The organism is Methylohalobius crimeensis 10Ki, assembly GCF_000421465.1.
GTDB lineage: Bacteria > Pseudomonadota > Gammaproteobacteria > Methylococcales > Methylothermaceae > Methylohalobius > Methylohalobius crimeensis.
The window spans coordinates 1596309-1653979 of record NZ_ATXB01000001.1 but is presented as its reverse complement, the minus strand read 5'-3'; the positions used below and the strand labels follow the sequence as shown (position 1 = coordinate 1653979).

The following is a 57671-nucleotide window of genomic DNA, read 5'->3' as shown; positions in this document are numbered from 1 at the left end:
TTGATTATTACCGCCAACATCATCTAGATATTAAGGTGGCTCGAATATTTAATACTTATGGACCGAACATGGCCATGAATGATGGAAGAGTGATATCCAATTTCATCATTCAAGCTTTAACAAACAGCCCCATAACTTTGTATGGTGAAGGGTCGCAAACAAGGTCATTTTGCTACGTTGACGACATGATTCAGGCCTTCATTAAATTCATGCAAGTCGATTCCGGTCCCGGTCCCATCAATCTCGGAAACCCGCAAGAAATTACCATCAAGGAACTTTCCGATCTAATCATCGACATTACCGGGTCAAAATCAAAAATAACCAATAAACCCTTGCCCCAAGACGACCCAATCCAACGTCAGCCTAATATCGACCTGGCTAAAAATATTTTAGAATGGTCGCCCATCACTTCACTCGAAGTCGGTCTTGAAAAAACAATTCACTACTTTGATGCATTGCTTAAAAGCGAAAAAACCGGCTTATGAAACTGCCCGACTGGATACTGAACCGATTGGTAAGAGGAGATTATTTGGAGCATCAAAACAATATAAAGCACGAAAAATTCATTCGAACCCGAAAAATCCCTTGTCCGGAATTCACTTTCATGCCTTTCAGGGAAGAGGCAAAACACCTTCAGGTGGAACACTATGATCCACCGGATCTTTTCTCGGTCACTCTTCAGGGTTATTATTATTATTCTTACCTGAATGTCGTCCTCAACAAATACAGAACCATACTACTCGAGTCCGACAACACCCATGGAGAGCACCCGGATAGACCCCTGCATCATCAATTTTATTGGAGATATTTATATTTCCCATCGGAAAAAATAATAACTGGACCATCCAATATTTTCAGGTCTTCCGCCAACAATTATTATCACACGTTAATCGATACCATTCCCAGACTATACTTGTTACTACACGAATATCAAGGATGTCGCATCAAACTTCTGGTCCCAGGAAAGCTTCAACCATGGGAAGAATATTTTTTACCTAAAATCCTCCCCAAGAACATTCATTTTGAGTATGTTTCGCACAAAAAAATATACAAAACCGACGAGCTCATATTAAATTCATTCATGTCACGACCTTTTTGCGGCTATCTACCCGATTTTTATTTGGATTTCTTCGTTTCCCGGTTTACTCCAAATAGAAGCCGCAAAAAAAAGAACAGGATCTTTGTTTCCAGGAAACATGCCGCGGGAAATAGAAAAATCAAAAATGAAACGGAAGTATTGAATATTATCGAGCCTTTCGGATTCAAACCGTATATTCTTGAAGACCTTGCGATTTCCGATCAAATCGAACTCTTTTACGATGCCGATATCATCATAGCGCCGCACGGCGCCGGTTTGACCAATATCATTTTTTCCAAAAACGCCTCGATCATCGAACTGCATCCGGAACCTACCATTACCCCTCATTATTTCTTTTTATCCAAATCGTTAGATCACGATTACCATTACTTAACTTCGGATGGTGAGGGAAGGTTTTCAGACTTTAGCGTCGATATCCATAAATTAAAGTCCATCCTCAACACCCTGGACATCAAAAAATATTATTAATTTTCATCTGCCGAGGTGCGTGTGATAATTTCCGAACTGACGGCCAAAGCAAGCGCTTGCATCCTGCCATCTGCTTTACACCGACAAATATACCGGGGCCACGAGTTCCTGCTTGGCAGACCGACTTTTCCCTACCTGGCCGAGTTGGAAAAAACCCAATACCTTTCTCGCAATCAGCTGGAGGCGCTTCAACTGCAACGCCTCAAGCAACTTCTTCAATCCGCCGAGGCCCATTGCCCCTGGCATGGCCAACGAATGCAAGCCGCCGGCATTGATCCGAAAGACTTGACCTGGGACAAATTCCGCCAACTTCCCTTGATGACCAAGCAAGACGCTCGTCAACACGGCCGCGAAATAGTATGGCGTCACGCTCCAGGAGGAATATTCCCTTATAACACTGGCGGATCTACCGGAGAACCCTTGATCTTTTATTTCGGCCGCAAACGCCAGGCAGCTGACGCCGCCTGTAGAATCCGGGCACGACGTTGGTGGGGCGTTGACGTAGGTGATCGCGAAGCCTTTCTTTGGGGCGCCCCCACCGAACTCAACCGCACCGACTGGATCAAGTCCCTCCGTGATCGACTTTGCAATCAACGACTGTTCAATGCTTTCGCCATGTCTCCCCAGCACATGGACAGGTATCTCGACGAACTCGAACGTTTCCGGCCCAAAACCCTCTACGGCTATGCCAGCAGCCTGTCCCTTCTTGCCGAGCACTCCGAACGACGCGGCCGCATCCCGGATCTTTCCTCATTAAAAGTCATCTACACTACCGGCGAACCTCTCTATCCTCATCAACGCGAACTGATCGGCAGAATTTTCAATGCGCCGGTTGCCAATGAATACGGTGCGCGAGATGCCGGTCTCATTGCCCTCGAGTCGCCTACCGGCCAGATGCTGATCAATTCCGAATGGATTTTGGTAGAAATTCTGGACGACCGCGGAAACCCCGTTCCAGAAGGAGAGCTCGGTGAAGTGGTCATCACCAATCTGGCCTCCGAAGTTCAGCCTTTCATCCGCTATCGCACCGGGGACCGGGCCCGGCGTAGTCGGGAATCTTGCCGGCAAGCAAGAGGCTTGGAAGTACTGGACGAAGTTGAGGGACGCAGCACCGACTTGATCGTACGCTCCGACGGTACCGTCATGCACGCTTTAGCGCTCATTTACGTACTTAGGGAAACGCCGGGGGTGAAGCAATTCAAAATCGTCCAAACGGACTTCAAACATTTGCTGGTCCTGATGGTTACAGAACCCCGTTCATGGAAACAGGAAAACGCGACGCGCATTCAGAACAAACTGAAACAACGACTGGGAGAAAACACAACCATAACGCTAAAATACACCGACTACATATCACCTGAAAAATCGGGTAAATATCGTTACGTCGTGAGCCAAGTGAGCGGGGAAACTGCTATATGACCTCTTGGAAGATCCCTCTTAAAGAATCTCATCAAAACCGCTTTTCATTCAGTCGGTTTCAAAATCGAAAATCCATCGACGGCGACATTGTCGAATGCGGAGTCTCCATCGGGCATGGGGCTTTACAGGGGCCTCCAAAGCAATCGACGAATTCTTTTCCGGTAAACCGGAAAAGCCGAGCCCCTGGCTGCCTGACAAAACTCGCGGAGGGCGCGGAAGGATTGTAGGGTAGATCGTCCGAGATGATGATTGATAAAGGACGAAATTGCCCATGAACAACCCTTCCACACGGATGTACGTTACGGTAACCCAGGTTTTGAAACAAGCGCCGTGGCGAGATATGCGACATCTTTCGACGGTCGCTTGGATGATCGCAGGATTGTTGTTGAGTGGGGGCATCGGTTTGAGCCGGTGGGTGGTGTATGTGGACAGCCGCGCCCGCTATGCCCAAAGCATTGAGCGGCGATTCCGGCGTTGGTTGAGTAACGGACGGATCGATGTGAATGAGGTGTATGCGGGGCTGTTGAAAGGGTGGTTACCGACGGGCGAGGAACGCCGCGTATACGTGGCCTTGGATACGACGATGCTATGGAATAGTTTCTGTGTGATTCAAGTGGCGTTGGTGTATCGGGGTCGGGCGATTCCGGTGGCCTGGAAGGTGAAACGGCAACCCAGTGCCAGCGTGGCCTTTCAGGTCTACCGCTCGGTTCTGGCGCAAAGTGTCTCCCGCCTGAAAGGTTTTGAGGTGATTTTGCTGGCCGATCGTGGATTTTGTCATCTGCAGTTGGTGCGCTGGATCAAACGGACACCGGATTGGCACTGCCGGATTCGGATGAAGCGCAATACGCCGGCTTGGCGATGGAGCGGCGCTGGTTACCGCCCGCTGAAGTGGTGCGTGGATGCCGGCCAGGTGCGTTATTACCACACTGTTTATCTCTGGAAGGTGCATGAAGCGGTGAACGTGGCCGTGGGTTGGGAAAAAGGCGCCAAGGAACCCTGGCTGATCCTGAGCGATGAATGGACCGATGAAACGACCCTCGCCGATTACGGCAAGCGTTTTGCCATCGAGGAAGGGTTTCTGGACCATAAATCCAATGGGTTTCAATGGGCGTCTTCCCGGCTTCGGCAAGCCGAGGTCTTGGATCGGCTGTGCTTTGTGATGGCGGTGGCCACCTGGATCGTGACCTGTCAGGGGACGGCAGTGGTAGCCGAGGGGCAGCGTAGAACCGTCGATCCGCATTGGTGTCGGGGCTTGAGCTATGCCCGTATCGGCTGGAACTGGATCCACCATGCCCTGGCTTGCGGGAAGGCGCTTATCGATCGGTTGTGGTTGCCTTCCGCCGACGACCCCGCTCCCGTGCCTACGGCCTCGGATCGTTCGCGCTGGATGGAGGAATTACCTTGGCAATATACCTTTTGTATCCCTGACTCCACTACATGACTGATTTTGCATGGAAAAATGAGTTTTGTCAGGCAGTCAGGCCGAGCCCTCATGAAAAATGCCATTGGAAGTACCATATCCGAAAAGAAGGATAAGCCATGCTGACAGTCGCCAAAAATCTCTACAACTACCGGGAACTCATCGCCGCCCTGGCGTGGAAAAATATCATCGTCCGCTATAAGCAGGCTTATCTCGGACTCCTCTGGTCAGTGCTCAAACCTGTGATGTTAATGCTAATATTCACCCTCGTACGCAGCCTTGTCGGCATCGAATCGGGGGACGTACCCTATCCCGTTCTCACCTTCGCCGCACTGATGCCTTGGATTTTCTTCCAGGAATCCGCCTCGGAAGGCGTGGGGAGCGTCACGAGCAACGCCGCGCTGGTCAAGAAGATCTACTTTCCAAGGGAAATCTTCCCCTTGACCGCCATGGTCACCAAAACCGTGGAACTGTGTATCAGCTTTCTAATTTTGGCCGGACTGATGATCTATTATCAGATGGTTCCCAGTATTCACGCGATATGGGTACCGGCAATCATCCTTTACACCATGGTCGTCGCACTCACGGTCAGCTTCTTCGGCGCCGCCATGAACGTCTATTACCGCGACGTCAGCGCCGCCTTGCCGGTGGCGCTATCCCTGATGATGTACGCTTCTCCTATCATCTATCCTCTGGACCTGGTCAAGCAAAAGCTCCTGATAGAGCACGCCGCAGGCGAGTGGTCGGAAAGACTTTACACCTTGTACTTGTGTAACCCCCTCGCCGGCATCATCGACGCTTTCCAACGAGTACTACTGAAAGGCTTACCTCCGGATTGGACCACCCTCATCCCCGGCGCCATCGTAACCGCCATCGTCCTGCCGATCAGTTATCTCTATTTCAAACGCGCGGAAAACTGGTTCGCCGATGTCATCTAACGAAGAGCGAATTCCAACCCTGCTCAGGCAAGTCTTCGAAGGTCACCGAAGCCGGCTGCAGGGCTATAAAATCCTTTTGTTCGGGTCGCGAGCGACGGGCAAGGCCGGGGAGCGCTCGGATTTCGACATAGGGATCATCGGCGACCGACCGATATCGTTGAAGGCGTTTTACGCCATCGAGGAGGAGTTGGAAAACCTGCCTACCCTGTATCGAATCGATTGAGTGGATCTGAACCGGGCCTCATCCAGGCTCAGAGACGAAGCATTGCGTGAAGGACGATTACTTTATGCAGCCTGACAAAATTCTCGAAGACTTCGAAAGCGCCCTCGCTCAACTGGAAGCGGCGCTTCAGGAACCTGCCGATAGCGATCTCATCAAAGCCGGATGCATCCAATATTTCGAATTTTGTTTCGAACTCGCCTGGAAGACAGTCAAAATCGTCGCCGCCGATCTCGGCCTGGAATGCCGCTCTCCCAAAGCCTGCCTTAAAACGGCCTTTCAACAGGAATGGATCGATGAAGGAGGCCATTTGCTAGCTATGCTGGCGGCAAGAAACCGCATGTCCCATACCTATGATGCTCAAAACGCCTTATCCGTCTACAGCCGGCTTCCGGAGTTCTTGCCTCCGATGAAGCGCTTGCTATGGAACTTGAAATCGGTTGGACAACAAAGGTAAAAATGGGGAGACCATGCATTGGCAGCTGCTGGCGGAAAAATTAAACTATATTCAACATAGCCCGAATAAAATCCGGTGCTGAGGTCGTATCAGCTCAACGATCAACTAAAACGAATCAAAGAACACATTACCCACGAAGCCGGCAAAAATTACGTAAAACCATGCATATGCCCCTCCGACCATCCAAAGCGTTGGAACAGCACAGAAAGGCCATTCGGCAGATTGTTGCCAGACATCATGCTGCGAACGCAAGAATCTTCGGTTCAGTCTTAAAGGGCAACGATCGCGAAGATAGCGACTTGGACTTGCTGGTGGACACCACCCCGGAAACGACCTTGATGGACATTGGTGCAATCCGCTTGGAATTGCGAAACCTGCTAGGTTTAAAAGTCGACGTACTCAACCACCTCCCATTTTTCACAGCAATAACTTTGGACAGTCCATGCCAATCATCGAAGTCGAACACCTGACCAAGGAATACCGCCTGGGCGCGATTACCGGAATCAAGGACAACCTGACCAACGCCTTCAACTGGGTGCGGCGAAAACCCCGCGCTCAACGCGAACGATTCCTAGCACTGGACGATGTCAACTTCACCATCGAGGAAGGGGAAGTGGTCGGCATCATCGGCCACAACGGCGCGGGCAAGTCCACCCTGCTCAAGGTCTTGGCCCAAGTCACCAAGCCCACATCTGGCAAGGTGGCGGTACACGGCAGCGTCGCCCCCTTGATCGAGGTGGGCGCCGGCATCAACCCGGAACTGACCGGGCGAGAGAACATTTATCTCAACGCCTCCATCCTGGGGATTCCCAAGAAAGTCATCCGCCGGAAATTGGATGAGATCATCGAATTTTCCGAACTGGAGCAATTCATCGACACACCGGTGAAGCGTTATAGCTCAGGAATGAAAGTTAAATTGGGATTCTCTATCGCCACCAGTTTAGACGCGGAGATTTTGATTATCGACGAAGTTTTGGCAGTAGGAGACCTGGCGTTTCAGAGGAAGTGTTTTGACCGGATGGAAGAGATGATCAGCCGACAAGGAAAGACTGTATTAATTGTAAGTCACAATATTCGTCAAATTGAACGTCTCTGTAGTCGTGCGATTCTCCTTGATCATGGAAAGATCCTAATAGATGGACATAAAACCACGGTGTGTGAACAGTTCTATCAACAAAGTAACGAAAAAATTTCAGCACAACTTGTCGCTCATCAAGCTGACAGCAGACACATCCGTAAAACTGGAGAAATAGAGTTAAATTCTCTAGCTTTATATGATCAATATGGGGAGGAGATAACGGAAATCCCAATGGGGAGCCCGGTAAATATTCGTTGTACATTTACTGCCAAGCGGTCGGTTCGAAAACCTGAAATAATTTTTGGATTCCATACTACCGACTTTTTTTATATATCCTCGATGGGTAATGGTCACATTTCCGATCGCCCTGACATTACTGCTGGAATGAATATATTTGAATGCCATATACCCTATCTTCCGCTTATGCCTGGAGTATATGCGTTAAGACTAGGTATTCTTGACAGTACTCCACGCGAGCTTTTTTATGGTGAAATGTTATCTACATTCACAGTTAATGCAAACGAAGTACCAAAGTCACATTTGCCTCAACTAGGCATAGTTCATATACAAACAGAATGGCATTTTGGGCAAGAAAACAATACTATAAAAAGTTTTGATGCATCCTCAAGGGAAAACAGTCAATGTTTTGGATAATATTTATATTACTTATCATTTTAATCAGTATACAAATATACATAGGCCTGAAGCTTAAATATAGATTTTGTGATCAAGATAGGCGTTTTGAAAAAATAGAAAGCAAACTACTAAAAGCAACGGCCAAACAGGATAATCTAGCAAACCTAATTCATGAAAAATCGGTTGAGATCCAAAACAGTTCATCATTATTAGCTTTGGATTTAAACTATCCTGTCTTTTTTGGAGACTGGTCAATAGATAGCCATCTTGCCAAGTTTATCGTACAGCACTTATCAATACATAAACCAAAGTGCATATTGGAAATTGGTTCAGGCAGCTCAACAATTTTAATAGGAAAGATCGCAAAAATACTTGGCTACTCACCCAAGCATATTGCAATAGACCATGATATAAAATACTTAGAAGCTACAAAAGTTAATGCTAAATTAAATAATTTAAACAACGATATAGATTTTATACATCTACCACTAGAAAAAATTAATTTATCAAACAAAGAATTTGTTTACTATAAAAACCTACCGAAATCATTAATAGATAATAGACCCGATTTAATTATTGTTGATGGACCGCCGGCAAATACATGTAAACACGCAAGACTTCCCGCCCTTCCAATAATTTACAACTATATTTCAGATAATGCAGTAATTGTATTAGATGATTACTGCCGCCAGGAGGAAAAGGAAATTGTAGATCAATGGATGAATCAATATCATGATTTCGATCTAGAGACGATTCAACAAGGACACCAATGCGCGATATTAAAAAGAAAAAAATCCTGATAATAACTCAATGCTTCCCCCCTCATGGGGGGAGCGGCGTACAGCGCCCTTTATTTTTCTCTAAATACTTAAGCGAGCTTGGTTGGCAATGCGTGGTGCTCACAACAGAAGCAGACGATTATTTCATACATGACACATCACTATTAGATCATGTTCATGAAAGCACTAAAGTTATACGTGTAAATGATCCAAAAGCCAATCAATCTTTATACAATTGGTGCACCAAAATCGACCGTAAGATCGCCAGTTTTTTTTCCAAAATTCCATTGGCATGGAAAATCAACAATAAAATATCAAAAATCACAAGAACCTCATTTCGCCCGATCATAAGAATCTTGAATATCCCAGATGATCTTATTGGTTGCTTACCAAGACTTTTATGGCATGGATATCACATTATTAAATCCGACCAACCGGATATTATATTTTCAACATCACCTCCCCCCACAACACATCTTGCCGGGTGTTTATTAGCAAAAAGCAGAGGTATACCGTGGGTCGCTGATTTGAGAGATGAGTGGACGTTAAGTCCATTAAAAAAATATCCTTCTATACTTTATAAACGTATTGACTTGATCCTTGAAAAAATTACTTTATCACAACCAAATAAGATCCTTGCTACTACTCCATTTATTGGGCGCGATACAGCACGTCAAATAAATAGATGCATAGATGACTTTATGACCTTAACCAATGGTCACGTTATAGAGAATATTGAAAGCCATCTACAGCGTTCATCAGGTGTTCTAAATTTAACGTTTTCCGGAGTTCTTCCAAAGGAAAGGTCTCCTTTAACACTAGTTAATGCCATTTCAAATTTAATAAATACAGATAAAATTGGCGAAGAGATTGTTTTTAACATAATCGGATATCAGTCAGAACTTTACAAACCTATTTTAGATAAGTCCTGGATTAAATTGCATGGATATATTTCCCATCTAGAAAACTTAGAGAGTCTTAAATGTTCTGATGTCCTAGTACTGATAACAGGAGAAAAAGAAAAAAGAAGTTACGCGGGCAAAATTTTCGAATATATCGCTATTGGGAAACCAATTCTAGTTTTATGCTCTTTGGACAGCGCAACGTTTTATTTTTTCGAAAAAATAAAAAACAATGTATTCGTAGCAGATATTAATGATACTTGCTCAATCGAAAATCAAATTATTTTAATTTATAGCTTATGGAAACAGAATAAACTCCCTTTTCATGTTGAACGCCCCGAAACCAGGGATTATCACAGGCGTGTATTGACCAAAAAATTGGATAACATATTAACTGATATATTAACTAATATCCATGCAGGTTAAGGTGTTATTTCTCTCTCATGACAACGATCTCAAAGGCGCCGAGCGATGTCTTTTGGAACTGGTCACCCACCTCGATCTCAATCGCTTCAAGCCCCTTATCGTGCTTCCCTGGCGTGGACCGATGGAAGAAAAACTTAAACAGGAAAACGTTTATTATATGGTCCGCTTTTTGGACCGTTGGATTCCCTCGCGCCACCGCGCATCATGGAATCATCCGTTCAAGTATCTTCCCGGTCTACGCAACCGCCTGTGGTCTCTACTTAGCTTGATTGAACGTGAGAAAATCGACCTGGTTTATACCAATACCTCCACGATTCTAGAGGGCGCCTTGGCCGCCCGCCGTGCCGGCATCCCCCATGTTTGGCATATTCACGAGCATTTACGTGGCAATGCCGATCTGCGCTGTTATTTTCCTACCACTTGGATCGATCGCATTACCTTGAGCTTATCTGACCGTATCATTACCCCCTCCAAGGCCTTGGCCGATAATCGATTTCATGGATCCGAAAAAGTCCGCACCGTTTCTAATGGAGTTAATTTAGCAGCATTCCGTAGTGGCGACGGTAAGCGGGTGTATATGGAGTTAGGCATCCCCCAGAACGCGTCATTAGTTACCTTCGTCGGTGGTATTTCTAAAAGAAAGTCCCCTATAGACTTCGCACGCGCCGCTGTCATGATCCACCGACAAAGACCGGATGTGCATTTTCTTCTTGCCGGGAGCACTAACGATCCGGTACTTGAGAAAAATATTCGCGACCTACTTAAACAAGCACGTTTGAATGACTGTTTCCATATCTTGGGTTTCCGCAGTGACGTGGCTAATCTCCTGGCCGCCGCCAAGGTGCATGTATCCACTTCTTTACAGGAAAGCTTCGGCCTTACTCTCATCGAGGCAATGGCCAGTTATAAGCCTGTGGTAGCCACCCGCTGCGGCGGTCCGGAGGAGGTAGTCGCAGATGAGGAAACAGGTTTTATCGTCGAACCCAAAAATCCTCAAGCCATTGCAGAAGCCATGCTCAAACTTTTGAACCAACCCGACTTGGCCCGACGTTTTGGTGAGGCAGGACGCCTTCGGGTAGAGAAGGAATTTACGGTTGAAACTTACGCCCATCAAATTAGCGAAATCATAGAAGAAGCGATTCGAACCTATGAACGCCCCACCTAAAGTTTCCATCATCATCCTCAACTGGAACGGTCGGGACGACACCCTTGCCTGCCTGGATTCTGTTTTCAAAATCGACTACCCCAACTTCGATGTCGTCGTGGTGGACAATGGTTCGACTGACGATTCAGTGCCAGCTATTCGCAAGGCTTTTCCCCAAGCTCACCTGATCGAAACCGGGAAAAATCTTGGTTATGCCGGAGGAAATAATGTTGGTATTCAGTATGCTTTGAATAATAAGGCCGATTATATTTTCGTTCTCAACAACGACACCACCGTCGCCCCTGATGTTTTAACCCACTTGGTCCAGGCGGCGGAAAAACACCCGGAGGCCGCCGTCTTGGGACCCGTGATTTACGAAATGGAGCGGCCGGAGACCATTTGGACTGCTGGCGAAGCTTTTGGTGAAGGCTTTACCTGCGTGCACCTGAGACAAGGAGAATCCGAAACGGTTTTAAATAAGGATGACGGTCGTACGGTAGATTGGGTGACTGGAGCGGCCTTTTTTACAAGATCTTCCGCCCTTCGAGACATCGGCCTGTTCGACGAGCGGTATTTCCTGGTCTATGAGGAGTCGGACTGGTGCTTTCGTGCCCGCAGGGCCGGTTACTCCTGCCTGATCGTTCCCCAGGCGAGCGTGTGGCACAAAGTGGGAAGCGCCTTCGGCAGTGAATCCTCCCCTTTGAGGACCTACTTCAGCACCCGCAACCGACTTTTGTTCGCTGAGCAAAACTTACCCAAGCGGGCAGAAGGCTTCGGAGTCGTAGTCGGCAGAGATCTCCTTATAGGTGACGATGCAGAATCCTTTGCAAGCCAGGTCTGCGCGTTGTTGGATAGCTTCGAACTTTATAACCGGATTGCCAAAAGTGGATACGATTTTATCAAACACAACTATTCTCTGCCTGCCGTTAAACTGATACTCGATTCAACTTTAGAGCACCTTGCTGGTTTGCCCCCCAGAAAAATTAGACTTTCGCACCGATTAACCAATTATTTTAAACATTTATATGAGCGCCACTTGACGTGGCGATTACCAAACTAAAGAGATTATTGTAAGTGACTGTCCACCCAAAGATTTTTATCGTTGTTCTCAACTGGAACGGTAAGGACGACACTCTGGAATGCCTGGATTCTGTTTACCGAGTGGATTATCCAAACTTCAAAGTGGTCGTAGTGGATAACGGTTCCGAGGATGGTTCGGCAGAAGCTATTCGGGAGCGTTTCAATAAAGTTCATCTGATCGAGACGGGAAGTAACCTGGGCTATGCCGGAGGAAATAACGTGGGGATACGCTACGCCCTGAATCAGGGAACGGAATTTGTTTTCATCCTCAATAACGACACCAAACTTGAAACCGACACTCTAACTTATTTGGTGGAAGCTTCCAAAAATCATCCTAATGCTGCAGTTTTAGGGCCGGTGGTTTACGAAATGGACCAACCAAAGATAATATGGACCGCAGGGGAGTTTTTTGATCGAAAAAGGATTTTGTTTTCTCAATACAAACAAGGACAACCACATACAACACTTGAAAAAAAACAAGCATACGAAGCTTCTGGGGTTATCGGAGCGGCATTTTTTATCAAATCAGAAGCATTAATTAATATTGGACTATTTGATGAACGATTCTTCCTAGTACGTGAAGAGTCTGACTGGTGTTTTCGAGCACGGAAAGCAGGCTATATTTGTTTGATTGTCCCAAAAGCTCGACTATGGCACAAAATCGCGAGCTCCTTTGGGAGCGAGTCCTCTCCCATGCGTTTGTATTATAGTTTCCGCAATCATCTTTTGTTTGCAGAGAAAAACTTAAGCATGGGAATGTGGAAAAAACTAATTTTTCGTTCTCTCAGGCAATTTTTTCCAAAAATGAGTTTTTCTTATCTAGGTTCTGAACAACGAGCAAAACACTTTTACTGGCACTTACTTGAAAACCTTTCAATATGGCAAAATCCCAGACAAAAAGCGGTTAGGATTGGAATAAGGGATTATATTTTCCGTCGCTTCGGCGAGTGCCCTCCAAGTATTTGGTTGCTACAAGAACACTGGAAAAAAAATAATTGAAAAAAATAATTATGAATTTTCCATCCATCGGTATCGTATCCCCCGAATTCCCCCCCGACATCGGCGGCGTCGAGAACTACGCCCTAGGTTACGCCCGCGCGCTTTCCGATCGGGGCTATCCGGTGACCCTCTTCACCAAGCGCCATCCCGAAGGGGAAATTCATCCGCCGAGGATTGAAATCCGCCCCGAATTGAAGTTGCGCCGGGTGCTGGATCGAACCCTGCTGAAAGACCGCGGCATCGATGCCTGGCATGCGATGAATGCCGCGTATGCCTGGATGGCCGAAGAAACGGAAAAACCCGTCGTCGTTTCGGTACACGGCAATGATTTTCTCCGCGCCTACTTTCCGGTGAGCGCACCGGCCCTTTATCGATTCGGACCTTTTTGGCGTTGGGAAGTCCCCTGGCGCCGAATGGAAAACGCATGGCGGATGGACACCACCGCCAAGCTCCGACGCTGGCTGCCGAAAGCCGCCTGTATCCTGACCAACAGCCACTACACGGAAAAGGTCCTGCTGGAAACAATCCCCGCTTGCCGCGGCAAAACCTTGCCCGCATTGGTGGGGGTCGACCCTTTTTTTCTTTCGCTGCCGTTATGCGACGCAGACCGTCACAGACCGATCCGGCTGATCAGCATCACCCGATTGTCCGAACCTCGCAAAAACATCCACCGGGTACTGCACGCCTTGGCCGATCTGAGGCAATACGAATTTCACTACACCATTGTCGGCGATGGCCGAGAAAAGTCGGAACTGGAGGCGTTGACGAAATCGCTGAACCTCCAAAATCGGGTCTCCTTCGCCGGTCGCATGGATCGAGAAGATTTGCGGGAAAAACTGCGTCAATCCGATTTATTTATTTTGACCTCGTCGATTTTACCCACCAGTCACGAGGGATTCGGCTTGGTTTACCTGGAAGCCGCCGCTTGCGGTGTCCCTTCGCTGGCCGCAAGACTGGCCGGCGCCGCGGAAGCGGTGGCCGAAGGTGAAAGCGGCTTTTTCGTGGAAACGCCCGAAACCAAAGCCATCGCCACGGCCCTGGCGTCTTTCTTGTGCGGCGAGACCCGCTTCGAACGCGAAGCCTGCCGCGAGTTTGCGCGCGGATTTTCCTGGGAACGGGTGGTGAAGCCAGCGCTTCCATTCTATGCCGGGAGTGCTAGACTTTAAATTTATGGATTGTACAGCAGTACGCTTCAGCGGCCATGCCCTAACCCGTATGTTCGAACGGGGATTGTCCAAAGACGAAGTCTTGAATGTGATAGAACATGGTGTGCCCATCACAGAATACCCTGATGACCATCCATATCCCAGTCGTTTGTTACTCGGATGGATCGAAGGACGACCCATCCACGTTGTCGTGGCCAAAGATTGGGAAAGTCGTATCTGCTTTGTCGTCACCGCTTATCCACCGGACCCTTCGATCTGGTCCGCCGACTTCAAGACCAGGAGGACGTAAATGAAATGTGTCATCTGCAAAACAGGCGTACTCCACTCCGGGCGTACTACGGTCACCCTGGAGGGGAAGGGAGTCACGATCATCATTAAGAATGTACCGGCTGATATTTGTGACAACTGCGGTGAATACTACCTTTCAGAGGAAATCACCGACCGGATTTTGACACTGGCAGAGGAATCCCGGCATAAAGGAACGGAAATCGAGATCCTGCGATGGGCAGCATGATCTCCGTCATCATGCCCTGCTTCAACGCCACCACCCATGTTTTTCCGTTTTTGGGTGCTAAGCTATTTCTGAAGAACCATGCCGAGGCATGATTACCCAGACAAGCGAACTCGGCCGGCACTCGTGTCGTGTGCAAGTTTTTGAAAAAGAACGAGGACATTCTCATGAAATTAAAAGTTGTGGTCCACCAAGCTGAAGAAGGCGGTTTTTGGGCAGAAGTTCCGTCAATCCCGGGTTGTGCCACCCAGGGAGAGACGTTTGAGGAATTATTATGCAATCTCTATGACGCCGTGGAAGGTTGTCTTTCCGTGGACATGGAAGAGGTTTCTTTGACCGAAAAGGATAAAATCCTGGAGATCGCGGTTTGAAAGCGGTCAGTGGCAAAAGATTTTGCCAAGTTTTGCAAGCAAAAGGCTGGCAACTGAAGCGGATAACCGGGAGCCATCATATCTACGCCAAGGCGGACAGCCCTATTCGGATCTCAGTTCCGGTTCATGGAAATTCTCCCTTAAAATCGGTTTGCAAAAGCATTTGATGAAGATTTCGGAAATCGATGAATCAGAATTATAAGCCCAAAATCTCCGTAATCATGCCCTGCTTCAACGCCGCTTCCTATGTGGAGGAATCGGTGCGCTGCGTGATGGAGCAAAGCTATCCAAACGTGGAGCTGATCCTGGTGGACGACGGTTCCACCGACGGCTCGGTGAAAATCGTTCAGCGCTTGGCGGAGGAATTTCCCGGACGCATCCGTCAATTTTTCCAGGATCATGCCGGACCTTATCCCGCGCGCAATCAGGGACTTCGACATGCCAAGGGAGAGTACGTCGCCTTCCTGGATGCTGACGATTGGTGGACTCGAGATTGTCTGGAAAAACTGCACGCCGCTCTCGCCGAACATTCGGAAACAGTCGTAGCCTACTGCGGTTGGCAAAATGTCGGGCTGACCGGAGGACGCGGGGAACCGCACAGCCCTCCGGATTACGAACTGGAAGACAAAACCGTACGTTTCCTGCGCGCCGCGGCGCCTTGGCCCATCCACGCGGCGCTGGTCAGGCGGACCGCGATCGACCAGGCGGGCGGCTTCGACCTGACCCTGCCCACCTGCATGGACTACGATCTCTGGCTCCGAATCGCCGAGCCTCGCCCCATCCGGCGGGTGCCCGAAGTGTTGGCCTTTTACCGGCACCATACCTCCGGCCAAATCACTTCCACCCAATGGCGGCAGGCAAAGAACAGTTGGTTGGTGAAGCGCAAGTTCATCCGCGAGCACCCCGAGCGGGTTCGCCATCTGGAGCGGAACCGGTTGCGGGAACTGGTGGACGGCGGTCTGCTGAGTCGCGGTTATGACAATTTCTGGAAACGGGATCTGGTATCCGCTCGCCGCATCTTCCGCATGTCCCTGTTCAGGGGCGGCTGGCAGCTTAAGGACCTGAAATATCTGCTGCCGGCTTTGCTGCCGGAACCCCTTTATATTTGGCTCGTCACCCGAAGGGATCGTCCCGCATGAACCTCTATCGCCGACTGCTCGCCTCTTCGCTTGTCCCGTGGCGCATGCGTCATCGACTGGAACAATGGGTGGAAAACGAATGCCGGGAAAACCATTCGGACATTTATCGATGGCTGCATTTCGGCCGTGCGTCCGATCCGGTCGAACCCGTCACGAAAGGACCCAACCATCATTTTTTCGGTTATTACGACAAATCCCCCTGGAACGCATCGGGCCGGTATCTTCTCGCCCACGAGGCGGCCTTCAACGATCGAGCGCCTTCCGCGGACGACCGACTGGTCATCGGCCTGGTCGATCGCGCGGACAAAGACCGCTTCCTCCCCCTCGCCGATACCCTGGCCTGGAACTGGCAACAGGGCGCCATGGCGCAATGGCATCCGGCCGATCCGGAGCGTCTCTTCGTCCACAACGACCGACGGGAAGACAAATTCGTGGGTGTCGTACGCGATACGGAAGGACGGGAGCAAAAAGTTTACGAGCGCCCTCTGTACGCCCTCTTGCCGGACGGCCGCAGCGGGTTCAGCCTCAACTTTGCCAGGCTGGCCGTACACCGCCCCGGATACGGGTATGCGGGCGGGTGCGACGACTTCGCCGCCGACCTCAAACCGGAAAATGACGGCCTGTGGCGCTTGGACCTGTCTTCCGGGAAAGCGGAACTGAAAATCTCCCTCGCGGAGCTTGCCGGCCGCGACCCCAAGCCTTCCATGACGGACGCCTGGCATTACATCAACCATATCCAGCCCTCACGCACCGGTAAGCGGATTGCCTTTTTCCATCTTTGGCACCGGGACGCCAAGCATTGGGAAGTGCGCCTCTATATCTGCCGTCCCGACGGCTCCGATCTCACCTGTCTGCTGGATACCGGATTTATCTCCCATTACGACTGGCGGGATGACGACACCCTTCTGGTGTGGGCCAAACGGCCCAATGCTTCCGCCCGATTCTTGCTGCTCAACCATGCGAATCGGGAGTTCCACACCTTCGGGGAGGATATGCTTCAGGAAGACGGCCATTGCACGTTTTCGCCGGACGGGCGCTGGGTACTGAACGATACTTATCCAGATAGGCATCAGATGCGTACCTTGATGCTGGTGCGCGCCGATGGCGGCAGGCGCATTGATTTGGCACGCTTGTATTCGCCCAAATCGCGCTGGTGGGGGGAGATCCGCTGCGATCTGCACCCCCGCTGGAGCCGCGACGGCCGGCAGGTATGCATCGACTCGGTGCATGATGGGACCCGTCAGATGTATGTCGTCGATGTGGAAAGCATGACCCGATGAGCCGCGCCCTGATCCTCATGTATCATCAGGTGGACACGCCGTCCACCGCTCGGGAGAGACGCTTCTGCGTTGCTCCCGGGGAATTCCGCCGCCAAATGGATTGGCTTAAGCAAGCGGGCTACCGGCCCGTCGGCATGGAGGCGATCGTGTCTCCCATGATCGAAGGCGGCCGAATCCCCGACAAGGCGGTGCATATCACGTTCGACGACGGTTTCGTGGGGGTTTTGGAACATGCCTGGCCGATTTTGCAGGAACGCGGCATCCCCGCTACCCTGTTCCCGGTCTCGGGATACACGGGCCGGACCAATGAATGGATGCGGCACAGCCGGTTTCCCCGTCGCGCACTGCTTTCGGCCGCTCAGCTTCGCCTGCTCGCCGAGGAAGGCATGGCCATCGGCAGCCACACAAGAACCCATGCACGCCTGACGGAAATACAACCGGAGCAGGCCGAAACCGAAATCAGCCGCAGCAAGAACGAGCTGGAAGAATTGTTGCAAACCCGAGTTAGTCATTTCGCCTATCCCTACGGTCGATTCAATCGATCCGTGCGAGATATGGTCGAGCGGGCCGGTTACCGCTCGGCGTGTTCCACGCTTTCCGGTTTCAACCGATCGAGCGAGGACCCTTTCCAGATTCGGCGAATCGACGTATTCGGGACGGATCGGCTCTGGGAATTCCGCCAGAAGATCGAATTCGGCACCAACGAGGCTTCGAGGGTCAAGCCGTTTACTTATTACGCAGGGCGGCTGGGCATTCGCCTTGGACGCGGTTTGCGGCAACGTTAGCCCCCTGCAGAAATTCTTGGACATTCCCAACATAAGGCAAAAAAGGTGTTAGACATGGAGATGCCCTTCGTATCCATCGTCATTCCGGCATTGAATTGTGCACACGAGGTTTCCGACTGCATCGCAGCCTTGCGCGCCCAGGACTATCCGGCCGATCGCATGGAAATCATCGTCGCCGACAACGGTTCCACGGACGATACTGTCGAACGCTTAAACGAATTAGGGGTTTTTACCGTCGTTCGGCGCGAGCGTGGACGAAGCCGGGCATTGAATGCGGGGCTGGCCCGGGCAAGGGGGGAAATCATTTTAACCACGGACGTCAGTTGCCGCCCGCGAAGAAATTGGGTGTCCAAGGTCGTGCAATGCTTTGAAAATCCGGATGTGGGTTGCGTCGCCGGCGAAATCGAAATGTTGCCCACGCACTCCAACCTTGCTCTGCGCTTCCAGGAAAGAAATCGCTATATGTCGCCCCTACATGCATTCTCCCGGCGTCAGTTGCCCCACTTGCCGTTCGCCGACGGTGCGAACGCGTCCTTCCGCCGCAAGGTGTTCGAGGAAATCGGAGCGTTCGAAGAAAGTTTTTTCAAGGGAGCAGACGTGGAGATTTGTTACCGTCTCCTGATACTCACCGACTACAAGATTGTTTTTTGTCCCGATTGCGTGGTGGAGGAACCGGGTGAACCCGACTTGAAAGCGCTGTTGCGGCAACGGTTCCGGATGGGCATGGGGACGAACTTGATGCAGGCAAGATTTCCCGCGTTTTTTGAACGAAATAAAGAAAAAATATCGATTAAACGCTGTTACTGGGCATTGCGGAGCAGGCTCGGGAAAATTGCCCGCTTCGTTTACGCCGCTTTCAGAAACGATCGCGCCACCGTGGAAGACGCCTTCGTCCGCTATTTAATGAGCATCTGGCAAAACATGGGTAAGTACTACGGTGTTTGGTACTTGAAACGCCAACGATCGAAACCAACCCCCCTGGATTCAGAGCGCACGACTTTCTTCATGGAAAGCATGGATTCCTTGAAATACCGAATCATCCTGATTGCCGGTCTCTGATCCCTCGTTGGGTCTCGGAGGTATAAACGGAAATTTATAAGAACGGGTCGGCCTGCCAGAATGCCTCCGGATCGAGATCCTGGTAAAATGAAAAGGTCCTGAGTTCGACAAGTTCAGTCCCGCTCAGTTGGGATTCCCATTCATGTATTCCATACGGGGATCACGATGCTTTCCGTATTTCGGTCCCCTGTATGTGTGCGCCTGACTCCTTTCGCTATAATTGCCCTATCAGCTCATGGCATTTGAGTTTGTAATGCGCTTGACGATCATCATCTGCACTCACAACCGAAGCGAATTATTGGCCCGTACCCTCGATCACCTGAACAGAGCCCATTATCCCCGTCAAGACTGTCAAATCCTGGTCGTGGCCAATGCCTGCCACGATGATACGCTTTCCCTTCTCTATGCGTATCAAGAAAAAATGCATATCCCCCTGAAGTTTATGGAAGAGCCGAGGCCGGGCAAATCCCACGCCCTCAACACCGGACTTGCCGCGGTCGATAGCGGGATCGTCGCGTTCGTGGACGACGATCATCGCGTCGATACCGACTATCCGCTCGCCGTTGCCGAAGGTTTTCGCACATTTCCCGATACCGATCTCGTATGCGGCAGAATTCTTCCCGACTGGACCGGCGAGGAACCGGCGTGGGTCCACGAGGAAAACTTTTTTCCCATCTATCCCTTGCCGGTTCCCCGTTACGATCAGGGCAAGGAAGGGCGTTGGATCGGTACCGAAGGTCCTCTCCCCGGCGGCGGCAACTTGGCGATCCGAAAGGAGGTGATCGATTCCGTCGGCGGATTTTCCGCCGAACTGGGTCCCAAGGGGCACGATCTCGGTGGCAGCGAAGACAGCGAATTCGTGCTCCGAGCCTTGAAGGCCGGCTGCCGACTGCGCTACACACCCGAAATGTTGCAGTATCATTATGTGGATATGGAACGACTGCGTTTAGGATACATCATTCATAAAGCTTACAAGCGCTCTCAAACCGTGGTCCGTTATCGGATACAAAATGGATCCGATAAGGAAATTCGTCGCCTTCCGCCTAAATATCTGTACCGCAAAGTCGCCGAACATGCTTGGCGTTCCTTATTCTCCCTTTATTGGCCCGAAAAACGCTTTTATCTGGTCCGTACCGCCGCGTCTCTGGGCGAACTGAGCGCTTACTGGCTATGAATCAGGCGATTATCAAGGCCTTGATTGCCGACGGCCTTTTGGGGTTGGTGGGCGCGAGTTTGTTACTCTGGCTTTCCCTTCGCAACTTCAGCCGAACCGGACCGCAAATTCGCGAGGAAATCGCCTCGCACTTTCGTCTGTATACGGTTTATTGCGTGCTTCGTTTGGCTTTTTGGAGCTTCCTGATCCTCTTCTGGCTCGCCGGATTCGGTCAGATTCTCTATCTGGCCTGGGTTTTTTCCGGAGAGGGGAACGCTTCCTACGTCGGTTTCTTGCTGGCGGGCACCGGCGCTATCGGAGGGCTTACGTGGTTTCAATTTTTACGCCATTTGCTTCATATCCCGGCCAGCCTGATGATGTCATTTTCCTACGATATCCGCCGGCTTCATCCCTTTTGGAAAAAATTGACCGTCAGCCGCTTGCGCTGGTCCATGCTTTTTCTCGTCGCCATCTATTTAGGTCTCTTTTTATATGGACTGGGGGAGAATCCCAGTGAAACCCAAGGATTTCTCGCCATAGGCTTGAGCATTTGGGTAGTACCGTGGTTGCTTGCCTCGGTGCCGCTACCCGCCCGTCCGCGGCCGAGCCGCCAGAATGAGGCGGGGCCGCCCAATTTGCTTCTGATCGGTTGCGACACGCTGCGTGCCGATCGGCTTCTGGATTACTCCCGCAACGCGGCACCTTTTCTCAAAGCACTCTCTACTCGCGGAACACTCTTTTCTCACTGTTATACGCCCATCGCTCGAACCGCGCCGAGCCTGGCCACACTTTTCACCGGATGCGCCCCGGAATTCCATGGAATCAAATTCAATTACATCGGAGACCATCAAATCACGCTTCCCGTTAAGGCGTTTCCGGAAATCCTGGCCGAACAGGGTTATCATACGGAAGCCATTTCCGATTGGTCGGGCAGTGACCTGGGCAAGTTTTCCTTCGGTTTCCAAAAGAAGCTGATGCCCAAGGACCAGTGGAATTTTCGCTATCTGATCCGTCAGGGACCGAAGGAACTACGATTATTTTTAAGCTGTTTCACGCATAACCGCTTCGGGCGGGTCTTCTTGCCCGAATTGTATTTTTTGGCGGGCGTCCCTTTAACATCCCACTTAGGACGCATCGCCCGCCGCCGCCTTTCCGCCCTGGGAGGGAAAAAACAACCGTTTTGCCTGACATTATATTTGGCCTCTTGTCATCCCCCGTTCGGCAGCGAATATCCGTATTACCGGCTGTTCGCCGATCCGCACTACCATGGCGCTTCCTTGTTCGCCATGGCGCGCTTGACCGATCCGTTCGAAATCATTCGCAGTCAACGGGAGCCTCGACAAGCTTTCGACTTGGATCAGGTGGTCGATCTGTATGATGGTTGCGTGCGGCGCTTCGACGACGAAGTGCGGGCGGTTTTCCACCATCTCACACAATGCGGCCTCGACCGCAACACGGTGGTGGTTATCTTCAGCGATCATGGCATGGAATTGTTCGAGCATGGTACTTGGGGACAGGGCAACAGCGCAATCGGGGAACAGAGCAACCGGATACCCGTGTTGATCTACGACCCCGAACAGAAAGGACGAGGGATCGTTGATGAAATTACTCGGGCAGTGGACATTGCCCCGACCTTGCTGGATCGGTGCGGCATCACTCCGCCTCCAACCATGGAAGGCCAATCTCTGGTAAACCTTCTGCAAGGCAAGCTACCGAACATCGACTTGACCGCGTGCTTCAAAACCGGTCTCTGGCTGACCCGCCATCCCGCCATCCACCCCCGGCATCTTTTCTATCCGGATATCGTGGATCTACTCCACATTCCGGACAAATCCACCGGCACCTTGGCCATCAAGCCGGAATATCTTGGCCAAATTGAACGCGCCCGGGATATTGCCGTGTGCCGGCGGCAGTGGAAGTTGGTGCGTCTGGCTCTCAACGACACCCCTCGTTACCTGCTGTTTGACATGAATACCGACCCCGGATGTCACGAGGACGTTGCGGATCATTTTCCCGAAGTCGTAGAAGAACTACGGACTTATCTCAAAACAGCACAATCGGAAAAATTAATCATCACTTAGCGCGCGGGTTTTTTTCGCTACCCTCGACCATGCATGCTCGCGGCGGACACTTTGGTAAGCGGTTTCGCCCAGTTCGGCCGGACACTTGAGCAAGGCAATCAGCCCCTCGGCGACCTCTTCCACCGACTCTCCATCCACCCTTCGACCGGTCACGCCGTCTCGAACCGCATCGCCGGTACCGCCGGCATTGCCGGCAAGAGACGGTTTCCCGCAGGCCCCGGCTTCCAGATATACCATTCCGAATCCTTCGTTGTCGCCGTCGATTTCCCGGTTGGGCATGGCGAACACGCGGCAAGCGTTGTACCAGCGCGGCAACTCTTCCATGGGCACATGACCGAGAAAATGAACACGCTCGGCAACGCCTGTTTCCTCGGCCAGGCGCTTGAGGTAGGACTCGTCCTCGCCGATGCCGATGAGAGCGTAACGGACTTCCGGCACCTGTGCCAGCACCGACGGCAAGGCCCGGATCACCTGATCGAATCCCTTGCGCCGCGATAATCTGCCCACCGACAGAATCAGGGGCGTATCGGAATTCAACCGCAATCGCCGAAACAAGTCTTCGGTCGGGAGTCCCGGCCGAAAACGCTCGAGATCCACCCCCGGCGAGATGCTGACGATTTTCTCTTCCGCCACCCCCAACTTGCGCAACTCGTTGCGGGTGAAACGGCTATTGGCGATCACTCGGTCGGCATGACGGTAGGTGAAGGCCATGGCTTTGAATTTGGCCGGTTGGCGCCAGGTGGTGATCTCTTCCCCGTGCGCGTAGATCAGCAAGGGTTTGCGGAATAAACGCGCCACGGCCCAGCCGACCAAACCTTCGGGCAACACGCGCCCGACATGAACCGCGGCAATCGGATACGCCCATGCCACTTGCACGGACTTGAAAAACAGCTTGCCGTACATCGCCAGCGATTCGGGCTTGAGCCAGGGATAACGCTCCAAGCGGAGCCGATGGACGGTGTTGGGGTGGTTGCGGTCGTGTTCCTCCGACCCGGGCACTTCCGCGGTGACGATATGAATATCTTCCCCCCCCAGGCGCCGATACACTTCATCGAACCAGACCGCCGTTCCCCCCTTGGTCGGCAAAAATAGCTCGGTGATGACTAGCAGACCGGTTTTTCTCATCCTTTCAATACCGAAGCGATGATTTTCAGACTGCTTATGGAAGGCGCCTCAAATAGTAATGGTAGCACCGCTTGCAATGCTTCCTTGCCTCTGGCCGACCGCAGCAGCGCCACTGCCAGATTGAAGCGGGCCCGTCGGAGGCCGTTTCGGAAGCCGCCCTTAAGCGCAGGCGACGACTTCGCTAGCAGAGGTTTCAAAGAACACCAGGCCGCTACCGTCTGGCGCTGAGCCCGGAGCGGCTGGGAGCGGGTGGCGCTGTGAGGGTGGATCACATAGGCGGCTACCGGGGTTTTGACCACACCGGCCATGCAGCTGCGCGTACAGAGACGGATCAGCAAATGGACATCCTCGCAAACGGCAAAGCCATCCGGGTAGCCGCCCAAGTCCATAAATGTTTCTTTGGGCAAGGTCAGGGTATGGGTATCGCCGAAATGATCTTCGATAAAATCGCCGAAATCGCTCGCTTCCATCAGCACGAAACGGTCATCGCCTCGCTTCAATAGTTTTTTCCCCAAAACGGTGGAGTCCATGGAACGACGCAACCGCCGATCGTTTTCGTCACGAAAATCGAAGTCGGCGGTAACGAAATCCACTTCAGGATATTCGGCAATCAGCTCGGCGGTCAGTCCTAATCGCTGCGGATAGTAATAATCGTCGGCATCCAAAAAGGCGATCCATTCTCCTTGCGCGGCTTCGACCCCCGCATTGCGAGCCGCCGAAACGCCTCGATTGGGCTGTTGCAATAGAAACACCGGCGGCCCGTAGGCGGCGGCAATCCCGGCGGTGGCGTCGGTGGAACCGTCGTCGACCACGATGATTTCCCGGGCGGGATGGGTTTGTTCAAGCACGGAATCGATCGCCCGGGCCAAGGTTTTTTCGCCGTTATAGACCGCAATGACGACGGAGATATCGAGCTTATCGGTCATGAACGCAATCGCCTCCAGGCAGTTCGAATGCGATGCAGAGGCGAAACAGAAGGGAAATCCGTTATGCCTGTGGCCAGTTGATAAGAAGACATGAAGCGTATATCAGGGAATCGTGTCAACGCCCCTTCTAACAGCGCCTCGAGTGCGTCAAGCGATGAGTTGAGTTGGCCGTCCAGGAAATTGAAGCGGTGGGTTTCCAATAAGGCCGGTTGGCCCCGCCGCCATTTTCTGGCAATGGCTTCGAATATTTGGTCGGATCGATGGCCGAGGGAAGGCTCGAAATATACATCCCGCACCAACGCCCGCAATCCGCAGGAGAGAAGCTCGCCATCGAAAAAACTTCGCTCCGGTGCGGTCAAGCGGCCTTCCCGGTCCCGTCCCGCATAACGTCGTCCCGGCGTAATCAGGACCTTTATCCCGGCATCGGCATAGATTTTTTCCACCTGAGCATCCCAAACGAAAGTAGGAGGGACCACCACTTGGGGTCGGCGGCCGAAACAGTGTTCGAAACATTCAACTTCTTCTCGCACCGCCGAGCGAATCTGATCGACGGGCAGGGATCGGGAAGGAAGCGAGGCGGCATCGATCCACCGGCTCTGCAGCCAAGCGGGCAACCTTTCCGTCCGCCAACCGTCCTCCGACAACCAACTGGCGACCGCTTTCTCTCGATTCCGAGCCGCCATGAAATTGGCCGGCCAGAAATGGGCCATTCCGTGCAACTGAAGATCGAACACTCCTTCTCTCTCCCCTGCCATAAGGGTTTCAACGATGGAGCGATATCGGGATTCTTGAAGAGACCGGAAGTGATAACGGTCGGAGGCCACGATGGCCTCGGCATCGGGAATTGAAAGCAGTACCCCGATGGTCATGACCGGATGTCGATCAGTTTTGTCCCTATGCTTCACTAATACGGCGCGAATGGCTTCCAACGCATGGGATTGTTCGTCGGATCCCGGTCCCCAATCGTCGCTTTCGATGATCAGAACCGGATACTTCAAGACCGGTGCCCGGGCGGCATGAAAACGTCCCCGCAATCCCATCTGGCTACTACATGCCCCGCTCGAAAATTGCCTGATGACTTAGTTTAAACTCCGCCAAGAGTTGGGATGTCACTTCCCCCGCTTCGCTGACAAAACAGACCGATCGATAATGCCCTTCCTCCAGCCCCAGCACTTCAACCGAGCGATTGGCCGGATCGACGATCCAGTATTCGGCCACCCCGAAGCCTTCGTACAGCTCCTTCTTCACTATGTAGTCGTAATGGACCGAGGAAGGTGAGATGATTTCCACTACCCCATCGGGTGCTCCGAAGATGCCCCGCTCCCGGATGATATCCCGGCGCGCTTCTCTGACCAGAACGATATCCGGCTGGACCACGTTTGCTTCGTCCAGGATCACGTCAACGGGGGCATCGAATACGTATCCCCATTGGTGGCGGCGCGCATATTCCAAGAGCAGAAACTCCAGATTGCGGGAACACCATTGATGTTCTATGGAGGGGGCGGGAGTCATGTCGCGTAATTCTCCTTCAATGATTTCATAACGTCTGTTATCCTCAAGGCGAAGGTAGTCCTTGTAGGTCCAGCGTTTTTCATGCAGATTGGCAACCATTGAAGCGGTCTCCACAAAGGTGTTATATAATAGTAGGTTATCAATACCCCATCCGCTCGGCAACCGCTTGCACTTTCGGCAAGACTCCTTCGATTTTTTCCCGATTGGCACTCGTCTTCCATTTATCCCTGCCGACTTTCGAAAAGGCATTGTAAGGATTTTGCAGGACCTCCCCGCAGTGGCGGCGCAAATGCGCATCGAAGGGTAGCTGACAACGGTTTCGATCCTTAAATTTTTTTACAGGGCGCGAACGGCATCCAATGCCCGGGCTTCTTCATCGGATCCCGGCCCCCAATCGTCGCTTTCGATGATCAGGACCGGAAAAGCCAGGGTCGGTCCTCGAGCGCTTTTGATTCTTGGCGCTGCAGAGCGGCATTTTGATGATAAATGGTCCAGGATCGCCATTTATCAAGTCATTCCGTCGGCACGATGAGAGAAAAGTATCTTCATCTCCACCTTGCTATCCATGAGCCAACAGTTCCAGATAGGTTTGCTCCAGCTCTCTAACGGGTTTGGTCGTAAATTCCCGTTCCACTTTTTCTCTTCCTGTCTGCCCCATCCGGCGGCGCAGATCGGGATCGTCAATCAGCTGCATGACTCTGTCTAGGAGGGCATGCATATCAGCTCTTTCCACCAAGAACCCGTTGCGGCCATGTTCGATGATTTCCGGTATCCCTCCCACGCGAGTACTCACGATCGGCTTACGGCAGGCCCCCGCCTCGATATTGATCAACCCGAAAGGTTCGTCCCAGCGCGATGGCATGACCAGAATATCGGAACTATGGTAGATATTTTCCACATCCTCTCGCCGGCCCAGGTAAAGGATGTCGGGGTGTCCTCCGATCTCGGCAAGCAATGCTTGCTCGGTATAATCGCCCTGTCCTCGTCTGCATTCCCCAACGATTAGAAACTTTGTCCCGGGCTTTCGCAGACTCAGCTCCTTCGCCATCCGAATGAATGAATCCACTCCCTTGATTTTTTTAATTTGGCCAATGAAGGAAACAACCGTATCGTCCTCCTCAACACCCAATTCACGCCGAATGGGATGCCCTCGATCAAATCGGTCCAATTCGATCGGATTGTAGATGACTTTTTTGCTTACTTGATCCGGCTTGGATGCCCGAGCGGTATAGTTGGAATTCGCTATGATTAAGCGAGACAGCTTGACAAAGGGACCCGCTTTCCTGACGACTACGTGATAATGAGTGACGATCGGCACCTTCATAAGCTTCGCGGCGAGAATTTCGGCCGAACGCCAATAAATGTGATTGGAATGCACAATTTCAAACCGATGCTTCCTGAGAAAGAGGGCGAACCGGAAACAATTTTTGAGATAAAAGCCGTAATCGACCGGTTCGGTCAGCTTCCCCCAGAAGTGATAGTTTACCCCCCAGCGATCCAAATCATTTACAATGGGACCTTCTTTCGGTAAAAGCACCCATGGCTCAAATCTCTCTTTATCTAAATTCTTTAGATTGGTAAACAGCACTCGACTGGCTCCGCCCCAATCTCCCGCACTTTCGGATAGATAGCAAATTTTTATTTTCCTCATTACGAATAGCCCATCTTTCCGGCGACGGTTTGTACAGTTGGCAATACTCGCTCGATCTTTTCCCGGTTGAGGGTCGCTTTCCATTTATCCTTTCCGATCCTGGAAAAGGCATTATAAGGTTTTTGCAGCACCTCCCCGGAATGCCGCCGCAGATGGTCGTCGAACGGAACCCGGCAATGAGCAAAAACGGTGGAAAAAGCCTCTATCGGATCATCGAGAATATCCTCGTAGAACAACTCGCACCAACGGTCCTGGGCTACCAAAGAACGAGCCTCCAGAATGGAGGCATTCATTTCCCGGTACTGAAACGCACAGACCTCTTCGATGGAGGTATCCCGATAGGCGCGCCAGCCGAGGGGCAGAAAAAAACACCAACGCTGAAAGCGACCGGCTTCTATATTCACCCTTTCCGGCAGCCGATCGGACCAGGTCCCGAAGACTTCCGCCCGCTTCCATCCTTCGATTAAAGAATGAATGTTGTCACCGGGATTACGTTTGACGTAGACGAAAAACGCATCGGGAAACAAGCGTAGCAAATAGGGAATGGATAAACCATTTTGGTTGTTCTTGTCGACGAAACGGCATTGTCCGGTGCGACTATAAAAAAGCCGGGCCACTTGCCGCCGATCACTCTCGGCGGCGCATTCCGGCGGGACGCCATGACTGTCCCAGTGACGTTCCTCGGGGGGATGCAAGTTCGCCCAAAAATCGTGAGTTTCCTTCTGCAAGGATCCCAGTCGGGAGGATTCGGAAAGCGTTTTGTAGACCAATGTGGTGCCGGCACGGCTGCAGCCGACGACGAATACCGGTTGTTTGACGATTGGGGCGGCCACATCGAACCATATTCCGCGGGCTATATGCAACGCTTTGGCTTGATAATATGCCACTGTCTTATACACTTTCTCTTCAAGCTCCCTCATGAAACTCCCCTATTGAAAAGGATTACCCGATGTACGATATCGCCGGATGGTTCGGTTCCAATTCTTCCAAGCTTAGCCCAGTTGAAGTGCTTAACGCCATGCTGGGAGAACGGCCCGAACATAATATTCACCAAGAGTTCGCATTGGCCTCGGCCCAGGCTGGTCGAACCGGATCCGCCGGGCCGATCAGCGCACTCATAACCGGTCATCCTCGTTGGCAAACCTCCGATCTGGCGACGAAGGCTGCCCGGGATGGCGATGCCTCTCTGTTGGCTCGTTTGTACGAGGAAAAAGGGCTCGCGACATTGGAACAAATCGGCGGCAGCTTCGCCCTGGCGCTCTATGATCGAGAACACGGGGAGGGACTGCTTGCCATCGACAGAATGGGTGTCGCTCCTCTTGCCTACGCTCAAGTTCCCGGAGGACTCTTGTTTGCCGATGATCTCGGGACCCTGCGACGCCACCCCACTATTGACGCTGAATCCGATCCTCAGGCGCTGTTCGCCTACTTGTATTTTCATATGATCCCGGCCCCTTTGTCGATTTATCGAGATATCCACAAACTGCTTCCGGGGCAATATCTTCGTTGTCGCGACGGGAAGCTGGAAAGCGGATTTTACTGGCAACCCTGCTTTCAGAACGATTCTCGTGCTGAACCGGAGTTGGCGCTGGCCTTGCGCAACGCTCTCAAACGATCGGTCGATCTTAGCCTTGAGCATCCCGCCACCACTGGCGCCTTTCTGAGCGGTGGCCTGGACAGCTCTACCGTCACTGGCTTGTTCAAGGAACTGGCACCCGATTCCGCCGAAGCCTTTTCCATCGGCTTTGCCGCCGAAGGCTATGATGAAATGGAATACGCTCGGGCCAGCGCACGCCATTTCGGCGTCCCTTTGCACGAATATTACGTCACACCGCAAGATGTCGTGGCAGCTGTCCCGAAAATCGCCGCATTCTACGACGAGCCGTTCGGCAACGCCTCCGCCGTCCCCACCTACTACTGCGCCCGGCTCGCCCGCGATCACGGGAAAACGCATCTACTGGCCGGCGACGGCGGCGACGAACTATTTGCCGGCAACGCCCGTTATGCCAAACAAGCATTATTCGCTTGGTACGAACGGCTTCCCCATTGGTTGCGGAACCGCATGATCGAGCCTTTTGTCGCTTTGAATCCTCCTTTCATGGGCAAGGTCAAAAGCTATGTGGATCAAGCAAAAGTTCCCATGCCGGAACGCATGGAAACCTATAATTTTCTCCATCGCACTCCGCTTGCCGAGGTCTTCGAATCCGAGTTCTTAGCTTCCGTCAATTCCGGTTGGCCCCTGGAGCACTTGCAGGAAATCTATCGCCGCCCCGACGCAACCATGCTCAAGTGCATGCTTTGGCTGGACTGGAAAATCACCCTGGCCGATAACGATTTGCGCAAAGTCAATCGCATGTGTCATTTGTCCGGAATGGACGTCAACTATCCCATGCTGCAGGATCCGTTGATTCGTGCAGCTCCCCGAATTCCCGACCGCCTGCTAATGCGCGGCTTCGAACTGCGCTCTTTTTATCGCCGGACCTGGCAGGACTTTCTCCCTCCCGAAACTCTTAATAAAAGGAAGCATGGATTCGGCCTTCCGTTCGGCGTATGGTTGCAATCGGACTCCAAACTCCAGGAACTCGCCTATACGAGCCTGGAACACCGCTCGCTTTCCGGAATTATCCGAAAAAACTATTTGCACAACCTGAAACAAGCCCATCAAAGCCGGCATGCTTCCTATTACGGGGTGATAATTTGGATCCTGATGATGTGGGCTCAATGGTTTGAGCACCATTAAGGATGCCCTTCGCGTCGCACCCCCACTATGAAAGGACGCACTTTCGGAACCGTTCCGGATTCACGCTCCTCTACCGGTTGCTCTAGCAATTCCTTTCGTGCGATCACCTTGGCCAACACAATCAGCGCAATCAAATTGTAATAAAGGTCGAAATAAGCCAGACCCAAAAACGCTCCGGAAGCGGCGTACCCGACTAAACTGACCTGGAGCATAGAAGCAAGATCGTAAATCCACTTCAGGTCTTCCCGTTTTTTGGTTTTCCGCATTATCCATCGACAACTGCGCCAAGCGCTGTACCCGATGGCTAAAAACAAAGCCAAGCCGATGAAACCATGCTCTCCCAGCACTTCGAAGTAAATACTGTGGGCATCGTGAACATCTCCCGGAATAGGTGCATACATGGCAAACGTAGGCGCTTTAAAGCACTCGAATCCGCCACCGAAAAATTGATCCTTGGCCAGATAGAAAGCCATCCACCAAGAGTTGATTCGTCCCATGGCGGAAGCATCTTGTTCAAAGTTCTTAATACTTGCCATTCGCTCATGCCAGGGTTCGGGCATGAAGACATAAATAAGCGGAAGTGCGATCAGCAAAAAAAGGAGAAGGGTCCAGGTATGACGGCTGTTTCTGATCAAAAACAGCGACATTGCCGCGACACCCAAAAAAGCACCCCGAGATTGGGTACCCACCACCGCAATTAAACACAAAAGTATGCCCATCAAAAGCAGGTGCTTGACCCACATTTTTTCGACGTTCAATTGACAGTAACGCAGCAGTGGAATCGTCATAATCAACGCCAAACCGATTTCATTGTTCCCACCGATAAAAGTCCCTTCCGGACCATAAACAGCATACGCACCGCCCGTCAGTATCGTAAAAACCCCTCCTTTGAATCCATAGAAGCCTAAAGATAGCGCTATCACCCATACCCAAGCCAGAATCCGCCAGCGGGTAGTCATGATCATCATGCTCACGAAAGTCATCAGTTGGATTTTCCAAACCTTGTCCCACTGCTCCCAAGCCAGATCGGGAAACAGAGAGAACAAAGTGGTTACAAACATCCACAATGTAAAAACGAGCAATAGGATCGTCTCTGCCGTCCACGGGATTTTCTTGGGCTCTTTCGAGAGCAACAGAGCAAACATCGTCGTCAAAGCAACGATTTGAGCATAAGGGAAATCATGAGCGAATTCCCAGGAAAGCTTATGCGGATTCAAATAACCCAACCATGCCCACATCAGAATTCCGATTTCCGGCCGCTTTAAAATGAACGGCAGGGAAGCAAAGACAACCAAAGTGACGAAAACGTCACGCAAGGGCAACCCCATCATTCGCCTCCCGTCAATTCGTTGAACATCCGCACCAATTGAACAACCCGTTTATTCCAGTCGTTATCAGCGGCATAGGCAATAAGCGCATCACGGTTCCATTTCTTCCGCATGGCTCCATCTATGGCTCTCTTCAGCGCATCGGCGTCGCTCAATGGAATTATGGTGCCCAGATCATCCCGACAGACCACCTCTCGATTCCCCCCTACCTCCGTGGTGATAACCGGCAGGCCACAAGCCATCGCCTCCAGAAAAACGTTGGCCCAGCCTTCGTTGGCAGTAGCTAGAACGAACACATCGGCTGCCGAAAGAGAGCGTTTCAGCCTTTCCGGCGGCAGCGGTCCCAAAAAACGCACATGCTTTTCCAGCCCCAACCGCATCACCTGCGCCTGCAATGATTCGGTCATATCCCCTTCCGGACTAGCGCCGCCCACCACCAAGTACAGCAAATCGGGATATTTCCGCAATAAAAACGGCAAAATTTCGATAACCCGTTGCTGCCCTTTGCGCGGCACCAGTGCCCCCACGGTGATCAGAACCTGTGCATTTTGCGGAATCTTCAATTCCCGGCGTGCTTTATCACGGGGCAAGGGATAAAACTTTTCGGTATCCACACCATTACCCACCACTTCGATCTTCTCCGCTTCCACCCCCATCGACACCGCATGGTTTTTCAGCGATTCGGAAACCGAAAACACCCGGCTGGCCCCGTCGAGCGCCTTTAAAATCTTTTCGCGCCGAATCGGATCTCTGGACAAGGGGACTTCGGTACCTCGCAAAGTGACGGTAACCGGGACGTTGAAACGCCGACCCAATTGAACAGCGGCATAGCCGTCCGGATAAGCAAAATGGGCGTCGATCAAATCAAACCCCGAAGTTTTCTGTATTCTTTTAAGTAAAGGCCCGCACGCTGCAGCCATGAAAAACCCGTCCCACCCCTTGAAATAGCCTGGAACGGAAATAAACTTGGGATAGTAAACGGAAATCCCCTGCTGTTTCTGAAAAGCGGGAGCCGGGGGGCGAAAATGCGGTCGCATCCATCGGATCAATGCTTGACCCGGAAACCAAGGCTGGGGAGAAATCACTTGTAGAGGCAATTTCTCAGCCACCCGAAACATCCGCTCGCGGATGAACAGCCCGGCTTGAGGGCGGGCCGATGAAGGAAATAAACTGGATAAAACCAGGATACTAGGTGGCTTACGGCTCATTATCTTAAAATCATCCAAAAATTCCTACAACTCAGACCTTCATGAGATGGTTTTGAATGTTTTGCCCCGTCTATGACGCACCCAATCCACCCCGGCCTTCTAGTTTCTTAGCCTGGAATTCAGTTGGAGGCCTGTCCTTACCGAATCCGGAAAGATTGAAGACAGCTTCAAAACGACTGGGCCTTATAGGCCCCCAATAATCGAGTGTATAGCTGATCGCAAATATCAGTGACATCTTGTCTCAACGTGGGAGCATTATGGAGGCAGATGGAACGCGAATTGATAAATTTTGTGATGCTTTTGGAAAATTTCAAATGATGTGCCGTAAATAATCGCTGTACTTCTTCTTCAGGCCGTTTCACCAAGGTATCATAGTGAACCAATTCGACCCGTTGATCGTCAGCAAAGTCCTGCTCGAAAAATCGAATATTGCGAAAATACCATTGAATCGCGGCTGCATTGGCATCATCCAACTCGCTCCGGGTCAGGCGCACAACCAAATTGTGAGTTTCATCCGACATCTGTTCTCCCAACCAGCCGTCCGAGTTTTTGTCCCGAGCAATTCGTTTTACTTGGGCCGCCTGATTGCGAAATGATTTAATCATCGAATTCACCACATCGTTGTAGTGGCGAAACATCCATACTCCCCTGCTTTGCGGAAACGTCGCCAACAAATCTCTCAATTTCTGCGACTCCATTAAACATTTCAAAACCACCACTTCGGCCCGAGAACGTTTAACAAGTTCTTGAATATGAGGGATATCGCGCAAGTGATAATTTACAAATGCTCGTGGATCCCGTTCATGAAATACCTCGGTTTGGAGACTTCGTTCCAAGACATCCATTAACATATTAGTCCCGGATCGCTGCACTCCGGCGACGAATAAAACGCGAGCTTGTTGTTGATCCATTCTTTGGATCCATTGGAAGATTGGCTTACGTGCGAGCAGGAGCCATCGATCATAGCGTTCATATATTTTAGAAATGAAATCAGCGCTTTTCATAAACCGGACCTATCGCCAAGACCAATTTTCTGTGACCTACAAACATATCGGCTCGCCCCTTATTTTTTAAGCGACTGATACACCTTGCAATATCGTGAAACGCTCGCTTCCCAGTTGCGCTCATTCTCTACGAAACGGCGTCCGGCTTCCAAAATGATTGACCAGGTTTTCTTTCGTTCCATAGCCTCTAAGACGGCATTGGCCAAAGCGCCCGTATCTCCTGCTCTAAATAATAGGCCGTTTTCTCCCGACCGGATCAATTCCCGGTGACCGCCCACGTCCGATGCGAGGACAAGTTTGCCCTGGGCCATGGCTTCCAATGGCTTCAACGGCGTGACCAATTCGGTCAAGCGCATGGGGAGACGGGGATAAACGAAGATATCCACCAAATCGTAGTATTGCTGTACTCGATCGTGCGGTACCCTGGCGGTGAAAATCACGGCTTCTTCTACCCCGAGCGTGCGACTGGCAGCCCGGAGTATCTCCGCTTGGGGACCTCCGCCCACCAACAGCAATCGCGCGTCGGGTTGGTAGGCCAGAATTTTGGGGAGCGCCTCCAGTAACAACACCAATCCCTCATAGGCATAGAATGAACCGATAAAACCCAACACGGTTTTTCCTTCCAGCCCAAGGTCGTGGCGAAGCGCCTGATCCGGCTTACGTCCGAAAGGAAAGCGGGAAACGTCCACCGCATTGGGAATCACCGTGATTTTGCTTTCGGCAATGCCGCGAGAGGCGATATCCCGCTTGAGCCCTTCACAGATGGTGGTCACCGCATCGGCACGGCGAAACACATGGGTTTCCAAGGCCCGGGTAAGCCGGTAACGCAATCCGCCTTCCCTTGCGGTGCCGTGATCGACCGCCGCGTCTTCCCAGAAAGCCCGGCATTCGTACACCACCGGCAGGCGATGGCGCCGTCCGGCCCGAATCGCCGCCCAACCGTTCAAAGCCGGAGAATGGGCGTGGAGGACGTCCGGCTTAAGCTGTGGGATCAACTCATCGAGCCGTTTTTCCAGGGCGCGCACCACCGCCCATTGGTCGATCAGCGGCAGACGACTCAACCAGGAAGACAAGGAAGGCGTCCGGTAAAAATCGAAACCGGATACCGTCTCGATCGGCGTCCCGTTGCCTCGATGTTTGGGAGAGGTCAGCTGAAACGTCTCGAACCCCAGTTTCCGCTGCTGCCCGAGGATGGCGCAAGTGCGAAAGGTATAGCCGCTGTGCAAAGGGAGCGAATGATCCAGGATATGGAGAATGCGCATTCAAGCTTGCCTTAAAAAAGACTCGAACATCAGCAGCGACCAAATCGGCGCGCTATAGTCGCGCAATCCCCTTTGGTGCTGATCGACCATGGTATGGAGAAATGCCGGGTCGAACCATCCCGAATCCAACATTCTCTCACCTAAAAGGGCAGAACGCACCTTCTCTCGAAGGGGACCCCGGAACCAAGCCGCCAAGGGAACGGCAAATCCCATTTTGGGGCGATACAGGACGTCGTCGGGCAAATGCGGCTCCAACGCTTTTTTGAAAATATATTTGCCTTCCCGGCCCCGCAGTTTGTAATCCGGCGGCAATGTGGCCATCCATTCCACCAGCGGATGATCCAAAATCGGCACGCGCACCTCCAGTGAGTGCGCCATGCTCGCCCGATCCACTTTGGTGAGGATATCCCCGGGTAGATAGGTTTTCAGATCCAAATACTGAACGCGGGACAAAGGATTTTCGGGGGCGTTTTCGCCATGCCGGCGCAGCACCTCGACCGCGTGATACCCGTCTAATTGTTTCTTGAATCGCCCGCTGTAAAGATTCTGGCGCAGCCCGTCCCCCATCACCGAAATACTGTGGAAATAGCCTTCCACGGAATCACGCGCCAGCGCTTCCAAGGTGGATTTGGCCCGCAAAAACTTGGGCGCCCAATCCATTTTAGGATAAATCTTGCCAAGCGTACCGAACAGAGGGCGACGAATCGGCGAAGACATCAAAGAACGCATGCGCTCTTCATACGCATGCCAGCGGTAACGGCGGTAACCGGCCAGGTTTTCATCGCCACCGTCGCCCGACAAGGCCACGGTCACCTGCTGACGGGCGAGTTCGCATACCCGGTAGGTGGGAAGCGCGGAACTGTCGGCGTAAGGCTCGTCATAGAGACCGGAAAGCCGGTCGATCAGGGAGAACTCCTCCGGATCCACCTGCTGGATTCGATGCCGAGCCCCGTAGCGGCGAGCCACATGCTGGGCGTATTCGGTTTCATTGAAGGCCGGGTCGCCGAAGGCGATGGAACAGGCATCCACGGGGTCTTTCATCAGGCCGGCCATCATCGCCACCACCGCGCTGGAATCCACCCCTCCGGATAGAAAGGCGCCCAAGGGGACGTCGGCGATCAGCCGGACCTCCACCGCCTCGCGAAGACGTTCGATCATTCCCTCCATCGCTTCCGACTCGCTGAGAGTCGCCCCGGGTTCGAAACGCACGTCCCAATAACACTTAGGCGCGGGCATGGCTTCTCCCTGCCGCATCACCAGATAATGCCCCGGCGGCAGCTTGTGAGCACGACGATAGATGGTGCGCGGATCGGGAATGTAACCGTAGGCGAAATAGTCTTCCAGCGCCAGCGGATCGAGCTCGCGAGAGAACTTGGGATGGACCTTGAGCGCCTTGAGTTCGGAGGAAAATCCGAGCCAGCCGTTTTCCATTTCGGCATAATAAAGCGGCTTGATCCCCAGCCGGTCGCGAGCCAGAAACAGGACTTTTCGCTCCCGATCCCAAAGACCGAAGGCGAACATGCCCCGAAGGCGCTCCACGCAACGCTCTCCCCATGCCAACCAGGCATAGACGATGACCTCGGTATCGCAATGGGTGCGGAAGGTATACCCCAACGCTTCCAGCTCACGGCGCAACGATGGAAAATTGTAAATTTCGCCATTGTAGGTCACCGTCACCCGGCCATCGGGGGTGGAAAGCGGCTGGGCGCCGCCGGCCAGATCGATGATGGCCAAGCGCCGATGGGCAAGGCCCACCCCCGCTTCCACATGCCTTCCCTCCCCATCCGGACCACGATGGAATTGGGTTTGATTCATCCTGCCGAGCAGTTCCCGGTCGACTTCCCGGCGCTCCTTGAGATCAAGCAATCCAACAATGCCGCACATTTACGATATCCTTAAACAATTGTCATAAATCCGCTGATACTGGACGACCATGGCAGCCAAGCTGAAATCGGCCTGAACACGCTGCAATCCAGCTTCCCCACATTGGCTGCGAAGCGTTTCCGATTCCACATAACGCACCAAAACCGCAGCCATCGCATCGGGATCGGCGACCGGCACCAAGGTGCCGCTCACTTCATGCCGCACCAATTCCGGATTCCCCCCCGCCTCGGTGGCGATGACCGGCAAACCGGTGGCCATCGCCTCCAAAATAGTGTTGGAAATTCCTTCCGCCCGGGAGGGAAGCACGAAAAAATCCAAGCCGCGCAGAATCGCCGGGATATCGCCGCGCTCCCCCGGCAACCAGGCGGACTTCTGCATCCCGGCCTGTTCCAGAAGATCGATACACTCCTGCCGCAGAGGCCCGTCGCCAACCGCGATCAACCGTGCCTTCGCCTTCAGTTCGGGGCGATGATTTTCCAACAACCGGATAAACGCCTTGACCAAAGTCGTCTGGTCCTTGACCCCGTGCATCCGACCCACGGTGCCGATCCGAACCGAATTCGGGTCGCTGAACGGGCACCCCGGGATCGCCTCCCTGCCCGCCTTGGGCGGATGGAATTTAACCGTGTCTACGCCGTTGCAAATCCGAGTAATCTTGCGCGGCGTCACTTTGACCCGCGTGACCAAATAATCCTCCAACTGTCTGGAAAGCGGAATATAGGCATGAATCAAAGGACGGAATGCGCGCCGGAGCCATCGGTATTTAACGTTGGTTCCGTCCGGATCGAACACATCCCAGCCGTGCTCTCCGTGGATTCGAATCGGGACGCCCGCAAGCCAGGCGGGCAACTGGCATTCGAGGGTCGCCAGATTGCGAGTATGCACGATCGCCGGGCGAAGCTGCTTGAATAATTTAAAAATTTTGTCGTACAACCCCATATCCTGTCCCGTCCGCTTATGGAGTTCGTAGATTTCCACTTCACGGCGGATACGCTGCTTGAAAGCATCCGATTCGGTCAGGCAAACGATGGCGTGGCGGTATTTTTCCTCCGGCAGATGGTTGATCAGATTGACCAATCCGTTTTCCAGCCCACCGACGCCGAGGCGATGTATGACATGGACGATTAGGGGGGGCGCCATAAGCTATCGATTCCGAGCCGTTCTCTGCAACGACCGCCTGATCGCGGGCAGCATTTCGCCGCTAAAATCCCGCAAGATCTGGGCGGCCCGCTCAGGCGTGTCTCCGTATTCGGCCGCCATCACGATACCGGCGGCATCCCGCGGATGTCCCAATAGCTTGTCGCGCGCTTCCAGCAATTTGGCCCAATGATCGTTGGCGGTGAATCTTCCGGACACCCAGTTCCAGCGCCAAACCAGAAGTTTTTGACGGGCGGACTCCAGGATCCCTTCGCGCAACCGCAAAGTTCTGTGCGATAAGACCACCTCCCGCGTTTTCTCCCATGGCATTTTCCAAACCGGATGCTTCTGCGGAATCAGAATGTTCTGGGAATTGACCAACTCTTTGCCTTGGGCCTGGGTGCGATAGTAGAGAACGTACAATTCAACTTGCCGCTCCCCGTCGGTGTAGACCGCCTTGGCCTTGGCGTCCGGATACAGATAGCGCGGTTCCCAGGAAGTCAGGTTCCCCTCGACCCGTCGCCAGACACTCTCCCCCTCCGGCAGGGACACGCCGACCGGTGCCGTCTTCGAAAGAGCCAAATCGCGCAGATAAGCGGCATGCACGGGCCATACCGTCAGGAGGAACAAACCGATACAGGCTATCAGCACATGGGATTTTAGGTTCACCTCTCCGGAGGGAGGGCGGACACAGGGGTCCGCCCCTACGTTTTTTGGGTGTGGGCGGATTTGCGGGTCCCTTCCGACATTTGTCATTTGCATGCGGGTCTGCGGTTCCGCGTCCCCGTCTATGCTTTGTAGGGGCGAACCTGCGTGTCCGCCCTTATCCGCCTGTCCGGACGATTTTCCCCTCTCCGGTTCATCCTCCTGCCAAAAGGAACCGATCCAGAACATCAACAGCATCACCAGGCCGAAAAACACCCAGCCATAGATGTAGTGGTCCACCCCCAAGGCCAGCTGCATATCGGAAAAATGAGCGATCATCACGATCATATAGGCCCTGAGACCGTTGGCGATAACGGGGAAAAAAATCGCCAGTCCGACAAACGCCAAGCGCCGCCAAAGAGAGCGATAACTCAAATAGGCATAGAGACAGCCGACGGTGATGGAGGCGATCAGATACCTGAGGCCGCTGCACCCTTCCACCACCGACCAATCCCCCGAGGGAATACTGAAAAAGGTTCCCTCGCGATAAACCGGAATTCCGGTCAGTTCGATCATCATCACGGTGAAATCGGCGGTGAAATCCATGAGCGGCGGGATCAGGAATTCGCCGAAGGGAACGGCGAAAAACAGGAAACCCAAGGGGAAGACGATTTCTCGGATGATCTTCCAACCGAGAATGCTCCAGGTCAGGGCAATCCACATGGCGATGAAGGCGAACTGCTGAACCACCCGAACATCCACCACATTGGCCAGCAGCCAGCCGAATCCGAGGACCGCCAAAACCGGCAACCCGCGCCAGTCGGGCCGCGGAGTCAATCCACCCAATTCTCGTCGGCGGCGCCAGATCAGATAGGCACTGATGGGAAAAATCAAAAACCCGTGGGCGAAGGTTTCCGAGCGCTCCCAAATCTCGACCATGGCGTAAAAAGTCCGCCAATAAAAGGCAAACAGCACCGTCACCCCGATTCCCAACGCCAACAGAGGGATTCGCCAGTTTCGAGAAACCACCCCCATTTCCGATGCGCGATTTCGGCTCAGACGGGTTGTGTTCATAACACGTCCAAAAGTGTGTCCAAGCGTTCCAGATGCCTTTCCCAACTATAGCGCATTTCCACAAACCTCCGGTTGCCGGCGGAATATCGGGGCAAAAAATCCCGCTCGGTCAAAGCCCGGATAGCCAGATCGGCCATGACATCGGGGTCGTCGGCCACCTCCACGGAAAAACTCGATGCAAGAGGCTGTTTACCAACAGTCTTTGACGCCCGATAAGAGGCCGGGGGATGGCCTGAAGGGCGTTCGCGCCCCCCCTCCCTTGCCCTCCCCCCATTGGGGGGAGGGTTGGGTGGGGGGGAGCCCCCAGGGAAGGGTTCACGGCGTCCCTGAAGGCCATCCCCCGGCCTCTCCACCCCGGGAAAGCAAGCTCCAAGATCCAGTCCGTCCATGGCCATCGAGGTAGCCAGCACCGACTTGCCCATGGCCCATGCCTCCAGCACTTTGTTCTGAATGCCTCGGGCGATCCGTAGCGGCGCCACCGCCAAGCGGGCATGGGCCAGATAGGGGCGGATATCTTCGACCGCGCCGGTCACCACGACGCCCTCGCGGCGACCGAGGGCCTTGACCGCCTCGGCGGGACGGGCGCCGACGATGTAGAAACGGGCTTCCACGTGATATTGCAGTAGTTTGGGAAATACCCGGTCGGCGAACCAGCGCACCGCGTCGATGTTGGCCCAGTAATCCATGGCGCCGGTGAAAACGAATACCTGTTCACCGGGGTGATAGGGCGAGGAAAACTCGCGCCCGCCCTGGAAATACTCCAGATCCACGCCGTTTTCCACGTAATCCACCTTGCCCGTCGCCTCCGGGGCCAATCGTTTAAACAATTCCGCCTCGGCCGGCGAAACGAACAGATTGAGATCAAACGACTTCGCCACTTGTCGATCATAGGCCAGGAGTTTCTCCCCTTCGCGACGGTAAATCCAGCGACTCCAAACCGGCTTGCTGGCGGCGTATTGGCGCCACTTGTCCGAATCCACATCGACGTAATCGATGATTTTGGGCAACTCCCAACGCGGATCGACGAACTGGGCCATGGCGGAGGAGAATACGAAGGCCGCATCGATTTTGCCGGCATCCGCCAACTCGCGGACCCAATTGGCCATGCGCGCGTTGGCATAATACGGCAGGGTCAGCGGCCGATCCCGCAACAAACCGGTCAGGCTTTTCAAGGTCGCCCAACGCCGAGGTAGATTTAGAATCAAAGCATCCCGGCTGTATTTTTTCACCGCTTCGGCGTGCCGCCAGTCCCGGGGATCGTCGATGAAGGTCCCCAAATACACCTGATGCCGACTGGCAAAATGCTTGAGCCAGTGAAAAGAGCGAATCTTGTCCCCCTTGTTGGGCGGATAGGGAATTCGATGGGTCAGGTAGAGAAGATTCGCCATCTAGCCGAGACTCCGCGCCAACCAGGGCCCGATCAGTTTGCTGACCGGCAAAGGGAGTTTCTGCCAGGCTTGAATGAACAGCCGGTATTTGGGGTTCAAGGGATTGATGTCCGGCAGTTCCTTGGCCCGGATCAATTCGTATTCGTAGTGCAACGGCTGGGGCTCGAAACCCCAATGGGTCTTGAAACGGTAAGAACCGGTGCCTTTTTTGCTGCGGCCGTAATCGAAGGTTTTCACCCCTTTCTCGACCGCCCGCCGCATCACCTCCCAATACATGAAATCATTCGCCTTCAATTGCCGCGCGGCGGTGGACCCTCCGCCGTAATAAGGCAACACTTCGTCGCGGAAATAAAAATTCATGACCGCGGCCACCGGCTCGCCTTGGTATTCCACCATCAGGATTTCGCACATCTTGCCGAAAGTGTCTTTCAAACTGCGAAAATAGGATTTGGGAAATACCGGGGTTCCCAGATTACGCACGCTTTCCGCGTAAATCTCGTAAAAGCGGTCCACCGACTCGTCGATCACGCTTTCCAAACCGGCTTGGATGCCTTTTCGTATCATGGCCCGCTGTTTTCTGGGGATGGCCTTCAGATTAGTCTCCGGATCCGGATCGAGGGTTTTGCGAAAAGTGACATAAAGGTCCTTGACAGGACGACCCGCCCCCGAAGGTTGAAGATTGCGCAGTTCCAGATGGTCGACGTTCAAATCCCGCGCCAGATCACAGGCGGCAGCCTCCAAAGCGTCTCTGACGGCGGGGTCCCCGGCCACCGATCCGCCATAGACGCAGAACGGCGTGGATATGAGCGCATTGGAAAACAAACGGCTACGAATATGGCCCAAAGGCAAAATACCGACGATTTCACCTGCCTTCTCCGCGTAAAGATAATAAGTGGCGTGGCCGAGAGCGTTTTCCAGCACCTTACGCCAATCGGAAAGATGAAAAAAAGTGGCCTCTGGCCGATCCGCCACGAACGCATCCCAGCGACCGGCGTCGGCCGAAGTGAATACTTTAACTTCCATTAGGCAACCGATTGATTAAAAAAGACGTTTTCCATCGTATCCCAGCTAAAATCCCGCAGTAGCCGTTCCAGGCGGGATTCCATCCGCGCCAGGTTGAGATAGTGACGCAGGCGGGTTTTGAGTTTTAAGTCGGCGGGGCGAGGCTGGTCCGAGTCGATTTCCCAAGGATGGAAATAAAACACCGCCGGGCGCCCTTCCCCGTTGATTCGGTTCAGAGCCCAACGAGAGAAGCGGTAAGGATAAAGGCGGAAATAGCCTCCGCCGCCGCAGGGAAAATTCCGCTTGCCCAATCGGATCGTACTGACGGGGATTTCGGCAAGCCCGGGGGCGTTATCCGGATAAAAAAGAAAACGGGGCGCCTCGGGCATCCCGTAAAGATCGTGCTTGACCGGATAGATGCTGGAGCTGTATCGGAACCCCGATTCCTCGAGCACCTTCAGGGCCCATAGATTGCCGCGACCGATGGAATAGCTGGCGGCGCGGTAGCCGGTCACTTCGACCCCGCCCACCTCCTCGAGAATGGCTTTGGCCCGGGTCACGTCCCGGCGAAATGCCTCCGGGGATTGCCGGGTGACCCGCACGTGGGCGTATCCGTGACAGGCCAATTCATGACCGCGGTCGACGATTTCGCGGATCAGATGGGGATAACGTTCGGCCACCCAACCCAAGATGAAGAAGGTCGCTTTTACCTCGTGTCGATCAAAAAGATTCAAAATGCGCTCGGTGTTGGCAACCACCCGGTGGGGCCAGCGATCCCAATCCGCGCTATCGATATGCGGCTCGAAGGCGGAGACTTGAAAATAGTCTTCCACATCCACGCTCATGGCGTTGCAGGGTTGGCTTGACATGTCAAAGCAACTTTTTTTCGATGACCTGAACGATCCGCTGCGCCGCCTTGCCGTCCCAGCGCGCCGGAATCCGCCCGCGCTTGCCGCCGCCGTTCAGAATATCTTCCACGCAAGTAAAAATCGCATCGGGATCGCTGCCCACGAGGGTATTGGTACCCTCGGTAATCGTTATGGGGCGCTCGGTGTTTTCGCGCAGGGTCACGCACGGAACCCCCAAGGCGGTGGTCTCTTCCTGGAGGCCGCCGGAATCGGTCAGAACCAGACGCGCGGAGCGAATCAAGCCCAGCATTTCCAAATAGCCTAACGGAGGCGTCGAGATGATCCCGGACGCCGCGATCAGGCCATCCAGACCGAAGCGTTCGATCATCTTGTCGGTACGCGGATGGCAGGGGAATATAATTGGCATGCGCCGACTGATTTCCGTCAATGTTTGCAGCAAACGCCCCAAAACTTCGGGATCGTCGACGTTCGATGGCCGGTGCAAGGTGAGGACTGCGTAGTCAGAGGCGTTGTTGTTTGAGTTGAGAGGCCACTTTCGGCCATGCCGGGCCAATGTCTCGGCGGGAGGAAACGCTTGATCCAAATGCCCCAGCAGGGAATCGATCATGACGTTGCCGACGAAATGGATTTTATCCTCGGCGATTCCTTCGCGGAGCAGATTGTCTCTCGCCGCACGTTCGGTGGTGAACAAAAGCGCCGAAAGCTGATCGGTCAGGACCCGGTTGATTTCTTCCGGCATGGTACGATCACCGCTGCGAAGACCTGCTTCGACATGGATCAAGGGCACCTGTTTTTTAGCCGCAACCAGACCACAGGCGATGGTCGAATTGACATCCCCCACCACCAACACGGCGAAGGGTGCCGCATCCTCCAACACCGGCTCGAAACGCTGCATGATTTGGGCGGTTTGGACCGCGTGACTGCCGGAACCGACCTCCAGATCCAGATCCGGCTCCGGAATACCCAGTTGTCGGAAAAAGGTGTCCTTCATCGCCTCGTCGTAATGTTGGCCGGTGTGGACGAGGATCGGATCGATGGTTCCTGGTCGCTCCAAAGCCGTATAGATAGGGGCGATTTTCATGAAATTGGGCCGCGCCCCCACCACACACACGAGTTGTGGTCGCCGCTTCATGCATTCTCCTGGTGAGTTTGCTTCTTTGGTGGGGATTTCTCTCCCTCTGCATTTTTTGCTTCCTCCCGCCGGGAGGAAAGAGATGAAGTCACGGGAGGATTGGACGACAGCGTCTCCTCGAGTTCGTAAACCGAATCCATGTCCAATTGCAGCAGGATCGCCTTACGCAATAGGGCGCGTTCCTGCCGAATGATTTGCTGCATTTCCGCGACCGAACGCTCGAGTTTGGCGATGCGCTCCAAATAAGGGGTATCGATTCGTTCGGATGGCGTTGCCAGCGGTTCGCTATATACCGGGCTCACCGCCTCCTGTCCGGAGACGTCTCTAGGTGCTTCCTCTTCGATTTCCTCGATGACGGTCCCTACCGCTTGTTCATCAATCTCGTGGATTTCCTCCAAATAGGAAAACAACAGCAATCGATCGCACAGGGTGTTGATGGTTCGGGGAATACCGCCGGTGAATTCGTGCAGCCGCGCGAACGATTCCTCGGTGAAACCGGGGTCGGACTGCCATCCGGCCAGCTTCAAGCGATGGAGAATATAAGCCTGGGTTTCCTCCATGGTTAAGGGACGGAGGTGATAGGTGGCAATCACCCGCTGGCGCACCTGAGCCATATGCTCGTCTTGAAGCGCCAAGCGGAATTCGTCCTGTCCCAGGAGAAAGGCTTGAAACAAAGGCCGCCCGCTCATCTCGAAATTGGACAGCATGCGAAGTTCTTCCAGCGATTGCCGGGGAAGATTCTGAGCTTCGTCCACCACCAACAGGATCCGCTTGCCCTCGCGAGCCTTATCTTTAAAAAAGGCTTCCAAATTTCTAAGCAAGGTGGCTTTGTCGTCGCCGTCGTAGGACAGCCCGAAAGTGGCGGAAATGATTCTGAGCGTATCCTCCGCTCCCACTTGGGATGTGACCATCAAGCCGGCGACCACATTCTGAAGCTGGAGCGATTGAAACAAGGCCTTGACCAGCAAGGTCTTGCCGGTCCCCGGCATTCCGGTCACCACGATGAAACCTTCCCCTTGAGCCAAACCGTAGCGCAGATACGCCAACGCGCGTTTGTGCACCGAACTGTTGAAGAAAAATTCCGGATCCGGCGTCAGTTGGAAAGGTTTTTTGCTGAGTCGGTAATATTTCGTATACATAAATCAAAAAGTCATCGCGATGGCCGCAACCGCCCGGTTTTCCTGAAAATCCAAATCGGAAACGCTATCCGATGTTTGTTCCGAGTGTAGGTATTGCAAATAGGCGTTCACATCTGGCGTCAAACGCCGGGTGATGCGGAAGGAAGTCGTCCAAAAAGTATTGGTTAGATCGCCCTGGTTCTGCTGCCCTTGGGTGAAATCGGATTGCTGCCAATTGAAAAAGAGGGAGGCATTGGTCCGGGTTCCCCAGCGCCAATTCCAGCCTCCCGAAAAACCCAATATATCCGAATCGTTTTCCTGAACCTGGAAGGTTCGCTTCTCCACAAATACACGGGCATTGAAAGTATGTTTGGCGGTAAAGCCGGTAAACGACAATTGTCCGCGCTTGCGCACGAAGACTTCATCCACCAATTGAGGCAGATCGATCGCCACCAGGGCGGGCTGATTGGTGACCGGGTCCAAGACGGGGTTGCCGAATTGATCGGTCACCAGGAAAATCTGTTGTTCGGCGAGGACGGTTTGAGTCGTGGTGGTATCCTCGAAATATTGCCCTTGCCAAAGCGTATGGCGGGTGCGGTGCTGAAGCAGCCCGAAAAACACGTCACCGGTATTGGTCCCCACGTTGTTGCGTCGGTAAGTGCCCTGAAGCAGCGTTCTTCGAGAAGGCTGAATTCGGATTGTCGCGAAACTGTTGTTGCCGCCCCCCGCCTGCAGCATCAGCATGCGGCTGGGAGTCCAGGTCGCCCCGACGGTATAAAACAGGCCATTATTGTTGGTGTTGGTCCGGCTACGGAAAGAATTGTCTTGCCATCCTCCTTGGACGAAGGTACTGAACTTTCGGTGCCAACGGTAGCTTACTTGTCCAAAGGCGTTTCGGAATTGAACGTTTTGTCCCGAGGTCGAAGTGCGTATGCTTTCTCGGTTTTGCGCACCGATTTGCCAATTCAGAAGACTGAAGCGCCGCCCGCTTCGAAAAAAAACCGACTCGGTATGGTTCTGGGTATCCGATGCCTGCCCGCTGGAAGTGGTGGTGTAGTCATAACGCAAGCGCACCGCGCCATCGGCGTAGCCGCCAAAATGAGGCAGCCAATAAGGGCTCACGCTGACCGTATAGAAATTGGCGCGGTTGCCGGTATTGGAGAGATTGTCGGTCGTTTGTCTGCCCCGGGGATTGACCAGGGTTTGCCCGGCGGTGGCGCGGGTTTGCAGATAGACCGATTGGTCGATCACTTCCGCCGTGCTGTTGGCTTGCAGCTGATGGGCTTGTTGAAAGGTTCGGTTTTCCTGGGTGGACAATATATTTTGCATTCGGTAGTTGAGGTTCATTCGCACACGCGGGCCTTGAGGCCTGCTCGCACCACCCACGCCACCGAAGCCGCCTCCACCGAAGCCGCCTCCGCCGAGGCCACCCCCGAAGCCGCTCCCTCCGAGGCCACCGCCAAGGCCGCCGCCGCCAACGCCTCCAAGGCCACCTCCGCCGAAACCACCTCCGCCGAAACCGGCCCCACCAAGACCACCGCCAAGACCACCGCTAAGACCGCCTCCGCCGAGACCACCGCCAAGACCGCCTCCACCGAGACCGTCTCCACCGAGACTGCCTCCGCCGAGACCACCTCCGCCGAGACCACCTCCGCCGAGACCGCCGCCGCCGAGACCGCCGCCGCCGAAACCACCTCCGCCGAGACCGCCTCCACCGAGACCACCTCCTCGGCCAGTATTGGAAATAGAAATACCCGGATTGATTTCAGTCAGCCAGGCACTCTCGGCCTCGCCTTGCTGCAGACTGAAGTTATCAGTATAGGTTTCCCTAAGAATCAGGCTAGGAGTGATATACCAATCGGCACCCACGACAGGACTTTGCATTTCCAGCAACACCACTCCCAGCAGAATCCAACGGATGCGTTCCATGCTCGGTTATTCGCCGTAGTTGTAGTATCTGTAACCATAATAAGCGTAATACCCCAGCCCGAAACCTTGCATGGTTTTATTCAAGATACAGCCCACTATTTCGCAATCCGAAAGCATTTCGGTGGCCTCCTTGACGATGTGCTGAGGGGTGGATTCAGCTTCCACCACCAATACCACTTGTCCCACATGAGTCGCCAGGACACTGGCCTGAGTCGTCGCCAAAAGGGGTGGAGAATCGAAGATAATAACGCGGTCCGGATAGCGCCTCGACACCTCTTCCGCCAATTGCACCATTCCTTCGCTGGCCAGCAGTTCGGTGGCGTGGGAATGCCGACGTCCGGATGGCAGCAGGGTCAACTTGGGGATATCGGTTCTGAGCAAAGCCTCGGAAAATGTCGTTTCTCCTTCCAGCAAATCGATCAAACCCGGCCGATCGACTACCCCGAATATTCGGGAGGCAGCCGGCTTCACCACATCGGCATCCACCAACAGAACCGTCTTGTCTCGCTCCGCGGCAATACTCAGGGCCAGGTTGACCGCCGTAAAGGTTTTTCCCTCTCCCGGCAGACTGCTGGTCACCAGAATCAGGTTGGCATTGTCGATCCGGTTGCGCCCCTCTCCAAAGGCGTTCATCAACAAAGGACGCTTGATTAACCGATATTCCTCCGCCAAATTGCCATGGGCTGCATCGGGAGACAACATTCCGCGCGCCTCCAACTGCGCCACATCCACCTGAATCTGGGGAGCTTTATCCCTTAGTTCCGCAGCATGGCTGGAAGCCCCCCGAGCCGGTGCAGCCGCACTGCCAGAGACAGGCTCGGCCTCATTTTTTTCCGGCGCTTGCCCATTCGAGGATTCTTCCTGCTTTTCCAATGCCTTTTCAATCGTACTCACGACACCAACCTATGTGTTTATGGAATACAAATTAATCCCCTTGACCTCCATCAGCACAAGCACGGCAAAAAAGAGTAAAAGTCCCGCACAAGCACCGCTGAAACGAATCAGCTCGCGCCATTTTCGTTTCCGAATTGCCGGCACCCAGTTCATGGAAACCGAGCCCAACACCGGCAATCCGGCGATTTCCCGCAATTGCTGAGTCGAAACGAGGGTGGGACGCAATAAAGCCAGTAAGACGGGCAAACCCACCCCGATCACGAAACCGCCGCCCAGCACCCCCGCCGACAAGAGAATACGGTTCGGCGCCGACGGCTTGGAAGGTACTTGCGGGGGGTCGACCACTCGGAATTTAATCGTATCGGTGTTTTGCTCCACGCTTTCGGAGAGCCTGGCCTGCTCTCGGCGCGCCAACAGGGCCTCATAGTTCTTTCTGATGGTGCCGTAATCACGGTTCAAATCTTTCAATTGCGTTTCTACCTTTAGACGCGAATCCATCTGTTCCTTGAGTTTTTGAATCCGATTTTCGTAACTATTCACCCGCGCCTGCAATGATGCTACGTTGGCCTCGGCCTCGCTAAGGGTGATTTTCATCTGCTGAAAAACCGGGTTCGTTTCGCCACCCGCTCCCACGCTCTCCATGAACGATCCTTCTCCCATGGCACGCTCTTCCTGTTCCGCCTGCTGTTTTTTCAACTGGGCGATGCGGCGCTTTAACGTGATCACCTCCGGATGACGATCGGTATATTTGAGGAGCATTTCATCCATGCGCGCCTGAAGGGACTGGATTTCAGTTTCCAGCGGGCTGAGGGCTTGTCCGAATTCCATGAACATGGGTTCCTCGCTTTCCAACTGGCTGGCGATTTGATCGCGGCGATTGATCGCCTCCTGCACAGCCAGCTTGGCCTCTTCCAACTCGGCATGGGCCGTTTGCAATTGACTGTAAAGATCTCCTCCCTGTTTTGGAAGCAAGCCGTAATTCTCGCGCTTGAAGCTCTCGATTCTCGCTTCCGCCGCCTGCAAGCGGCGCTCGTATTCCTTGATCTGCTGATCCAGAAATCTTTGCGCATTGTCCGAATCCCGCCGGGCCTCACCCAAGGCTTGTTCCACGAACACGGTCAACATCGACTGCACCAATCGCTTGGCCAGTTGGGGATCGTCGTCGTCGGCGCTGATGGTAAAGATATTGGTCTGGCGGGCGCTATTGATACTGAGGGATGATTCCAGGCGATTGACAATGGCTTCCATGGCTTTTTCATCCTTGGCGGCCAAATCCAGATCGGTCATGCGCGCGATTTTCTCCAGATTCGGGCGGGTAAACAGCAGTCGGGTCATGAGCCGGACCTGTCCGCTCACATCCGGTTCGATGGTCAGGCCATGCAGCAAAGGACGTAGAATGGAGCGGGTATCCACGAAGACCTTGGCTTCGGCTCGGTATTGATCCGGCATCTGGGAGACAAACACCCAGCCTGCGATACAAACCATCCAGGCAACCAAAACCCCCCACCATTTGTAGCGGCTGGCAACCTTCAGATAACCCAGTGCTTCTTGCAGCAATTCATACATAACCGCCTCCGCGATTAGAAAAACGCCTCGGGAACGATCAAGATATCGCCCGGCAGCATGTCGACATTGGCGGTAATATCCCCGTCCTCGATCAAATCGTCGATCCGAACATTGAACTGGCGCTGTTCCCCGTTGATCCAACGAACCAGCGTCGCCCGATTGCCTGCCGCGAATTCGGTCAAACCACCCACTTGGATCATCAGATCAAGCAAGGTCATGTGCTCTCGATAAGGCACCGCTTGGGGATTGGCCGCTTCCCCCACCACCCGTATCTGCTCGCTGTAAGGCCCCACGAAACCGGAAACGATCACCGTGACCAAGGGGTTGCGAATATAACGAGCCAATTCCCCTTCGATATCCCGAGCCAATTGATAAGGGGTTTTACCGGTGGCCGGCAATTCCTCCACCAAGGGAGCGGATATTTTGCCGTCGGGACGCACCACCACGGTACGAGTAATTTCCGGATTTCCCCAAACAAACATTTCCAGGGAATCTCCCGGACCGATGATGTAGGTATAATCGGCCGGAGGTTCGGCGCGAGGGTTTAAGGGTGGATAGGGACTGCACCCATACAAAACGATCAGTAGGACAGCCAAAAAGCCAGCGAACTTGAATTTCCGGAAACACGGTTTATTTTTCTCCACTGCCTAACTCCTCAGCACCGCAGTTGGTTGGATCCATCTAAATTTAGCAAAGAATTCAGAAATAACTATATTTTTATACATCCCGGTCTAGAAAGGCAGCGATTCGTTCCACGCCTTCTCGCAGCGCTTCCAGCTCCACGGTATAGGCAAATCGGACATACGCGGATGCCCCTGCGCGACCGAAATCGCAGCCGGGAGTCACCGCCACGCCAGCCCTATCGAGTAGCGCCAAGGCAAACCGATAGCTGTCGGCGGTAAAATCGGAACAATCGGCATAAAGATAAAATGCCCCCCGAGGCTTGCCCCCCATCTTGAACCCTAGCGAACACAAGGCATCGTATAAGAAATCCCGTCTATCTTCAAACCTGCGCCGCCTTGCTTCCAGAATATCCAAAGTACGGGGCTCGAAAGCCGCCAAGGCGGCGTACTGGGAATGGGTCGGCGCGGAAATGAAAATATTCTGGGCGACACGTTCCGCCGCGTCAATAAATGCTTCCGGCACCACCAGCCAACCGAGCCGCCAACCCGTCATCCCGAAATATTTGGAAAAGCTGTTCACCACGAACACCCTCTCGGCGACCTCCAGAGCCGACACACATCGTCCGCCGTGATACTCCAAACCGTGGTAGATTTCATCCGAAATCAAAAAACCGTTTTTTGACGCTACTGCTCGGCAAATGCGAGCCAGTTCATCCGGATCGATAACGGTTCCCGTGGGATTGGCCGGCGAAGCCAACCAAACCCCGACCGTTTCCGGCCGCCAATACTCCCGAACCAGGGTTTCCGTAAGATGAAATCTTGTGTCCGCCGTCACCGGCACCGCATCCGGAATGCCACCGAACAAATGCACGAAATGCCGGTTGCACGGATAACCGGGGTCGGTCATCAACACCCGTTTTCCGGATTCCAGCAGAAGCGACAAGGCCAGCAAAAATGCGCCCGAAGCACCGGGGGTCAAAAACACCCTCTCCGGGGCAATTCGAATGCCGTAACGTTGGCGATAAAACGCAGCGATTGCCTCGCGAAGTTGGGGCAATCCGGCGGCAGGCGTATACTGAACCCGGCCTTTGGCAATCGTTTCCATCCCTGCTTGTGCGATGGGGTCGGGCGTGGGAAAATCCGGTTCTCCGATCTCCATGTGAACGACGCTTGTTCCTTGGGCCTCCAGTGCCCGGGCTCTTGCCAAGAGCTCCATGACAATAAAAGGCCGGATGGATTCGAGTCTGGTCAAATACGGTTGCAAGGGAAACTCTCCCGAAACGGATAAGTCAAAGATAATCTATTATAAGTTGGTATTTCGGCCGAAAAAGAATTGCGCAATGTTTGCGTATCTGGTAAAAGTTCGCGTTTTCCAAAATCAAGGTTCTATATCCATGGCGACCGCACAAGAAGACCCCAACAAAACCAATCCGTACGCCTTCAAGCCTTACCAGCCTGTGGAAGGCGAGGAATATATGAATCCGGCCCAGTTGGAGCATTTCCGCAAAATTTTGCGTGGCTGGAAGTCTCAATTGATGGAAGAGGTGGACCGAACCCTCCATCACATGCAGAACGACGCCGCCAACTTTCCCGACCCCACCGATCGGGCCACCCAGGAATCCGAGTTCAGCCTGGAGCTGCGCACCCGCGACCGGGAACGCAAGCTGATCAAGAAGATCGACGAGGCACTGGAACGGATCGAAACCGCCGACTATGGTTTTTGCGAAACCTGCGGCGTGGAAATCGGTCTCAGGCGCCTGGAAGCTCGGCCCACCGCCACCCAGTGCATCGACTGCAAGACTTTGGATGAATTGCGCGAAAAGCAAATGGGTTGAACCGCGCACTTTATGCAAACCGCCTCAAGCAACTACCGAGGCCGTTTTGCTCCGTCCCCCACCGGCTCCCTTCATCCGGGATCTCTTCTGACCGCCCTGGCCAGCTTTCTGCAAGCGCGTTCAAGAAGCGGCCAGTGGCATCTCCGGATCGACGACCTCGACACCCCGCGTTGCGTCCCCGGCGCCGCAGACGCCATCCTGCGGACGTTAGAACGTTTCGGGCTTTTCTGGGACGGCCCCGTGGTTTATCAAAGTCGAATGCAGGCCGCCTACGACGAGGCTTTGACACAGTTGGAGCGGGAAGGACGGATTTATCCCTGCGTTTGCAGCCGCAAATCACTCAAAGGAATGAGCGCCTACCCCGGACACTGCCGCGACCGCCCTATCGACTGCAACCGTCCTCACGCCTTGCGAGTCAAAACAAGCGCTTGTCCCGTCACCTTCAGAGACCGGTTGCAAGGCGAACAATCCTATAACCTGGCCGCCCATGGCGGCGATTTCGTGGTCCGGCGCCGGGATCGGATCATCGCGTATCAGCTCGCGGTGGTGATCGACGACGCCCGACAGCACATCACGGAGATTGTGCGGGGCTGCGATCTTCTTTCCTCTACCCCGCGCCAGATCCATCTCCAACAACTGCTGGGATTAACCACGCCCGCCTATTGCCACCTTCCGGTGTTGGAAAATCGGGCCGGTCAAAAACTCAGCAAACAGACCGGCGCCCCGAGCGTGGAAAACACCGCCCCCGGCCCTTTGCTCTGCCAATTGCTCGCTTGGCTCGGGCACCCCCCGCCGGAGGAACTTCAACCAGCGCCACCGGAGGACATCCTGCCTTGGGCCATCGCTCACTGGCAACCGGAGCGCCTGCCTCGACGGACCCGGATCACTGTAATATCCTAGGAGAAATTAAAAAAGCCATCCTAATTAATTAGGATGGCTTTAAAAAACCGATGAGGAGTCCGCATGAGCCAAGCCAAGATTTATCCGGTCCCGCCCGAAATCGAAACCCGTGCCCACATGAGTGCCGACCGATACCGCCGGCTTTATGCCCGTTCCTTGAGCGACCCCGACGGCTTTTGGGCCGAACAAGCCGAGCGTTTCGTGAGCTGGGATCAGCCTTGGAAAACCGTCTCCGACTGGGATTTCAACCGAGTCCACATCCGCTGGTTCGAAGGCGGCCGATTGAATGCCTGCTTCAACTGCTTGGATCGTCACTTGGAAAGTCGGGGCGATGAGACCGCGATCATCTGGGAAAGCGACGATCCCGCCCACAGCCGTTCCCTTAGCTACCGCGAACTGCACGAGGAAGTTTGCAAGTTCGCCAACGTTCTCAAACAACACGGCGTCGCCAAGGGCGACCGGGTTTGCATCTACCTTCCCATGATTCCGGAAGCCGCCGTCGCCATGCTCGCCTGCGCCCGGATCGGCGCGATTCACTCGGTAGTCTTCGGCGGGTTTTCCGCGGACGCCCTGCGCGACCGGATTCGAGATGCCGAGGCCCATACCTTGATCACCGCCGACGCGGGTTTGCGCGGCGGCAAACACGTTTCCCTGAAAGCCAATGCCGACCAAGCCCTTTCCCAATGCCCCGGGGTAACCCACGTCATCGTCGTGCGGCGCAGCGGCACCGATGTCTCTTGGCAGGAAGGCCGGGATATCTGGTATCACGAAGCCATGGCATCGGCCGCCCCCCAATGCGAACCCGAAATCATGGACGCCGAGGACCCCTTGTTTATCCTGTACACCTCGGGATCCACCGGCAAACCCAAGGGCGTACTCCACACCACCGGAGGGTATTTGGTGTACGCGACCATGACCCATCATTACGTATTCGACTATCACGAAGGCGAGGTGTATTGGTGCACCGCCGACGTGGGCTGGATCACCGGCCACACCTATCTCGTCTACGGCCCCTTATGCAACGGCGCGGTCACGGTCATGTTCGAAGGAGTTCCCATGTGGCCCGAGCCGGATCGGTTCTGGCAGGTGGTGGACAAGCACCGGGTCAACATTTTCTATACCGCCCCCACCGCCATCCGCGCACTGATGCGGGTGGGGGACGAATACGTCGGGCGCACCTCGCGCCGCTCCTTGCGCCTGCTGGGGAGTGTCGGCGAACCGATCAACCCGGAAGCCTGGGAATGGTACCACCGGGTCGTGGGAGAAAGCCGCTGCCCCGTGGTCGATACCTGGTGGCAGACCGAAACCGGCGGCATTCTGATCACTCCCTTGCCCGGAGCCACTCCGCTTAAACCCGGCTCCGCCACCCTGCCTTTCTTCGGAATCGAGCCGGTTATCCTCGACGACAAGAACAACGAACTTCAAGGCTCCGCCGAAGGGATACTCGCCTTGAAGCGTTCCTGGCCCGGCCAGGCGCGCACCTTGTACAAAAATCACGAGCGATTCGTGGAGACCTACTTCAAGCCGTTTCCCGGCCATTACTTCACCGGTGACGGGGCGCGCCGCGACGAGGACGGTTACTATTGGATCACCGGCCGGGTGGACGACGTCCTCAACGTCTCCGGCCACCGCTTGGGAACGGCCGAGATCGAAAGCGCCTTGGTCGCCCACCCGGATGTGGCGGAGGCCGCCGTGGTGGGATACCCCCACGACATCAAAGGACAAGGCATCTATGCCTACGTGATTCCAAAACGAGGCGTCGAGACGGGTCCCGAACTCGCCCAGTCCCTGGTGGATCTGGTCAACCGGGAAATCGGCCCCATCGCCAAACCGGACGCGATCCAGTTCGCACCGGATCTTCCCAAGACCCGCTCCGGCAAAATCATGCGCCGGATTCTTCGCAAAATCGCCTCGCAGCAGATCGACCAACTGGGCGACACTTCGACCCTGGCCGATCCTTCCGTCATCGATCACTTGCTCGAAAATCGCGCCTTCAAAAAAAGCAACCCCACATAGGAGCGGATGAGGGGCGGCGAAAAACGCCGCCCGCAAGCTCACATCTCCTGAAACCTCGCCACGTTCATCGCGAAGCGATGTTTTTCCGCATCCTCCAATTGGAGTAGATTGTTAAGAATCTCCTGCACGGGAGGATCGTCGATTTCGTTCAAGGATTCCCGGTAAAGCTCGATCAAGGCATCCTCGAACTCCATCACCACCTTGACGATCTCTTCCAAGGACATATCGGGATGTATCTTCAGGGACTGAAGCTTCGTTTCGATCCGGGAGTCCGGCGGATAGGGCAACCACAGATCCAGAATGTGCGGCTGGGTGTTTTCCTCGAACCGGTTCAAACTGGCGGCCATTTCCCCCTCGTGACGTTGCAGATATTCCAGCAACAATTTCAGGCGGGCGTTGTGCTCCTCGCTTTCCATTTTCTCCGCCATCCGCTTCATTTCGGCATGGAGATGACTGCCGAACGCCAATACGTCCCTGACTTGTTTGAGTTGATAGACTTGCTTTTTCATGACTCCTCCTTACATCAAAGATGATTGACTTGGATAAGGAGTATACCCCTCCCCTTAAGACCGGTCTAAGAATGCCGGCTTGGCCGAGGATCGGAAGTTTTATGTTAAGATAATCAATCTTATTGACTGTCTTCCCGGCGCAAAATTCGGACGATTCATGACCGAGTACAAACTAACCCATTTGAAGGAACTGGAAGCCGAGAGCATCCATATCATCCGCGAAGTGGCGGCCGAATTCGATAATCCGGTGATGCTCTACTCCATCGGCAAGGATTCCTCGGTGATGTTGCACCTGGCCCAAAAAGCCTTCCATCCGGGCAAACCACCGTTTCCCTTGATGCATGTGGACACCACCTGGAAATTCCAGGAAATGTACCAGCTGCGCGACCGGATCGCCGAGGAATTCGAGCTGCTCGTTCACAAAAACCCGGAAGCCGAAGCCTTGGGCATCAACCCTTTCGATCACGGCAGCCAAAAACACACCGACATTTGGAAAACCGAAGGGCTCAAGCAAGCCCTGACCAAATACGGTTTCGACGCCGCCTTCGGCGGCGCCCGCCGGGACGAGGAAAAATCCCGCGCCAAGGAAAGAATCTACTCCTTCCGCGACCGGAATCACCGCTGGGACCCCAAGAATCAACGCCCGGAACTCTGGAACATTTACAACGGCAAGATCAACAAGGGCGAAAGCATCCGCGTCTTCCCTCTATCCAACTGGACCGAACTGGACGTCTGGCTCTATATTTATTTGGAAAACATTCCCATCGTCCCGCTCTATCTCGCCAAGGAAAGACCGGTGGTCTGGCGGGATGGCACCTGGATCCTGGTGGATGACGAACGCATGCGCCTCCATGCCGACGAGCGTCCCCAGATGAAGCGAGTGCGCTTCCGAACCCTGGGCTGCTATCCGCTGACCGGCGCGATCGAATCCGAGGCGACCACCCTGCCCGAAATCATCCAAGAGATGCTTTTGGCCCGTACCTCGGAACGTCAAGGGCGTCTGATCGATCACGATCAGGCCGGTTCCATGGAAGACAAAAAACGCGAAGGGTATTTCTAATGGCGAACGACACGATGAGCAATCCCGTGGAATCCCTGATCCAGACGGATATCGAGGCTTATCTGCACCAACACGAACACAAGGAGCTCTTGCGTTTCCTCACCTGCGGCAGCGTGGACGACGGCAAGAGCACCTTGATCGGACGCCTGCTCCACGACACGCAGATGATCTATGAGGACCACCTCCAGGCCCTCAAGAAGGACAGCGACCGCATCGGCACCACCGGGGACGAATTGGATCTGGCCCTGCTGGTGGACGGCCTTCAGGCCGAGCGCGAACAAGGCATCACCATCGACGTGGCCTATCGCTATTTCTCCACCGAGAAACGCAAATTCATCATCGCCGACACCCCCGGCCACGAACAATACACCCGCAATATGGCCACCGGCGCCTCCACTTGCGATCTGGCGGTGATTTTGGTCGACGCGCGCAAAGGAGTGCTCACTCAAACCCGGCGGCACAGCTTCATCGCCTCCTTGCTGGGAATCAAACACATCGTGGTGGCGGTCAACAAGATGGATCTGATGGAATACCGCCAGGATGTATTCGACGCGATTCGCCGGGATTATCTCACCTTCAGCGACAAGCTGAATCTACCCGATATCCGCTTCATCCCCCTCTCCGCGCTCAAAGGCGACAACGTGGCGGGCCCCAGCCCCAACATGCCTTGGTACAGCGGTCCCTCCATGCTGGAAATCCTCGAGACGGTGGAAATCGCCAAGGA

At 53.6% G+C, this 57671-nt stretch carries 57 protein-coding genes (2 of these 57 cut by a window edge); 31 read left to right on the top strand and 26 right to left on the bottom strand.

Annotated elements, in window-relative coordinates; genetic code table 11:
- The 25 genes from H035_RS0108255 to H035_RS0108140 all read left to right on the top strand — a co-directional run.
- Nucleotides 1–485 carry the 3' portion of a UDP-glucuronic acid decarboxylase family protein gene (locus H035_RS0108255; RefSeq protein WP_022948517.1) on the top strand. The gene continues 469 nt to the left of window position 1, outside the view, so 485 of the gene's 954 nt are visible here — the last part of the coding sequence; the start codon falls outside the window, past its left edge; its stop codon occupies nt 483–485.
- A complete protein-coding gene (locus tag H035_RS18865) occupies nt 482–1567 on the top strand; it encodes a glycosyltransferase family 61 protein (protein WP_022948516.1) in 1086 nt (361 codons plus the stop codon). Before H035_RS0108255 ends, H035_RS18865 begins: the two co-directional genes overlap by 4 nt.
- 21 nt (nt 1568–1588) lie before the next feature.
- Nucleotides 1589–2986, top strand: a complete 1398-nt coding sequence (locus H035_RS0108245) for a phenylacetate--CoA ligase family protein (protein ID WP_022948515.1) — start codon at nt 1589–1591, stop codon at nt 2984–2986.
- Nucleotides 2987–3257: 271 nt separating this feature from the next.
- Entirely contained in the window at nt 3258–4427 is a 1170-nt protein-coding gene (locus H035_RS18860; RefSeq protein ID WP_022947284.1) for a transposase, read from the top strand.
- A 98-nt stretch (nt 4428–4525) separates the two neighbouring features.
- Entirely contained in the window at nt 4526–5344 is an 819-nt protein-coding gene (locus H035_RS0108235; RefSeq protein ID WP_022948514.1) for an ABC transporter permease, read from the top strand.
- Nucleotides 5334–5567 (top strand): nucleotidyltransferase family protein, encoded by a 234-nt coding sequence (locus H035_RS18855; RefSeq protein ID WP_040574805.1) that lies wholly within the window; start codon nt 5334–5336, stop codon nt 5565–5567. Before H035_RS0108235 ends, H035_RS18855 begins: the two co-directional genes overlap by 11 nt.
- Before the next feature lie 64 nt (nt 5568–5631).
- Complete coding sequence (locus tag H035_RS0108225) at nt 5632–6021, top strand: HI0074 family nucleotidyltransferase substrate-binding subunit (RefSeq protein ID WP_022948513.1); 390 nt, start codon at nt 5632–5634, stop codon at nt 6019–6021.
- Between the two features lie 161 nt (nt 6022–6182).
- A complete protein-coding gene (locus H035_RS0108220; RefSeq protein WP_022948512.1) occupies nt 6183–6491 on the top strand; it encodes a nucleotidyltransferase family protein in 309 nt (102 codons plus the stop codon).
- Nucleotides 6464–7753: an ABC transporter ATP-binding protein gene (locus tag H035_RS18850; RefSeq protein WP_022948511.1), complete on the top strand. Its 1290-nt coding sequence runs from the start codon at nt 6464–6466 to the stop codon at nt 7751–7753. Before H035_RS0108220 ends, H035_RS18850 begins: the two co-directional genes overlap by 28 nt.
- Entirely contained in the window at nt 7741–8535 is a 795-nt protein-coding gene (locus H035_RS0108210; protein ID WP_022948510.1) for a class I SAM-dependent methyltransferase, read from the top strand. The genes H035_RS18850 and H035_RS0108210 overlap by 13 nt, the downstream gene beginning before the upstream one ends.
- Complete coding sequence (locus H035_RS21770; RefSeq protein ID WP_152485994.1) at nt 8505–9842, top strand: glycosyltransferase family protein; 1338 nt, start codon at nt 8505–8507, stop codon at nt 9840–9842. The genes H035_RS0108210 and H035_RS21770 overlap by 31 nt, the downstream gene beginning before the upstream one ends.
- Nucleotides 9832–11007, top strand: coding sequence for a glycosyltransferase family 4 protein (locus H035_RS0108200; protein WP_022948508.1), 1176 nt, complete (start codon nt 9832–9834; stop codon nt 11005–11007). Before H035_RS21770 ends, H035_RS0108200 begins: the two co-directional genes overlap by 11 nt.
- A complete protein-coding gene (locus tag H035_RS18845; protein ID WP_022948507.1) occupies nt 10991–12046 on the top strand; it encodes a glycosyltransferase family 2 protein in 1056 nt (351 codons plus the stop codon). The genes H035_RS0108200 and H035_RS18845 overlap by 17 nt, the downstream gene beginning before the upstream one ends.
- A 14-nt stretch (nt 12047–12060) precedes the next feature.
- A complete protein-coding gene (locus H035_RS18840) occupies nt 12061–13065 on the top strand; it encodes a glycosyltransferase family 2 protein (RefSeq protein ID WP_022948506.1) in 1005 nt (334 codons plus the stop codon).
- The gene (locus H035_RS20775; protein ID WP_152485993.1) at nt 13062–14231 is read left to right on the top strand and encodes a glycosyltransferase family 4 protein; all 1170 of its coding nucleotides are present in this window, start codon (nt 13062–13064) and stop codon (nt 14229–14231) included. Before H035_RS18840 ends, H035_RS20775 begins: the two co-directional genes overlap by 4 nt.
- Nucleotides 14209–14520, top strand: coding sequence for a DUF4258 domain-containing protein (locus H035_RS22735; protein ID WP_407635330.1), 312 nt, complete (start codon nt 14209–14211; stop codon nt 14518–14520). The genes H035_RS20775 and H035_RS22735 overlap by 23 nt, the downstream gene beginning before the upstream one ends.
- Nucleotides 14521–14745 (top strand): type II toxin-antitoxin system MqsA family antitoxin, encoded by a 225-nt coding sequence (locus tag H035_RS0108180; protein ID WP_022948504.1) that lies wholly within the window; start codon nt 14521–14523, stop codon nt 14743–14745.
- Nucleotides 14746–14909: 164 nt separating this feature from the next.
- Nucleotides 14910–15113, top strand: coding sequence for a type II toxin-antitoxin system HicB family antitoxin (locus tag H035_RS0108170; RefSeq protein ID WP_022948502.1), 204 nt, complete (start codon nt 14910–14912; stop codon nt 15111–15113).
- Complete coding sequence (locus tag H035_RS22730) at nt 15110–15280, top strand: type II toxin-antitoxin system HicA family toxin (protein ID WP_200861534.1); 171 nt, start codon at nt 15110–15112, stop codon at nt 15278–15280. The genes H035_RS0108170 and H035_RS22730 overlap by 4 nt, the downstream gene beginning before the upstream one ends.
- 18 nt (nt 15281–15298) lie before the next feature.
- Nucleotides 15299–16252, top strand: coding sequence for a glycosyltransferase (locus H035_RS0108165; protein WP_022948501.1), 954 nt, complete (start codon nt 15299–15301; stop codon nt 16250–16252).
- On the top strand, nt 16249–17532 hold the full coding sequence (locus H035_RS18830) for a TolB family protein (RefSeq protein ID WP_022948500.1): 1284 nt from the start codon (nt 16249–16251) through the stop codon (nt 17530–17532). Before H035_RS0108165 ends, H035_RS18830 begins: the two co-directional genes overlap by 4 nt.
- Nucleotides 17529–18317, top strand: coding sequence for a polysaccharide deacetylase family protein (locus tag H035_RS18825; RefSeq protein WP_022948499.1), 789 nt, complete (start codon nt 17529–17531; stop codon nt 18315–18317). Before H035_RS18830 ends, H035_RS18825 begins: the two co-directional genes overlap by 4 nt.
- A gap of 54 nt (nt 18318–18371) precedes the next feature.
- The gene (locus tag H035_RS0108150; protein WP_022948498.1) at nt 18372–19376 is read left to right on the top strand and encodes a glycosyltransferase; all 1005 of its coding nucleotides are present in this window, start codon (nt 18372–18374) and stop codon (nt 19374–19376) included.
- A 253-nt stretch (nt 19377–19629) separates the two neighbouring features.
- Entirely contained in the window at nt 19630–20550 is a 921-nt protein-coding gene (locus tag H035_RS0108145) for a glycosyltransferase (RefSeq protein ID WP_040574378.1), read from the top strand.
- On the top strand, nt 20547–22610 hold the full coding sequence (locus tag H035_RS0108140; protein ID WP_026596401.1) for a sulfatase family protein: 2064 nt from the start codon (nt 20547–20549) through the stop codon (nt 22608–22610). The genes H035_RS0108145 and H035_RS0108140 overlap by 4 nt, the downstream gene beginning before the upstream one ends.
- On the opposite strand, the gene H035_RS0108135 is transcribed toward H035_RS0108140, so the two are convergent.
- The 7 genes from H035_RS0108135 to H035_RS0108100 all read right to left on the bottom strand — a co-directional run bounded on the left by H035_RS0108135 (nt 22596) and on the right by H035_RS0108100 (nt 28744).
- Entirely contained in the window at nt 22596–23735 is a 1140-nt protein-coding gene (locus H035_RS0108135) for a glycosyltransferase family 4 protein (RefSeq protein WP_022948497.1), read from the bottom strand. The two genes, H035_RS0108140 and H035_RS0108135, sit on opposite strands and share 15 nt — an antisense overlap.
- Nucleotides 23732–24661 (bottom strand): glycosyltransferase, encoded by a 930-nt coding sequence (locus H035_RS0108130; protein WP_022948496.1) that lies wholly within the window; start codon nt 24659–24661, stop codon nt 23732–23734. The genes H035_RS0108135 and H035_RS0108130 overlap by 4 nt, the downstream gene beginning before the upstream one ends.
- The gene (locus H035_RS18820; protein WP_022948495.1) at nt 24658–25701 is read right to left on the bottom strand and encodes a glycosyhydrolase; all 1044 of its coding nucleotides are present in this window, start codon (nt 25699–25701) and stop codon (nt 24658–24660) included. The genes H035_RS0108130 and H035_RS18820 overlap by 4 nt, the downstream gene beginning before the upstream one ends.
- A gap of 7 nt (nt 25702–25708) precedes the next feature.
- On the bottom strand, nt 25709–26272 hold the full coding sequence (locus H035_RS0108120; RefSeq protein WP_022948494.1) for a Uma2 family endonuclease: 564 nt from the start codon (nt 26270–26272) through the stop codon (nt 25709–25711).
- Between the two features lie 237 nt (nt 26273–26509).
- Entirely contained in the window at nt 26510–26677 is a 168-nt protein-coding gene (locus tag H035_RS21980) for a hypothetical protein (protein WP_022948492.1), read from the bottom strand.
- 55 nt (nt 26678–26732) lie between these two features.
- Nucleotides 26733–27824, bottom strand: a complete 1092-nt coding sequence (locus tag H035_RS0108105; protein ID WP_022948491.1) for a glycosyltransferase family 4 protein — start codon at nt 27822–27824, stop codon at nt 26733–26735.
- Nucleotides 27824–28744, bottom strand: a complete 921-nt coding sequence (locus tag H035_RS0108100; protein WP_022948490.1) for a sulfotransferase family protein — start codon at nt 28742–28744, stop codon at nt 27824–27826. The genes H035_RS0108105 and H035_RS0108100 overlap by 1 nt, the downstream gene beginning before the upstream one ends.
- A gap of 29 nt (nt 28745–28773) precedes the next feature.
- On the opposite strand from H035_RS0108100, the gene H035_RS0108095 reads away from it, so the two are divergent.
- Complete coding sequence (locus H035_RS0108095; protein ID WP_022948489.1) at nt 28774–30564, top strand: asparagine synthetase B family protein; 1791 nt, start codon at nt 28774–28776, stop codon at nt 30562–30564.
- On the opposite strand, the gene H035_RS18815 is transcribed toward H035_RS0108095, so the two are convergent.
- The 18 genes from H035_RS18815 to H035_RS0108005 all read right to left on the bottom strand — a co-directional run bounded on the left by H035_RS18815 (nt 30561) and on the right by H035_RS0108005 (nt 51891).
- Complete coding sequence (locus H035_RS18815) at nt 30561–31895, bottom strand: putative O-glycosylation ligase, exosortase A system-associated (RefSeq protein WP_152485992.1); 1335 nt, start codon at nt 31893–31895, stop codon at nt 30561–30563. The genes H035_RS0108095 and H035_RS18815 overlap by 4 nt on opposite strands.
- Nucleotides 31892–32929 carry a glycosyltransferase gene (locus H035_RS0108085; protein WP_235044622.1) on the bottom strand — a complete coding sequence of 346 codons (1038 nt, stop codon included), beginning with the start codon at nt 32927–32929 and terminating at the stop codon, nt 31892–31894. Before H035_RS0108085 ends, H035_RS18815 begins: the two co-directional genes overlap by 4 nt.
- A 338-nt stretch (nt 32930–33267) precedes the next feature.
- Nucleotides 33268–34104 carry a sulfotransferase gene (locus H035_RS0108080; protein WP_022948486.1) on the bottom strand — a complete coding sequence of 279 codons (837 nt, stop codon included), beginning with the start codon at nt 34102–34104 and terminating at the stop codon, nt 33268–33270.
- A gap of 59 nt (nt 34105–34163) precedes the next feature.
- A complete protein-coding gene (locus H035_RS0108075) occupies nt 34164–35366 on the bottom strand; it encodes a TIGR04063 family PEP-CTERM/XrtA system glycosyltransferase (protein ID WP_022948485.1) in 1203 nt (400 codons plus the stop codon).
- A complete protein-coding gene (locus tag H035_RS0108070) occupies nt 35367–37250 on the bottom strand; it encodes an XrtA/PEP-CTERM system amidotransferase (protein WP_022948484.1) in 1884 nt (627 codons plus the stop codon).
- A complete protein-coding gene (locus H035_RS0108065; RefSeq protein ID WP_022948483.1) occupies nt 37251–38390 on the bottom strand; it encodes a TIGR03088 family PEP-CTERM/XrtA system glycosyltransferase in 1140 nt (379 codons plus the stop codon).
- Between the two features lie 3 nt (nt 38391–38393).
- Nucleotides 38394–40106, bottom strand: coding sequence for an exosortase A (gene xrtA, locus H035_RS21975; protein ID WP_022948482.1), 1713 nt, complete (start codon nt 40104–40106; stop codon nt 38394–38396).
- A complete protein-coding gene (locus H035_RS18810; RefSeq protein WP_026596400.1) occupies nt 40103–41494 on the bottom strand; it encodes a TIGR03087 family PEP-CTERM/XrtA system glycosyltransferase in 1392 nt (463 codons plus the stop codon). The genes xrtA and H035_RS18810 overlap by 4 nt, the downstream gene beginning before the upstream one ends.
- Entirely contained in the window at nt 41495–42517 is a 1023-nt protein-coding gene (locus H035_RS0108050; protein ID WP_022948481.1) for a FemAB family XrtA/PEP-CTERM system-associated protein, read from the bottom strand.
- The gene (locus H035_RS0108045) at nt 42517–43365 is read right to left on the bottom strand and encodes an XrtA system polysaccharide deacetylase (RefSeq protein WP_022948480.1); all 849 of its coding nucleotides are present in this window, start codon (nt 43363–43365) and stop codon (nt 42517–42519) included. The genes H035_RS0108050 and H035_RS0108045 overlap by 1 nt, the downstream gene beginning before the upstream one ends.
- A gap of 1 nt (nt 43366) precedes the next feature.
- A complete protein-coding gene (wecB, locus tag H035_RS0108040; protein WP_022948479.1) occupies nt 43367–44497 on the bottom strand; it encodes a non-hydrolyzing UDP-N-acetylglucosamine 2-epimerase in 1131 nt (376 codons plus the stop codon).
- The gene (locus H035_RS18805; RefSeq protein WP_022948478.1) at nt 44494–45636 is read right to left on the bottom strand and encodes an XrtA/PEP-CTERM system-associated ATPase; all 1143 of its coding nucleotides are present in this window, start codon (nt 45634–45636) and stop codon (nt 44494–44496) included. Before H035_RS18805 ends, wecB begins: the two co-directional genes overlap by 4 nt.
- A gap of 3 nt (nt 45637–45639) precedes the next feature.
- A complete protein-coding gene (locus H035_RS0108030; RefSeq protein WP_235044559.1) occupies nt 45640–46944 on the bottom strand; it encodes a porin family protein in 1305 nt (434 codons plus the stop codon).
- Between the two features lie 14 nt (nt 46945–46958).
- Nucleotides 46959–47330, bottom strand: coding sequence for a hypothetical protein (locus tag H035_RS21970; RefSeq protein WP_022948476.1), 372 nt, complete (start codon nt 47328–47330; stop codon nt 46959–46961).
- A gap of 220 nt (nt 47331–47550) precedes the next feature.
- Nucleotides 47551–48438: an XrtA-associated tyrosine autokinase gene (locus H035_RS0108020; RefSeq protein ID WP_026596397.1), complete on the bottom strand. Its 888-nt coding sequence runs from the start codon at nt 48436–48438 to the stop codon at nt 47551–47553.
- 9 nt (nt 48439–48447) lie between these two features.
- On the bottom strand, nt 48448–50004 hold the full coding sequence (locus tag H035_RS0108015) for an XrtA system polysaccharide chain length determinant (protein ID WP_022948474.1): 1557 nt from the start codon (nt 50002–50004) through the stop codon (nt 48448–48450).
- Nucleotides 50005–50018: 14 nt separating this feature from the next.
- Nucleotides 50019–50648, bottom strand: a complete 630-nt coding sequence (locus H035_RS0108010) for an XrtA/PEP-CTERM system exopolysaccharide export protein (RefSeq protein WP_022948473.1) — start codon at nt 50646–50648, stop codon at nt 50019–50021.
- Between the two features lie 73 nt (nt 50649–50721).
- Nucleotides 50722–51891, bottom strand: coding sequence for a pyridoxal phosphate-dependent aminotransferase (locus H035_RS0108005; protein WP_022948472.1), 1170 nt, complete (start codon nt 51889–51891; stop codon nt 50722–50724).
- A 130-nt stretch (nt 51892–52021) separates the two neighbouring features.
- On the opposite strand from H035_RS0108005, the gene dksA reads away from it, so the two are divergent.
- The 3 genes from dksA (at nt 52022) to acs (ending at nt 55378) form a co-directional block, all read left to right on the top strand.
- Nucleotides 52022–52462, top strand: coding sequence for an RNA polymerase-binding protein DksA (gene dksA, locus H035_RS0108000; RefSeq protein WP_026596395.1), 441 nt, complete (start codon nt 52022–52024; stop codon nt 52460–52462).
- A gap of 12 nt (nt 52463–52474) precedes the next feature.
- Nucleotides 52475–53362 carry a tRNA glutamyl-Q(34) synthetase GluQRS gene (gene gluQRS, locus H035_RS0107995; RefSeq protein ID WP_022948470.1) on the top strand — a complete coding sequence of 296 codons (888 nt, stop codon included), beginning with the start codon at nt 52475–52477 and terminating at the stop codon, nt 53360–53362.
- A 63-nt stretch (nt 53363–53425) separates the two neighbouring features.
- Nucleotides 53426–55378, top strand: coding sequence for an acetate--CoA ligase (gene acs, locus H035_RS0107990; RefSeq protein WP_022948469.1), 1953 nt, complete (start codon nt 53426–53428; stop codon nt 55376–55378).
- Between the two features lie 38 nt (nt 55379–55416).
- Here acs and H035_RS0107985 read toward each other — a convergent pair whose 3' ends face one another.
- Nucleotides 55417–55887: a ferritin family protein gene (locus tag H035_RS0107985; protein WP_022948468.1), complete on the bottom strand. Its 471-nt coding sequence runs from the start codon at nt 55885–55887 to the stop codon at nt 55417–55419.
- Nucleotides 55888–56044: 157 nt separating this feature from the next.
- Between H035_RS0107985 and cysD the strand changes: the two genes are divergently transcribed.
- Both cysD and cysN read left to right on the top strand, forming a co-directional pair.
- A complete protein-coding gene (cysD, locus tag H035_RS0107980; protein WP_026596394.1) occupies nt 56045–56947 on the top strand; it encodes a sulfate adenylyltransferase subunit CysD in 903 nt (300 codons plus the stop codon).
- A protein-coding gene (cysN, locus tag H035_RS0107975) for a sulfate adenylyltransferase subunit CysN (RefSeq protein ID WP_022948466.1) crosses the window boundary here: on the top strand, nt 56947–57671 show its 5' end (the start). It continues 940 nt past the right edge of the window; only the first 725 of its 1665 coding nucleotides appear in the window; it begins with the start codon at nt 56947–56949; its stop codon lies off the right edge, out of view. The genes cysD and cysN overlap by 1 nt, the downstream gene beginning before the upstream one ends.

Bases quoted from the DNA above. Each gene is read 5' to 3' on its own strand.
- H035_RS18865 (WP_022948516.1), top strand. From the start codon at position 482: ATGAAACTGCCCGACTGGATACTGAACCGATTGGTAAGAGGAGATTAT.
- H035_RS18860 (WP_022947284.1), top strand. From the start codon at position 3,258: ATGAACAACCCTTCCACACGGATGTACGTTACGGTAACCCAGGTTTTG.
- H035_RS0108235 (WP_022948514.1), top strand. From the start codon at position 4,526: ATGCTGACAGTCGCCAAAAATCTCTACAACTACCGGGAACTCATCGCC.
- H035_RS18855 (WP_040574805.1), top strand. From the start codon at position 5,334: ATGTCATCTAACGAAGAGCGAATTCCAACCCTGCTCAGGCAAGTCTTC.
- H035_RS0108225 (WP_022948513.1), top strand. From the start codon at position 5,632: ATGCAGCCTGACAAAATTCTCGAAGACTTCGAAAGCGCCCTCGCTCAA.
- H035_RS0108220 (WP_022948512.1), top strand. From the start codon at position 6,183: ATGCATATGCCCCTCCGACCATCCAAAGCGTTGGAACAGCACAGAAAG.
- H035_RS18850 (WP_022948511.1), top strand. From the start codon at position 6,464: ATGCCAATCATCGAAGTCGAACACCTGACCAAGGAATACCGCCTGGGC.
- H035_RS0108210 (WP_022948510.1), top strand. From the start codon at position 7,741: ATGTTTTGGATAATATTTATATTACTTATCATTTTAATCAGTATACAA.
- H035_RS21770 (WP_152485994.1), top strand. From the start codon at position 8,505: ATGCGCGATATTAAAAAGAAAAAAATCCTGATAATAACTCAATGCTTC.
- H035_RS0108200 (WP_022948508.1), top strand. From the start codon at position 9,832: ATGCAGGTTAAGGTGTTATTTCTCTCTCATGACAACGATCTCAAAGGC.
- H035_RS18845 (WP_022948507.1), top strand. From the start codon at position 10,991: ATGAACGCCCCACCTAAAGTTTCCATCATCATCCTCAACTGGAACGGT.
- H035_RS22735 (WP_407635330.1), top strand. From the start codon at position 14,209: ATGCCGGGAGTGCTAGACTTTAAATTTATGGATTGTACAGCAGTACGC.
- H035_RS0108180 (WP_022948504.1), top strand. From the start codon at position 14,521: ATGAAATGTGTCATCTGCAAAACAGGCGTACTCCACTCCGGGCGTACT.
- H035_RS0108170 (WP_022948502.1), top strand. From the start codon at position 14,910: ATGAAATTAAAAGTTGTGGTCCACCAAGCTGAAGAAGGCGGTTTTTGG.
- H035_RS0108165 (WP_022948501.1), top strand. From the start codon at position 15,299: ATGAATCAGAATTATAAGCCCAAAATCTCCGTAATCATGCCCTGCTTC.
- H035_RS18830 (WP_022948500.1), top strand. From the start codon at position 16,249: ATGAACCTCTATCGCCGACTGCTCGCCTCTTCGCTTGTCCCGTGGCGC.
- H035_RS18825 (WP_022948499.1), top strand. From the start codon at position 17,529: ATGAGCCGCGCCCTGATCCTCATGTATCATCAGGTGGACACGCCGTCC.
- H035_RS0108150 (WP_022948498.1), top strand. From the start codon at position 18,372: ATGGAGATGCCCTTCGTATCCATCGTCATTCCGGCATTGAATTGTGCA.
- H035_RS0108145 (WP_040574378.1), top strand. From the start codon at position 19,630: ATGCGCTTGACGATCATCATCTGCACTCACAACCGAAGCGAATTATTG.
- H035_RS0108140 (WP_026596401.1), top strand. From the start codon at position 20,547: ATGAATCAGGCGATTATCAAGGCCTTGATTGCCGACGGCCTTTTGGGG.
- H035_RS0108135 (WP_022948497.1), bottom strand. From the start codon at position 23,735: ATGAGAAAAACCGGTCTGCTAGTCATCACCGAGCTATTTTTGCCGACC.
- H035_RS0108130 (WP_022948496.1), bottom strand. From the start codon at position 24,661: ATGACCGATAAGCTCGATATCTCCGTCGTCATTGCGGTCTATAACGGC.
- H035_RS18820 (WP_022948495.1), bottom strand. From the start codon at position 25,701: ATGGGATTGCGGGGACGTTTTCATGCCGCCCGGGCACCGGTCTTGAAG.
- H035_RS0108120 (WP_022948494.1), bottom strand. From the start codon at position 26,272: ATGGTTGCCAATCTGCATGAAAAACGCTGGACCTACAAGGACTACCTT.
- H035_RS21980 (WP_022948492.1), bottom strand. From the start codon at position 26,677: ATGGCGATCCTGGACCATTTATCATCAAAATGCCGCTCTGCAGCGCCA.
- H035_RS0108105 (WP_022948491.1), bottom strand. From the start codon at position 27,824: ATGAGGAAAATAAAAATTTGCTATCTATCCGAAAGTGCGGGAGATTGG.
- H035_RS0108100 (WP_022948490.1), bottom strand. From the start codon at position 28,744: ATGAGGGAGCTTGAAGAGAAAGTGTATAAGACAGTGGCATATTATCAA.
- H035_RS0108095 (WP_022948489.1), top strand. From the start codon at position 28,774: ATGTACGATATCGCCGGATGGTTCGGTTCCAATTCTTCCAAGCTTAGC.
- H035_RS18815 (WP_152485992.1), bottom strand. From the start codon at position 31,895: ATGATGGGGTTGCCCTTGCGTGACGTTTTCGTCACTTTGGTTGTCTTT.
- H035_RS0108085 (WP_235044622.1), bottom strand. From the start codon at position 32,929: ATGCGACCGCATTTTCGCCCCCCGGCTCCCGCTTTTCAGAAACAGCAG.
- H035_RS0108080 (WP_022948486.1), bottom strand. From the start codon at position 34,104: ATGAAAAGCGCTGATTTCATTTCTAAAATATATGAACGCTATGATCGA.
- H035_RS0108075 (WP_022948485.1), bottom strand. From the start codon at position 35,366: ATGCGCATTCTCCATATCCTGGATCATTCGCTCCCTTTGCACAGCGGC.
- H035_RS0108070 (WP_022948484.1), bottom strand. From the start codon at position 37,250: ATGTGCGGCATTGTTGGATTGCTTGATCTCAAGGAGCGCCGGGAAGTC.
- H035_RS0108065 (WP_022948483.1), bottom strand. From the start codon at position 38,390: ATGGCGCCCCCCCTAATCGTCCATGTCATACATCGCCTCGGCGTCGGT.
- xrtA (WP_022948482.1), bottom strand. From the start codon at position 40,106: ATGAACACAACCCGTCTGAGCCGAAATCGCGCATCGGAAATGGGGGTG.
- H035_RS18810 (WP_026596400.1), bottom strand. From the start codon at position 41,494: ATGGCGAATCTTCTCTACCTGACCCATCGAATTCCCTATCCGCCCAAC.
- H035_RS0108050 (WP_022948481.1), bottom strand. From the start codon at position 42,517: ATGGAAGTTAAAGTATTCACTTCGGCCGACGCCGGTCGCTGGGATGCG.
- H035_RS0108045 (WP_022948480.1), bottom strand. From the start codon at position 43,365: ATGTCAAGCCAACCCTGCAACGCCATGAGCGTGGATGTGGAAGACTAT.
- wecB (WP_022948479.1), bottom strand. From the start codon at position 44,497: ATGAAGCGGCGACCACAACTCGTGTGTGTGGTGGGGGCGCGGCCCAAT.
- H035_RS18805 (WP_022948478.1), bottom strand. From the start codon at position 45,636: ATGTATACGAAATATTACCGACTCAGCAAAAAACCTTTCCAACTGACG.
- H035_RS0108030 (WP_235044559.1), bottom strand. From the start codon at position 46,944: ATGCAAAATATATTGTCCACCCAGGAAAACCGAACCTTTCAACAAGCC.
- H035_RS0108015 (WP_022948474.1), bottom strand. From the start codon at position 50,004: ATGTATGAATTGCTGCAAGAAGCACTGGGTTATCTGAAGGTTGCCAGC.
- dksA (WP_026596395.1), top strand. From the start codon at position 52,022: ATGGCGACCGCACAAGAAGACCCCAACAAAACCAATCCGTACGCCTTC.
- gluQRS (WP_022948470.1), top strand. From the start codon at position 52,475: ATGCAAACCGCCTCAAGCAACTACCGAGGCCGTTTTGCTCCGTCCCCC.
- acs (WP_022948469.1), top strand. From the start codon at position 53,426: ATGAGCCAAGCCAAGATTTATCCGGTCCCGCCCGAAATCGAAACCCGT.
- H035_RS0107985 (WP_022948468.1), bottom strand. From the start codon at position 55,887: ATGAAAAAGCAAGTCTATCAACTCAAACAAGTCAGGGACGTATTGGCG.
- cysD (WP_026596394.1), top strand. From the start codon at position 56,045: ATGACCGAGTACAAACTAACCCATTTGAAGGAACTGGAAGCCGAGAGC.